The organism is Rhizobium sp. Root1203, assembly GCF_001424945.1.
Taxonomy (GTDB): Bacteria; Pseudomonadota; Alphaproteobacteria; order Rhizobiales; family Rhizobiaceae; genus Rhizobium.
Genome location: NZ_LMCW01000001.1, coordinates 390,461 through 445,563, shown reverse-complemented (window position 1 = coordinate 445,563; position 55,103 = coordinate 390,461). Strand labels below are relative to the sequence as shown.

General features: G+C 62.6%; 58 protein-coding genes (2 of these 58 running past the window's edge). 29 read left to right on the top strand and 29 right to left on the bottom strand.

Going from position 1 to position 55,103, the window contains the following annotated elements:
- A protein-coding gene (locus tag ASC97_RS02205; RefSeq protein WP_057466713.1) for a YqgE/AlgH family protein crosses the window boundary here: on the bottom strand, positions 1–328 show its 5' portion. It extends 278 nt beyond the left edge of the window; 328 of the gene's 606 nt are visible here — the first part of the coding sequence; it begins with the start codon at positions 326–328; its stop codon lies beyond the left edge, outside the window.
- A 139-nt stretch (positions 329–467) separates the two neighbouring features.
- On the opposite strand from ASC97_RS02205, the gene ASC97_RS02200 reads away from it, so the two are divergent.
- Positions 468–1,307: a protein-disulfide reductase DsbD domain-containing protein gene (locus tag ASC97_RS02200; protein WP_057466712.1), complete on the top strand. Its 840-nt coding sequence runs from the start codon at positions 468–470 to the stop codon at positions 1,305–1,307.
- Between the two features lie 64 nt (positions 1,308–1,371).
- Positions 1,372–1,857: a peroxiredoxin gene (locus ASC97_RS02195; RefSeq protein ID WP_057466711.1), complete on the top strand. Its 486-nt coding sequence runs from the start codon at positions 1,372–1,374 to the stop codon at positions 1,855–1,857.
- Positions 1,858–1,930: 73 nt separating this feature from the next.
- Here the strand turns inward: ASC97_RS02195 and ASC97_RS33730 are convergent, their stop codons facing one another.
- Positions 1,931–2,068 carry a hypothetical protein gene (locus tag ASC97_RS33730; protein ID WP_156390301.1) on the bottom strand — a complete coding sequence of 46 codons (138 nt, stop codon included), beginning with the start codon at positions 2,066–2,068 and terminating at the stop codon, positions 1,931–1,933.
- An 88-nt stretch (positions 2,069–2,156) separates the two neighbouring features.
- On the opposite strand from ASC97_RS33730, the gene ASC97_RS02190 reads away from it, so the two are divergent.
- From ASC97_RS02190 to ASC97_RS02175, 5 genes are all read left to right on the top strand, one after another.
- Positions 2,157–3,053 carry a LysR substrate-binding domain-containing protein gene (locus ASC97_RS02190; RefSeq protein WP_057466710.1) on the top strand — a complete coding sequence of 299 codons (897 nt, stop codon included), beginning with the start codon at positions 2,157–2,159 and terminating at the stop codon, positions 3,051–3,053.
- A gap of 135 nt (positions 3,054–3,188) precedes the next feature.
- Entirely contained in the window at positions 3,189–3,311 is a 123-nt protein-coding gene (locus ASC97_RS35885; protein ID WP_274534134.1) for a hypothetical protein, read from the top strand.
- Positions 3,308–4,048, top strand: coding sequence for a metal ABC transporter ATP-binding protein (locus tag ASC97_RS02185; protein ID WP_057466709.1), 741 nt, complete (start codon positions 3,308–3,310; stop codon positions 4,046–4,048). Before ASC97_RS35885 ends, ASC97_RS02185 begins: the two co-directional genes overlap by 4 nt.
- A complete protein-coding gene (locus ASC97_RS02180) occupies positions 4,045–4,917 on the top strand; it encodes a metal ABC transporter permease (protein WP_057466708.1) in 873 nt (290 codons plus the stop codon). The genes ASC97_RS02185 and ASC97_RS02180 overlap by 4 nt, the downstream gene beginning before the upstream one ends.
- 15 nt (positions 4,918–4,932) lie before the next feature.
- Positions 4,933–5,832 (top strand): metal ABC transporter solute-binding protein, Zn/Mn family, encoded by a 900-nt coding sequence (locus tag ASC97_RS02175; protein WP_057466707.1) that lies wholly within the window; start codon positions 4,933–4,935, stop codon positions 5,830–5,832.
- Positions 5,833–5,871: 39 nt separating this feature from the next.
- Here ASC97_RS02175 and ASC97_RS02170 read toward each other — a convergent pair whose 3' ends face one another.
- On the bottom strand, positions 5,872–6,180 hold the full coding sequence (locus tag ASC97_RS02170) for a Dabb family protein (RefSeq protein ID WP_057466706.1): 309 nt from the start codon (positions 6,178–6,180) through the stop codon (positions 5,872–5,874).
- A 240-nt stretch (positions 6,181–6,420) separates the two neighbouring features.
- Between ASC97_RS02170 and fdhA the strand changes: the two genes are divergently transcribed.
- Positions 6,421–7,611, top strand: a complete 1,191-nt coding sequence (gene fdhA, locus ASC97_RS02165; protein ID WP_057466974.1) for a formaldehyde dehydrogenase, glutathione-independent — start codon at positions 6,421–6,423, stop codon at positions 7,609–7,611.
- 176 nt (positions 7,612–7,787) lie between these two features.
- Here fdhA and ASC97_RS02160 read toward each other — a convergent pair whose 3' ends face one another.
- The 6 genes from ASC97_RS02160 to ASC97_RS02135 form a co-directional block, all read right to left on the bottom strand.
- Complete coding sequence (locus tag ASC97_RS02160; protein ID WP_057466705.1) at positions 7,788–8,591, bottom strand: endonuclease/exonuclease/phosphatase family protein; 804 nt, start codon at positions 8,589–8,591, stop codon at positions 7,788–7,790.
- Between the two features lie 93 nt (positions 8,592–8,684).
- Positions 8,685–9,125: a ribonuclease HI gene (gene rnhA / locus ASC97_RS02155; RefSeq protein WP_057466704.1), complete on the bottom strand. Its 441-nt coding sequence runs from the start codon at positions 9,123–9,125 to the stop codon at positions 8,685–8,687.
- Positions 9,122–10,087, bottom strand: a complete 966-nt coding sequence (locus ASC97_RS02150) for a homoserine kinase (RefSeq protein WP_057466703.1) — start codon at positions 10,085–10,087, stop codon at positions 9,122–9,124. Before ASC97_RS02150 ends, rnhA begins: the two co-directional genes overlap by 4 nt.
- A gap of 249 nt (positions 10,088–10,336) precedes the next feature.
- Positions 10,337–11,338 (bottom strand): 4-hydroxy-3-methylbut-2-enyl diphosphate reductase, encoded by a 1,002-nt coding sequence (gene ispH, locus ASC97_RS02145; RefSeq protein WP_057466702.1) that lies wholly within the window; start codon positions 11,336–11,338, stop codon positions 10,337–10,339.
- A gap of 246 nt (positions 11,339–11,584) precedes the next feature.
- A complete protein-coding gene (locus ASC97_RS02140; protein ID WP_057466973.1) occupies positions 11,585–12,340 on the bottom strand; it encodes an SURF1 family protein in 756 nt (251 codons plus the stop codon).
- Positions 12,333–12,716, bottom strand: a complete 384-nt coding sequence (locus tag ASC97_RS02135) for a DUF983 domain-containing protein (protein WP_057466701.1) — start codon at positions 12,714–12,716, stop codon at positions 12,333–12,335. The genes ASC97_RS02140 and ASC97_RS02135 overlap by 8 nt, the downstream gene beginning before the upstream one ends.
- Before the next feature lie 130 nt (positions 12,717–12,846).
- On the opposite strand from ASC97_RS02135, the gene ASC97_RS02130 reads away from it, so the two are divergent.
- Complete coding sequence (locus ASC97_RS02130) at positions 12,847–13,488, top strand: chloramphenicol phosphotransferase CPT family protein (RefSeq protein WP_057466700.1); 642 nt, start codon at positions 12,847–12,849, stop codon at positions 13,486–13,488.
- Between the two features lie 59 nt (positions 13,489–13,547).
- On the opposite strand, the gene ASC97_RS02125 is transcribed toward ASC97_RS02130, so the two are convergent.
- The 7 genes from ASC97_RS02125 to ASC97_RS02095 all read right to left on the bottom strand — a co-directional run bounded on the left by ASC97_RS02125 (position 13,548) and on the right by ASC97_RS02095 (position 19,102).
- Positions 13,548–14,426 (bottom strand): cytochrome c oxidase subunit 3, encoded by an 879-nt coding sequence (locus ASC97_RS02125; RefSeq protein WP_057466699.1) that lies wholly within the window; start codon positions 14,424–14,426, stop codon positions 13,548–13,550.
- Between the two features lie 57 nt (positions 14,427–14,483).
- Positions 14,484–15,089, bottom strand: a complete 606-nt coding sequence (locus ASC97_RS02120; protein WP_057466698.1) for a cytochrome c oxidase assembly protein — start codon at positions 15,087–15,089, stop codon at positions 14,484–14,486.
- Position 15,090: 1 nt separating this feature from the next.
- The gene (locus tag ASC97_RS34555) at positions 15,091–15,228 is read right to left on the bottom strand and encodes a hypothetical protein (RefSeq protein ID WP_057466697.1); all 138 of its coding nucleotides are present in this window, start codon (positions 15,226–15,228) and stop codon (positions 15,091–15,093) included.
- The gene (locus tag ASC97_RS02110) at positions 15,228–16,184 is read right to left on the bottom strand and encodes a heme o synthase (protein ID WP_057466696.1); all 957 of its coding nucleotides are present in this window, start codon (positions 16,182–16,184) and stop codon (positions 15,228–15,230) included. The genes ASC97_RS34555 and ASC97_RS02110 overlap by 1 nt, the downstream gene beginning before the upstream one ends.
- A gap of 68 nt (positions 16,185–16,252) precedes the next feature.
- Positions 16,253–17,956: a cytochrome c oxidase subunit I gene (gene ctaD, locus ASC97_RS02105; protein WP_057466695.1), complete on the bottom strand. Its 1,704-nt coding sequence runs from the start codon at positions 17,954–17,956 to the stop codon at positions 16,253–16,255.
- Between the two features lie 19 nt (positions 17,957–17,975).
- Positions 17,976–18,869 carry a cytochrome c oxidase subunit II gene (gene coxB, locus ASC97_RS02100; protein ID WP_057466694.1) on the bottom strand — a complete coding sequence of 298 codons (894 nt, stop codon included), beginning with the start codon at positions 18,867–18,869 and terminating at the stop codon, positions 17,976–17,978.
- A 2-nt stretch (positions 18,870–18,871) separates the two neighbouring features.
- Complete coding sequence (locus ASC97_RS02095) at positions 18,872–19,102, bottom strand: hypothetical protein (RefSeq protein ID WP_057466693.1); 231 nt, start codon at positions 19,100–19,102, stop codon at positions 18,872–18,874.
- 105 nt (positions 19,103–19,207) lie between these two features.
- On the opposite strand from ASC97_RS02095, the gene ASC97_RS02090 reads away from it, so the two are divergent.
- The gene (locus ASC97_RS02090; RefSeq protein WP_057466692.1) at positions 19,208–19,804 is read left to right on the top strand and encodes an invasion associated locus B family protein; all 597 of its coding nucleotides are present in this window, start codon (positions 19,208–19,210) and stop codon (positions 19,802–19,804) included.
- Between the two features lie 84 nt (positions 19,805–19,888).
- The gene (gene tldD / locus ASC97_RS02085) at positions 19,889–21,304 is read left to right on the top strand and encodes a metalloprotease TldD (protein ID WP_057466691.1); all 1,416 of its coding nucleotides are present in this window, start codon (positions 19,889–19,891) and stop codon (positions 21,302–21,304) included.
- Between the two features lie 57 nt (positions 21,305–21,361).
- Here the strand turns inward: tldD and ASC97_RS02080 are convergent, their stop codons facing one another.
- Complete coding sequence (locus ASC97_RS02080) at positions 21,362–21,670, bottom strand: hypothetical protein (protein ID WP_057466690.1); 309 nt, start codon at positions 21,668–21,670, stop codon at positions 21,362–21,364.
- Positions 21,671–21,727: 57 nt separating this feature from the next.
- Positions 21,728–23,029, bottom strand: a complete 1,302-nt coding sequence (locus ASC97_RS02075) for a D-alanyl-D-alanine carboxypeptidase family protein (RefSeq protein WP_057466689.1) — start codon at positions 23,027–23,029, stop codon at positions 21,728–21,730.
- Between the two features lie 229 nt (positions 23,030–23,258).
- Between ASC97_RS02075 and ASC97_RS02070 the strand changes: the two genes are divergently transcribed.
- Complete coding sequence (locus tag ASC97_RS02070) at positions 23,259–24,308, top strand: polysaccharide deacetylase family protein (protein ID WP_057466688.1); 1,050 nt, start codon at positions 23,259–23,261, stop codon at positions 24,306–24,308.
- Positions 24,309–24,342: 34 nt separating this feature from the next.
- Here the strand turns inward: ASC97_RS02070 and pdxH are convergent, their stop codons facing one another.
- The gene (gene pdxH / locus ASC97_RS02065; RefSeq protein ID WP_057466687.1) at positions 24,343–24,963 is read right to left on the bottom strand and encodes a pyridoxamine 5'-phosphate oxidase; all 621 of its coding nucleotides are present in this window, start codon (positions 24,961–24,963) and stop codon (positions 24,343–24,345) included.
- 66 nt (positions 24,964–25,029) lie between these two features.
- Here pdxH and ASC97_RS02060 point away from each other — a divergent pair, with 66 nt between their 5' ends.
- From ASC97_RS02060 to ASC97_RS02045, 4 genes are all read left to right on the top strand, one after another.
- Positions 25,030–25,488, top strand: coding sequence for an RT0821/Lpp0805 family surface protein (locus ASC97_RS02060; protein WP_057466686.1), 459 nt, complete (start codon positions 25,030–25,032; stop codon positions 25,486–25,488).
- Between the two features lie 261 nt (positions 25,489–25,749).
- The gene (locus tag ASC97_RS02055) at positions 25,750–26,931 is read left to right on the top strand and encodes a DnaJ C-terminal domain-containing protein (protein ID WP_057466685.1); all 1,182 of its coding nucleotides are present in this window, start codon (positions 25,750–25,752) and stop codon (positions 26,929–26,931) included.
- Positions 26,932–27,053: 122 nt separating this feature from the next.
- Entirely contained in the window at positions 27,054–27,872 is an 819-nt protein-coding gene (gene fabI, locus ASC97_RS02050) for an enoyl-ACP reductase FabI (protein ID WP_057466684.1), read from the top strand.
- Positions 27,873–27,959: 87 nt separating this feature from the next.
- The gene (locus ASC97_RS02045) at positions 27,960–28,550 is read left to right on the top strand and encodes a histidine phosphatase family protein (RefSeq protein ID WP_057466683.1); all 591 of its coding nucleotides are present in this window, start codon (positions 27,960–27,962) and stop codon (positions 28,548–28,550) included.
- Positions 28,551–28,575: 25 nt separating this feature from the next.
- Here ASC97_RS02045 and ASC97_RS02040 read toward each other — a convergent pair whose 3' ends face one another.
- On the bottom strand, positions 28,576–28,836 hold the full coding sequence (locus ASC97_RS02040) for a DUF1344 domain-containing protein (RefSeq protein ID WP_057466682.1): 261 nt from the start codon (positions 28,834–28,836) through the stop codon (positions 28,576–28,578).
- A gap of 278 nt (positions 28,837–29,114) precedes the next feature.
- On the opposite strand from ASC97_RS02040, the gene ASC97_RS02035 reads away from it, so the two are divergent.
- The 3 genes from ASC97_RS02035 (at position 29,115) to ribB (ending at position 34,641) form a co-directional block, all read left to right on the top strand.
- Positions 29,115–32,252 carry a bifunctional diguanylate cyclase/phosphodiesterase gene (locus ASC97_RS02035; protein WP_057466972.1) on the top strand — a complete coding sequence of 1,046 codons (3,138 nt, stop codon included), beginning with the start codon at positions 29,115–29,117 and terminating at the stop codon, positions 32,250–32,252.
- 178 nt (positions 32,253–32,430) lie between these two features.
- Positions 32,431–33,528, top strand: coding sequence for a chorismate synthase (gene aroC, locus ASC97_RS02030; RefSeq protein WP_057466681.1), 1,098 nt, complete (start codon positions 32,431–32,433; stop codon positions 33,526–33,528).
- Positions 33,529–33,537: 9 nt separating this feature from the next.
- Positions 33,538–34,641: a 3,4-dihydroxy-2-butanone-4-phosphate synthase gene (gene ribB / locus ASC97_RS02025; RefSeq protein ID WP_057466680.1), complete on the top strand. Its 1,104-nt coding sequence runs from the start codon at positions 33,538–33,540 to the stop codon at positions 34,639–34,641.
- 175 nt (positions 34,642–34,816) lie between these two features.
- Here the strand turns inward: ribB and ASC97_RS02020 are convergent, their stop codons facing one another.
- The gene (locus ASC97_RS02020; RefSeq protein WP_057466971.1) at positions 34,817–36,007 is read right to left on the bottom strand and encodes a winged helix-turn-helix domain-containing protein; all 1,191 of its coding nucleotides are present in this window, start codon (positions 36,005–36,007) and stop codon (positions 34,817–34,819) included.
- 151 nt (positions 36,008–36,158) lie between these two features.
- On the opposite strand from ASC97_RS02020, the gene ASC97_RS02015 reads away from it, so the two are divergent.
- From ASC97_RS02015 to ASC97_RS02005, 3 genes are read left to right on the top strand one after another with little or no spacing between them, the layout of a single operon-like run.
- Positions 36,159–36,833, top strand: a complete 675-nt coding sequence (locus ASC97_RS02015; RefSeq protein WP_057466679.1) for an energy-coupling factor ABC transporter ATP-binding protein — start codon at positions 36,159–36,161, stop codon at positions 36,831–36,833.
- A complete protein-coding gene (locus ASC97_RS02010; RefSeq protein ID WP_057466678.1) occupies positions 36,833–37,441 on the top strand; it encodes an energy-coupling factor transporter transmembrane component T family protein in 609 nt (202 codons plus the stop codon). Before ASC97_RS02015 ends, ASC97_RS02010 begins: the two co-directional genes overlap by 1 nt.
- Positions 37,442–37,464: 23 nt before the next feature.
- Entirely contained in the window at positions 37,465–38,028 is a 564-nt protein-coding gene (locus ASC97_RS02005; protein ID WP_057466677.1) for a biotin transporter BioY, read from the top strand.
- Here the strand turns inward: ASC97_RS02005 and ASC97_RS02000 are convergent.
- Positions 38,025–38,426: an acyl-CoA thioesterase gene (locus tag ASC97_RS02000; protein ID WP_057466676.1), complete on the bottom strand. Its 402-nt coding sequence runs from the start codon at positions 38,424–38,426 to the stop codon at positions 38,025–38,027. The two genes, ASC97_RS02005 and ASC97_RS02000, sit on opposite strands and share 4 nt — an antisense overlap.
- A gap of 261 nt (positions 38,427–38,687) precedes the next feature.
- On the opposite strand from ASC97_RS02000, the gene ASC97_RS01995 reads away from it, so the two are divergent.
- Both ASC97_RS01995 and ASC97_RS01990 read left to right on the top strand, forming a co-directional pair.
- On the top strand, positions 38,688–39,623 hold the full coding sequence (locus ASC97_RS01995) for a histone deacetylase family protein (RefSeq protein WP_057466675.1): 936 nt from the start codon (positions 38,688–38,690) through the stop codon (positions 39,621–39,623).
- A gap of 2 nt (positions 39,624–39,625) precedes the next feature.
- Positions 39,626–39,877: an exodeoxyribonuclease VII small subunit gene (locus ASC97_RS01990; RefSeq protein WP_057466674.1), complete on the top strand. Its 252-nt coding sequence runs from the start codon at positions 39,626–39,628 to the stop codon at positions 39,875–39,877.
- A gap of 2 nt (positions 39,878–39,879) precedes the next feature.
- Here the strand turns inward: ASC97_RS01990 and ASC97_RS01985 are convergent, their stop codons facing one another.
- Together ASC97_RS01985 and ASC97_RS01980 are read right to left on the bottom strand one after the other, a co-directional pair.
- Positions 39,880–40,230: an HVO_A0114 family putative DNA-binding protein gene (locus ASC97_RS01985; protein WP_057466673.1), complete on the bottom strand. Its 351-nt coding sequence runs from the start codon at positions 40,228–40,230 to the stop codon at positions 39,880–39,882.
- Complete coding sequence (locus ASC97_RS01980; protein WP_057466672.1) at positions 40,227–40,517, bottom strand: toxin-antitoxin system TumE family protein; 291 nt, start codon at positions 40,515–40,517, stop codon at positions 40,227–40,229. The genes ASC97_RS01985 and ASC97_RS01980 overlap by 4 nt, the downstream gene beginning before the upstream one ends.
- A gap of 107 nt (positions 40,518–40,624) precedes the next feature.
- Between ASC97_RS01980 and ASC97_RS01975 the strand changes: the two genes are divergently transcribed.
- Entirely contained in the window at positions 40,625–41,548 is a 924-nt protein-coding gene (locus ASC97_RS01975) for a pirin family protein (RefSeq protein ID WP_057466671.1), read from the top strand.
- A 106-nt stretch (positions 41,549–41,654) separates the two neighbouring features.
- The gene (gene dxs / locus ASC97_RS01970; RefSeq protein ID WP_057466670.1) at positions 41,655–43,571 is read left to right on the top strand and encodes a 1-deoxy-D-xylulose-5-phosphate synthase; all 1,917 of its coding nucleotides are present in this window, start codon (positions 41,655–41,657) and stop codon (positions 43,569–43,571) included.
- A 627-nt stretch (positions 43,572–44,198) separates the two neighbouring features.
- Here the strand turns inward: dxs and ASC97_RS01965 are convergent.
- A complete protein-coding gene (locus tag ASC97_RS01965; RefSeq protein WP_057466669.1) occupies positions 44,199–46,136 on the bottom strand; it encodes a methyl-accepting chemotaxis protein in 1,938 nt (645 codons plus the stop codon).
- 312 nt (positions 46,137–46,448) lie between these two features.
- On the opposite strand from ASC97_RS01965, the gene ASC97_RS01960 reads away from it, so the two are divergent.
- On the top strand, positions 46,449–47,195 hold the full coding sequence (locus tag ASC97_RS01960) for a TlyA family RNA methyltransferase (protein ID WP_057466668.1): 747 nt from the start codon (positions 46,449–46,451) through the stop codon (positions 47,193–47,195).
- The gene (locus tag ASC97_RS01955; protein WP_057466667.1) at positions 47,192–48,442 is read left to right on the top strand and encodes a class I SAM-dependent RNA methyltransferase; all 1,251 of its coding nucleotides are present in this window, start codon (positions 47,192–47,194) and stop codon (positions 48,440–48,442) included. Before ASC97_RS01960 ends, ASC97_RS01955 begins: the two co-directional genes overlap by 4 nt.
- Positions 48,443–48,535: 93 nt before the next feature.
- On the opposite strand, the gene mcpU is transcribed toward ASC97_RS01955, so the two are convergent.
- The 3 genes from mcpU to ASC97_RS01940 all read right to left on the bottom strand — a co-directional run bounded on the left by mcpU (position 48,536) and on the right by ASC97_RS01940 (position 53,366).
- Positions 48,536–50,623 (bottom strand): methyl-accepting chemotaxis protein McpU, encoded by a 2,088-nt coding sequence (mcpU, locus tag ASC97_RS01950; protein ID WP_057466666.1) that lies wholly within the window; start codon positions 50,621–50,623, stop codon positions 48,536–48,538.
- Positions 50,624–50,823: 200 nt separating this feature from the next.
- Complete coding sequence (locus tag ASC97_RS01945) at positions 50,824–51,576, bottom strand: crotonase/enoyl-CoA hydratase family protein (protein WP_057466665.1); 753 nt, start codon at positions 51,574–51,576, stop codon at positions 50,824–50,826.
- A gap of 8 nt (positions 51,577–51,584) precedes the next feature.
- Positions 51,585–53,366: an acyl-CoA dehydrogenase gene (locus ASC97_RS01940; RefSeq protein ID WP_057466664.1), complete on the bottom strand. Its 1,782-nt coding sequence runs from the start codon at positions 53,364–53,366 to the stop codon at positions 51,585–51,587.
- A gap of 305 nt (positions 53,367–53,671) precedes the next feature.
- Here ASC97_RS01940 and ASC97_RS01935 point away from each other — a divergent pair, with 305 nt between their 5' ends.
- Positions 53,672–54,667, top strand: a complete 996-nt coding sequence (locus ASC97_RS01935; RefSeq protein WP_057466663.1) for a transporter — start codon at positions 53,672–53,674, stop codon at positions 54,665–54,667.
- A 51-nt stretch (positions 54,668–54,718) separates the two neighbouring features.
- Here the strand turns inward: ASC97_RS01935 and ASC97_RS01930 are convergent, their stop codons facing one another.
- On the bottom strand, positions 54,719–55,103 hold the 3' portion of the coding sequence (locus tag ASC97_RS01930) for a BA14K family protein (RefSeq protein ID WP_057466662.1). Its footprint extends 131 nt past the window's final position; only the last 385 of its 516 coding nucleotides appear in the window; its start codon lies beyond the right edge, outside the window; the stop codon is at positions 54,719–54,721.

Here is a 55,103-nt window from a genome sequence, read left to right as displayed (position 1 = left end):
TTGATTCAGAGAGGTAATCGTCGGAGTGGAGCACGAAACCGCGACCGCTCTCGACAGGGCCGCCGGTCTGGATCGGCAGGTCGCGCGAATGGGGAGGCAGCACGATCGCCTCGTCGTCCTTGATCATGTCGAGGTGCAGCAGCACATCGGTAAAGGTGAGATCCTGGGGGCGATTGATGATGAACCCCATGGCGCCGGCGTCCGAATGGGCGCAGATATAGATGACCGCGCGGGAAAAATTGCTATCCATCATGCCCGGCATGGCAATGAGGAACTGGCCATCGAAGAAGCCGCGTTCACGTCTGTTCTTCAGCGTCGATAAGGACATTATTCCTCCTGCTGCCAGACCGCCGAGGCCCCGACACCGGAAGCATGAGCCAATGTCCGGGATCAATCAACTGAAAATGAGAATTTAATTGAGCGAAGCTTCTGGCCGAAGCCTGCTGTTTTCAATAAGCGTTTGTACCATGAGTTTTATTTCCCTTCCCATACGCCGTATCCTGACGATCGCCATGGCATCCGGTCTCTTGCTCTCGGTCTGGACACCGGCGCGTGCGGAAATGAGCGCGTGGGCCGACAACGAAGGCGGCCGGATGCGTCTGATCGCCCTGCCCCCGGACGCGAGCGGGACGATCCGCGCCGGCCTGCAGATCGAGCCGAAGCCCGGCTGGGTCACCTATTGGCGCGAGCCCGGAAACAGCGGCATCCCGCCTCAGATCACATTCCCGCCCGAAACCGGCATCGTGCTCGACCGCATGGAATACCCGGTCCCCAGGCATATCGCCGACGGGAAGGTCGACGAGGTCGTCTACGACGCGCCCGTGACGTTCCCGCTTCAGCTGTCGGTAAAAAACGCGGCGGCCGGCGAGATCAAGGCCGATGCGTTCATCGGCATCTGCAAGGATATCTGCGTGCCGTTCCAGGCACGGTTCGCGCTCAAGCTTTCGCCCGTGCCGCAATCGCGCCCGCAGGAGGAAGCGATCCTCGCTGCGGCGGACGCAAGGCTACCCGAAACGCCGTCGTCGGAGTTCGAGGTGACGAAGTACGCGTTTTCCGATGACATGCGGGAATTGACGCTGAGGGTTGCCCTGCCTGAACCGGGGGAGACCACACCCGTGGTTATCGTCACGGGTCCGGGCGGTCACGTTTTCACGCGGCAGTTGAGCAGCAAGCGCGACGGCGCGGTGTTCACCACCACCATCTCCATCGGCAAGCTTCCGACGAACTACGATGCTGCCGGCAACACCTGGAGCGCACTCGTCATCGACGGCACGCGGGCGATCGAAGCCCCGCTTGCCTTTGAATAGGCTCATCCTATAGTCCACCCACAATCCGGCGGCCTCGCCGCCATCCCAGAACGAGGATAAATCCATGACGATCGCAATCGGCGACACGCTTCCCGCAGCCACCTTCAAGGAAAAGACGGCGGAGGGCCCGGTCGAAACGACGACCGAGCAGTTGTTCAAGGGCAAGCGCGTCGTGCTGTTCGCGGTGCCGGGCGCCTTTACGCCGACCTGCACGCTGAACCACCTGCCCGGCTATCTGGAAAACCGCGACGCGATTCTGGCCCGGGGCGTCGACGACATCGCCGTCATTGCCGTCAACGACTGGCACGTCATGGGCGCATGGGCGCAGTCTTCGGGCGGCCTGGGCAAGATCCACTTCCTCGCCGACTGGGACGCAGGCTTCACCAAGGCGCTCGGCCTCGACGCCGACCTCTCCGGCGGCGGCCTCGGCGTTCGCTCCAAGCGCTATTCGATGCTGGTCGAGGACGGTGTCGTCAAGTCGCTCAACGTCGAGGAAAATCCCGGCCAGGCAACGGTCTCCAGCGCCGCCACGATGATCGAACAGCTGTAGGCGAAGCAATAGCTGACGAGGGCGCCGTGCTTGGGCACGGCGGTCTCCACCTTGTCGGCGGGAGACTTTCATTTCAGTCGTGTTCGGCCTGTCGGGTTTGCCGTCCGCGTCCCGGATTGCCTTCCTTGGTAGTTCTCGATGCGCTCGTGCGCGACTGAAACGTCGCGAGGCGCAATGCCTCGGTGAGGGCTTCCCAAATTTCCTGCCACATGGTCGCTTCTCCTTTGCGACCATTCAATCCACTTGCCCAAATCTCTCAAACGAGCTTATCGTCGGCTTCGGATAACCTGAGGTTATGGATGAAGCGCGGGCGCCTGCCGTTGACGGCATTGAGAACCTTCGAAGTTGCCGGGCGGCTCAGAAGCTTCACGGCGGCGGCGGACGAGCTGTTCGTCTCTCAGGCAGCCGTCAGCCGGCAGGTTCGCGAACTTGAGGCGGCACTGGGACACCGACTGTTCGAGCGGAAGCATCGCAGCGTCGCGCTGACGCCCCATGGCGAACGGCTGCTTTCCGTCCTGACGGACGCTTTCGACAGGATCGGAGACGGCCTGGAGAGCATTCGAAACAGCGACCGATCCTCAGCCGCAATCGTCAGCTCCGAACCTTCCTTCGCCGCGTGCTGGCTGCTCCCCCGTTTACCCCGGTTTCAGCGGGATCACCCTGACATCGACATCGTTCTCGACGTCGATCCACGCCTGATCGAATTCCGGACCGATCAGGCCACCATCGCCATTCGTCACAGCGCTCGGAATACGCACTGGCCGCGGGTGGAATGCCGGCGTCTGATCGACGTCACGATGGTGCCCGTCATCGCACCGGACATGGTCCGGCATGACGCGCCGCTGACAAGACCGTCCGACCTGCTCCACTACCCCCTCATTCACGAGGAAAATCGCGATCTGTGGCAGTCCTGGTTCGATATTGCCGACCCCGATACCCCCGCCGCAGTGGAACGCGGGATGGTCTATCCCGATAGCGGCCTGGTTTTGCAAGCCACGTTGCGCGGTCAGGGTGTGGGCCTGATCGACGATTTCTTCGTCCGCGAGGAGATATCCGCAGGCCGGCTGATCCAGCCATTCGCCACCACCATTTCCCATGGCGCATACTGGATCGTGGCAAGACATTTCGACGCCGTCCCCGCGGCGACGGCGACGTTCATAGGCTGGATGGAAGCGGAAATGCGCGATGGGTCATAGGCCTGACGCGTTGCATCGACAGATAGGCGTCTCTCGCTCCACCTTTCGTACCTGAAAATCCAATCGCCTCCATTTCGCCACATTCGTTATAACATAACACGTAATGTTATTACATATTTTGAGGGCAGAGTGAGTATGCCGAAAAGACGTATCGCGGCCGGGCTTCTCGGCCATTCCGCCGTCAACCGCGCGTGCGGCGCGCTGCTGGCGATCGGCGTGCTCTGGACGGCGATCTCCTGGGCGGTGCGTTTGCCATGAGTCCGGATCTGATCCGGCTTTCCAACCTGACGGTTGCCTACGACAGGCACCCGGCGGTCCATCGCATTTCCGGAAGCATCGCCGTGGGCAGCCTGACGGCGATTGCCGGGCCGAACGGCGCCGGCAAGTCGACACTGCTGAAGGCGATCATGGGTGAACTGCGCCCCGCCGAAGGACGCGTCGAACACCTTTTGCAACGCACGGACTTCGCATACCTGCCGCAGGCGGCCGACATCAATCGGCGCTTCCCGATTTCCGTACTGGACACGGTATTGCTCGGCGCCTGGCGGCAGGCCGGCGCGTTCGGGCGGGTCGCCGAAAGCGAGAGGGCGCAAGCGCTTGAGGCCGTTAAGGCAGTCGGGCTGGAGGGGCTCGGGGCACGGCAGATCGGCTCCCTCTCCGCAGGCCAGCTGCAGCGCGTGCTCTTTGCCCGGCTGCTGCTCCAGGACGCGAAAGTGATTCTCCTCGACGAGCCCTTCACGGCAATCGACGCCCGCACCACGCGCGACCTGATCGACATCATCCTGCGGTGGCATGGCGAGAACAGGACTGTCGTCGCGGTGCTTCACGATTTCGAGCAGATCCGGGCCCATTTTCCGCAAACGCTGCTGATCGCGCGGGAAATGGTCGAATGGGGGCCAACGGCCGACGCGATGTCGTCGCCGAACCTGCTGAAGGCCCGCGCCATGGCCGAACGGTGGGATGAAGACGCAGGCGTCTGCGAGCCCGCCGCATGAGTGCCTACGATCTGCTTCTCGCGCCGTTCGTCGACTACGGCTTCATGCGCCGGGCGCTTGTCGCCTGCCTCTGCCTGGGCCTCGGATCGGGGCCGATCGGCGTGTTCCTGATGCTGCGGCGGATGAGCCTGGTCGGCGATGCGATGAGCCACGCCATCCTGCCGGGTGCCGCAATCGGCTATCTCGTCGCCGGCTCGCTGTCGCTGACGGCGATGGGCATCGGCGGGCTGGTGGCCGGGCTCGCGGTGGCGCTGCTGTCGGGCGCCGTCAGCCGTTCCACCGTGCTGCAGGAGGATGCGAGCTTCGCCAGCTTCTACCTGGCATCGCTTGCGCTCGGCGTCCTGATCGTCTCGCTGCGCGGCTCGAACATCGACCTGCTGCACGTGCTCTTCGGTACGATTCTAGCGATCGACGCCCCTGCCCTCTACCAGATCGGCGCCATCACCTCGCTGACGCTTCTGGTCCTCGCCATCATCTACAGGCCGCTCATCGTGGAGTGCTTCGATCCGAGCTTCCTGCGCGCGATCGGTGGCCGCGGTTCTGCATACCATTTCCTGTTTCTGCTGCTCGTCGTTCTCAATCTCGTTGCGAGCTTTCAGGCGCTCGGGACGCTGATGGCGGTTGGGCTGATGATGCTGCCGGCGGCGATCGCCCAGCTCTGGTCGCGCAGCCTGCCGTCGATGATGGGCGTTGCCGCCGCAAGCGCCACGGCCTCCGGCTATCTCGGCCTGGTCGCGTCCTACCATCTCGAGCTCGCCTCCGGGCCGACGATTATCATGACGGCTGCCCTGATCTACGGCTTTTCCATCTTCTTCGCACCGTCGGGTCTTGTCCGGCGCCTTTTCCCCCGCCCGCATCTGAAGGGCTGACAACAGGAGACTCCCATGATTTCCCGCAGGCTTTTACTTTCCACTGTGCTGCCCGTGCTGGTGAGCCTGTCCGCCATGCCGGCCTCGGCCGAAACGCTGAAGGTCGTCGCTTCCTTTACCGTGCTTGCCGATGTGGTCAAGCAGGTCGGCGGCGAGCATGTGAAGGTCACCAGCCTCGTCGGTCCGAACGGCGACCCGCATGAATTCGAGCCTTCGCCTGCCGATGCCAAGAGCCTCAATGCAGCGAAGGTCACCTTCGTCAGCGGCGAGGGCCTCGAGGGGTGGATGGACAGGCTGATCAGCGCATCAGGCTACAAGGGCCGGCCGGTCATCGCCTCCGAAGGGATCAACACCCGCACCATGGAAGAGGACGGCCGGACCGTCACCGATCCGCATGTCTGGAACAGCCCTGTCAATGTGAAGGTCTGGGTAGCGAATATCGAGAAGGCCCTGTCTGCCGCCGACCCCGCGGATGCCGCCGCCTTCAAGGCCAACGCCGAGGCCTACACCAAGACGCTCGATCAGCTCGATGCCTATGCGCGTTCGAAATTCGCAACGATACCGGCCGGCCGCCGCAAGGTGCTGACCAGCCACGATGCGTTCGGCTATTTCGGCCGCGAGTACGATGTCGGCTTCCTGGCACCGCTCGGGGTCTCGACCGAGAGCGAAGCCTCGGCCGCAGACGTCGCCAAGCTGATCGAGCAGATCAGGGCGGAGCACGTGAAGACCTATTTCTTCGAGAACTCGAACGACTCCCGCCTCGTCAAGCAAGTGGCCAAGGCTACCGGCGCGGAGCCTGGCGGCGAGCTGTACGTCGAATCCCTGTCCGACGCCAAGGGACCGGCACCGACCTATGAGACGATGTTCCGCTACAACGTCAACCAGATCTCCGCCGCGATGGCGAAATCCAGCTGACGGCCGGAACGACCGGCTGATCCCCAGACGTGGCGAACCCTAGACCTGGAGATCGAACACGATCAGCCCACCCAGGCCCCCGTCCGTCGACGAGACGATGCGCTCGCCGACGGCCACATGGTCGGGATGGACGAGATAGACGTCGCGAGCCTCCGGACTTTCGAAAGTCACGGCAAAACCATCGACAAAACCGGCATGCAGGCCTTCCGGCGACACGTTCGGGCCGTGCTTGATGTCGAGAATGCCAGGGATGAGCTGCTTCAGCGCGACGATCGATTCGAACAAGGACTGCTTCTCTTCACCCGACATAGCGGCCTTCAGCCGCATCAGCACGCAGTGCAGGATCATATGGTGACCTCCCGAATGATATCGCGGGCACAATAAAGGGAAAACATGACAGGGCAAGCAACAAAGGTCGGGCGGTGTCCGCGCGAAGTGCGCAAGCATCTGGGTCGCGGCCATTTCCGGCGTCCAAACCGTCGTAAACGGAACGACCCGCCGCCCGTTCTGGATTAAGCTGCGGCGATCGACTGCGTACGGAAGAGGAGCCGTACGCGGATGACAGCATTTTCAACGGAGGAGATGAAAATGAGCAAGAACCGAGGCGTCGTCTACATGCGGCCAGGCAAGGTCGAGATCCACGACATCGACGATCCGAAGCTCGAGGCGCCCGATGGCCGCCGTATCGAGCATGGCGTCATCCTGAGGGTCGTTTCGACCAATATCTGCGGATCGGATCAGCACATGGTGCGCGGCCGCACCACTGCCATGCCGGGGCTGGTTCTCGGCCACGAAATCACCGGCGAGATCATCGAGAAGGGCGTCGATGTCGAGATGCTCGCTGTCGGCGACATCGTCTCCGTCCCGTTCAACGTCGCCTGCGGCCGCTGCCGCTGCTGCAAGGAGCAGGACACCGGTGTCTGCCTGACGGTCAATCCGTCGCGCGCCGGCGGCGCCTACGGCTATGTCGACATGGGCGGCTGGATCGGCGGCCAGGCCCGCTACGTCACCATCCCCTATGCCGATTTCAACCTTCTGAAAATTCCGGACCGCGACAGGGCGATGGCGAAGATTCGCGATCTGACCATGCTCTCCGACATCCTGCCGACCGGCTTTCACGGCGCCGTCAGGGCGGGTGTCGGTGTCGGGTCGACCGTCTATGTCGCCGGTGCCGGCCCGGTCGGGCTCGCGGCGGCCGCTTCGGCCCGTATCCTCGGAGCAGCCGTCGTCATGATCGGCGACTTCAACAAGGATCGCCTGGCGCATGCCGCCAAAGTAGGCTTCGAGCCGATCGACCTCTCGAAGAGCGATCGTCTCGGCGACATGATTGCGCAGGTGACGGGCACCAACGAGGTGGACAGCGCCATCGACGCCGTCGGCTTCGAGGCACGCGGCCACAGTGGCGGCGAGCAGCCGGCGATCGTGCTCAACCAGATGATGGATATCACCCGTGCCGCCGGATCGATCGGCATTCCCGGCCTCTACGTCACCGAGGACCCCGGCGCAGTCGACAATGCCGCCAAACACGGCAACCTCGCGCTGCGCTTCGGCCTCGGCTGGGCAAAGGCGCAGTCCTTCCACACCGGCCAGACCCCCGTCCTGAAGTACAATCGCCAGCTGATGCAGGCGATCCTGCACGACCGCCTGCCGATTGCCGACATCGTCAATGCGAAGGTCATCCCGCTGGAAGACGCAGTTCAGGGCTACGAACTGTTCGATCAGGGGGCGGCCACCAAGTTCGTGCTCGATCCGCACGGGGACGTGGCGAAGGCTGCCTGAGACTTGGAGCATTTCCGCTTTTCTTCGAATCGCGGAAACGCTCTATCTTTTTGATTTTACGCAATTCCGGACGCAAGACCGCTTCGCACTTTCGCTGGAATTGCTCCCTAAGCCTCCCAAGGCTCGACGCGGTGGGTGCGTAGCGCATCCGCCGCGTCATCTTTTCTGGAATCCCGCTATGCGATCTCGAGCAGCAGCGCGCGGTGGTCGGAGACTTCCGGCTGCGCGACGACGTCGAAGGCGGTAACCTCCACATTGGACGTGACCAGCATGTAGTCTGCGAAGCGGCCTTCTTTTGCGTAGTGCGAGGTTCGGGTATCCGTGTGACCGCGCGACACCACGAGGTCGGTCAGGCCGAGTTCGTCAAGCGCCTCGAAGGTGATGCTGCCCGGCAGGACATTGAAATCGCCGCAGACAACCAACTGCTCACCCTCGTACCAGACGCGCTCGATCAACGCGACCAGGGCCGCGGCCTGAGCATGGCGCGCCGGCGTATCGCCCTTGCCGGCAAGATCGCGCAGCCCGTGAAGCTGGGCAACCGTCACAGGACGGCCGGCGGCGTAGTCGAAGAGACGGATGCACTGCGCGTTGCGTGCGCGGGGATGCGGTCCGTAGCCGTCGGCGGAGAAACCGCCGTGCACGAAGTCCATCGCATGGCCGATGACAGGAAGCGTCCGGCGGACGAAGGTGGCGAGGCCGAACTCGGACCACACTTCTGTGTCGCCCGCGAACAGCTTGCCGCGTGCCATCGGCGCGAAGAAGGCGTCATGCGCGGGTAGAACGGCCCTGATCTCGTCGAAGAGATTGGCGCGCTGAGGCAGGACATGGCTGCCGTCCCGATACTCCAGCCAATCGCTCGAAACCGACGCCGACCGCGTGACTTCCTGCAGGCAGATCACGTCGGGATCGGCCTTCCTCAGATACGGCATCAGGGCAGCGTGCAGCTTGCCGCCCCAGGCGTTCAACGAGATTATGCGCACCGCATCCCTCCCCGTATCTGCGGAACTGCTTTCCCGATTGATTCCGGGAAGCGCTCCATATCCTTGTTTTTGCACAGTTCCCGGCCCGAAGTTCTAGCGCTTCTTGAACGGCTCCATGCCCTTGCGGGCAAGCTCGTCGGCGCGCTCGTTTTCGGCGTGGCCGGCGTGGCCCTTGACCCAGTGGAGCGTCACCTTGTGCCGGTTGCGCGCTTCTTCAAGCGCTTGCCAGAGCTCGGCGTTCTTGACCGGCTTCTTGTCGGCGGTCTTCCAGCCGTTCTTCTTCCAGCCGAAGATCCATTTCGAAATGCCGTCCATGACATATTTGGAGTCGGTATAGAGATCGACCTCGCAAGGGCTCTTCAGCGCCGTCAAAGCCGAAATCGCCGCCAGCAGCTCCATGCGGTTGTTGGTCGTGTCGGCTTCGCCGCCGAAAAGTTCCTTTTCGACATCGCCGTAACGCAGGACCGCGCCCCAGCCGCCGGGACCGGGATTGCCGGAGCAGGCTCCATCGGTGAAGATATCGACGTGCTTCATGCGGAAAGCCCATATTCGGCGGCCGAGGATATCTGGCGGTGGAAGCGCAGCTTGCGCAGGTACTCGAGCGGATCCTTCTTGGTGACCATCGCGCCTTCAGGCGTCGTCAGCCAGTCGTAGAGCCGCGTCAGGAAGAAGCGCAACGCGGAGCCGCGCGAGAGGATCGGAAGGGCCGCAAGTTCGGCCTCGCCCAACGGACGGACGCTCTGGTATCCCTCCAGCATCGCCGTGCCCTTGGTGATGTTGTAGGCGCCATCCTTCTCGAAGCACCAGGCGTTCAGAATGATCGAGACGTCGTAGGCGAGCAGATCGTTACAGGCGAAGTAGAAATCGATCAGGCCCGAGAGTTCGTCGCCGAGGAAGAAGACGTTATCGGGAAACAGGTCGGCGTGGATGACGCCGGCCGGCAGCTCCTTCGGCCAATGGGCCGACAGAAACTGCAACTCGCTTCGGACTTCGTTCTGCAGGCCCTTTTCAACTTCGTCGGCACGGGCTTCGGACTTTTCCCAGAGTTCCTGCCAGCCGCCGACGGAGAGCGCATTCGGCCGCTTGAGTTCAAAGCCCTCGGCGGCGACATGCATCTGCGCCAGCGCCTTGCCGACCTCGCGGCAGTGCCTGGCTTCTGGCTTGCGCAGCCACATGCCCTCGAGGAATGAAATCAGCGCGGCCGGGCGGTCGGACAGCGTTCCAAGCAGCGCGCCGTCCCTGCGCGGCAGCGGCAGCGGGCAGGAGAGGCCGCGCGCCGCCAGATGCTGCATCAGGCCGAGGAAGAAGGGCAGGTCGTTCTTCTCCACGCGCTTTTCGTAGAGCGTCAGGATCAGCGGATCCGTGGAGGTGTGGAGGAGGAAATTCGAATTCTCGACGCCTTCCGCGATCCCCTTGTAGGACAGCAAAGTGCCGGTATCGTATTCCGTCAGGAACCACTTCAAATCGTCTTCGGAAATATCGGTGTAGACTGCCAAGGCGGGCTCTCATTGCAAACGGGTCAAGGAAATTGCGGGTCTGAACTGCGGTGGCGTCAACGCGCCGACGTCTACTAAGCCCTCATTCCTGTGCTTGTCACAGGAATCCAGCCACGGCGCGGCCGCGCCGTGAATGACCTGCCCTTTTTGGAGGAAGAGTTTTCCGCGCCCAAGGACTTGGGCGCACTGGATTCCTGTGACGAGCACAGGAATGAGTGGTGCGTTTGGACCTTGAACACCATCCACCCCTCACCCATTCACGAACGCCATGTCGGCCGATGTCAGCTCGATGCTGCGCAGTTCGCGGTTGACGAGGAAATGCTCGTTCTCCTGGACGGTTTCGGCAAGCTCGACCTTCGCGTCGAACCGCGTCCGGAATGCCTCGATGATCTCGTTGACGATCACCTCCGGTGCCGAGGCGCCGGCCGAAAGGCCGAGCGTCGAGATCGAGCCGATCTCGCTCCAATCCAGCTCGGAGGCCCGCTGGACCAGAATCGACTTCTTCGCTCCTGCGCGGAGCGCCACTTCGACGAGCCGCTTGGAGTTGGACGAGTTCGGTGCGCCGACGATGATGAAGAGATCGCAGCCGGGCGCCGCCTGCTTGACGACCTCCTGGCGGTTCGTCGTGGCGTAGCAGATGGAATCGGCGGCCGGCGCCGTCAGGTTGGGAAAGCGCTCCTGCAGGCGCGCGATGACGCCGGCGGTATCGTCGACGGAAAGCGTCGTCTGGGTGACGTAGCCCATGTTGTCGGGATCGGCAGGGACATAGACGTCCGCATCCTCGACCGTCTCGATCAGCGAAACGGACCCTTCCGGCAGCTGTCCCATGGTGCCGATCACTTCCGGATGGCCGGCGTGGCCGATGAGGATCACGTGGCGGCCGAGCCTGTTGTGGCGCATGGCCTGCTTGTGGACCTTGGAGACCAGCGGACACGTGGCGTCGAGATAGAAGAGATTGCGGGCGCTCGCATCTTCCGGAACCGATTTCGGCACACCGTGCGCGGAGAAGACGACGGGCTGTGCTCGATGCTCTTCCGGGATCTCGTTCAGCTCCTCGACGAAGACGGCGCCCTTGGCTTCCAGTCCTTCGACGACATAGCGATTGTGCACGATCTCATGGCGGACATAGACCGGCGCGCCATAGGATTTCAGCGCCAGCACGACAATCTGGATGGCGCGGTCGACGCCGGCACAGAAGCCGCGCGGCCCGCAAAGCCTGATCGTCAAAGGAGGTTTCGCTGCGATATTCATGTCTGTTCCGTCATACGTTCCCTCATTCCTGTGCTCGTCACAGGAATCCAGCCACGGCGCGTCCGCGCCGTGAACAATTCGCCTCGCCCAAACAATCTCCCGCGCCCAAGGACTTGGGCGCACTGGATTCCTGTGACAAGCACAGGAATGAGGGAGAGTTTGGAGAGAACCGAACTCCACAGGCAGCCACCCGTTTCCGGGATCCGTTGATCCTCTAGCTCAATATGGGTGAGATTTGAAGCGATACTATTGCGCTGGCGGGTTGCCGCGCCTGCGCAACCGGGCAACGGCGACGATCACGACCAGCGTCGCGGCCAATCCATACCAGGTGAAGGCATACTGCAGGTGGTTGTTCGGCAGATCGACCTCGGTGACGCCGCCGATCGGCAACCCCTTGGGATTGGGCGTATCGTCGGCATCGACGAAGAAGGGGACGACGCTTGCCCTGTCGAGCCCGACGCTCGACGCCATGACGTCGAGATCCTTCCAGTAGAAGATATTCTTGGGGATGTCGTTGTCAGGCACGACCCATGAAGGCTTGCCCGGAAGCCTGGCGCGCGCAAGGCCGGCAATCGACTGCTGGTCGGTCAGCTGACCCTGCATTCGCATTTCCGGTTCCTTGTTGTCATAGGGAACGAAGCCGCGATTGACGAAGAGGTAGCGGCCGTCGGCAAGCTGCAGCGGCGTGTAAATGTAATAGCCGGTCTGGCCGCGCCAGGTGGCGAAGAAATGCCGCTCGCGGCTGTTGTCGTAGACTCCGCTGGCGGTCACCCGGCGATATTCGATGTCGCCGCCCTTGGCCGCCATCGCCTCGATATCGGTCAGCGGAACCGGCGGCGTCTCGCGGCGCTCGGCGATGTCGGCAAGCAGGCCTTCCTTCCAGTGAAGGCGCTCGACCTGCCATGTGCCGAGCGTGACGAGGATGGCAAGCGCGATCACAACCGCGATGCCGGTCAGGACCGGCAGCTTGCGGCGAGGCGCCGGGTGTTGAATGTCAGTCACGGGAAAGGCGTCCTTCGCGGGCATTGTGGCGGTACTGCATGGCGATCAGGATCCCCTTGCACCAGCGCAGCCAAATCAACGAAAGGATGACCGTCAGCGGGCCGAAGAGAAGAATGTGCAGCCAGATCGGTGGCGAATAATTCACCTCCAGCCAGAGCACCGAACCGATGACGATGAAGCCGACAATCAGGATAACGAAGACTGCCGGCCCATCGCCGGCGTCTGCGAAGGAATAATCGAGCCGGCAGGCGGCGCAGCGCGGCTTGAGCGACAACAGGCCGTCGAAAAGCTTGCCCTGGCCGCAGCGCGGGCAGCAGCCCTTGAGGCCGGTTTTCACCGGATCGACGGGCGGGAAATGCGCGTTGTCGTCGTTCATGCTATCCTTCCAATTGGCTGTGGATCTCAGGAGCCACGCCATAACTCACCCATAATGTATTCGCAGAACGAAAGGAAATGCCTGCGCGCTTTCGCCTCACCGATTCGCGCCAAACAGAAGAAGAAAACTGATGACCAACGAGAGCTCTGCCGCCCAGATCGTCATTCTGAACGGCGCACCGCGAAGCGGAAAATCGTCGATTGCCAAGGCAATCCAGGAGCAGTTCGAAGGCCCGTGGATGAACCTCGGCGTGGATGCGTACAACGGCATGACGCCGGACCGCTACCTGCCGGGCATCGGCCTTCGTCCGGGCGGCGAACGCCCGGACCTCGAGGAGGTCGTGCCGTTCTTCTATGCTGCGCTCTACGAATCCATCGCAATCCACGCCGGCCTCGGGCTCAACGTCGTGGCCGATCTCGGCCACCATGACGCCTACTCCCAGCCGCTCGGTATTCTGGCGGATTGCGCGCGGCGGCTGGAGGGTCTGCCGGTGCTTTTCGTCGGCGTCAGATGTCCTATCGACGTCATCATGAAGCGGCGCGAGGTCGTGGTTCCCGGTCGCGAGACGCTGTACGCGAGGGCAAACGATGCCGAAACGATCCCCCAGGCGGTGGCGCGCTGGCAGGAGGAGGTCCACATTCCCGGCATCTACGATCTGGAGCTCGATACCTCCGTGCTGACGCCGACCGAATGCGCGGAAGCCATTCGCCACCAGCTCGATACCGGCATCCCGGATCCTTCCGCCTTCGAGCGCATCGCCGAGGCGCGCTGAGCGGCAAAGAAAAAGGCGGGCGCCGTGGCACCCGCCTTTTTTAATGGGAGTCGCTCCGATCAGCCGGCTGCGAGCGGTGCGCCCCAGCCGCCCCAGACGTAGATGCTGAAGAACAGGAAGAGCCAGACCACATCGACGAAGTGCCAGTACCAGGCGGCGGCCTCGAAGCCGAAGTGCTGCTTCGGCGTGAAGTCGCCACGCATCGCACGAATGAGGCAGACGATCAGAAAGATCGTGCCGACCAGGACGTGGAAGCCGTGGAAGCCCGTCGCCATGAAGAAGGTCGCACCGTAGATCGAGTTCTTGAAGGCGAACGGAGCGTGCGCATATTCGTAGGCCTGCACGGCGGAGAACAGAATGCCCAGCAGAACCGTCAGCGTCAGGCCCTGGATCAGGCCCTTGCGGTCGTTGTGCAGCAGGGCATGGTGCGCCCAGGTGACCGTGGTCCCCGACAGGAGCAGGATGACGGTGTTATAGATCGGCAGATGCCACGGGTCGAGAACCTCGATGCCCTTCGGCGGCCACTGGCCGCCGGTGAAGGCAAGGCGCGAGGCCTGGATGGCTTCGTGCGGATAGAGGCTGGCGTCGAAATAGGCCCAGAACCAGGCGACGAAGAACATCACTTCGGAAGCGATGAACATGATCATGCCGTAGCGCAGGTGCAGCGACACGACGCGGGTATGGGAGCCCTCGTGGGCTTCCTTCACCGTATCGGACCACCAGCCGAACATGACGTAGAGCACCAGCGCCAGGCCGATGAAGAACAGCCAGGGGTGAGCCCACTCGATGCCGAAGATATGCAGCGAACCGCCATTGATGTAGCGCATGAAGCCGACGCCACCGAACGCCATGATGAAGGCGCCGATCGAGGCAATAATAGGCCACGGGCTCGGGTCGATGATGTGATAATCGTGATGTTTCTGATGCGCATCAGCCATGTAAGCTATCCCCGGTCTCTTCCTCTTCGTCCCGGCTTAACCGGAAACGACCCTCAATCAAAGTTTCTTTTCAAGCTTTACCGTTCCACCCTCGTTCGACGCCAGCGGCTTCGGACCCTCTTTCGGGTAGAACGTGTAGGACAAGGTAACCGTGTGAATATCCTTGGATTCCACGGTCTTGGTAATTTCCGGATCGATATAGAAAACGACCGGCATTTCAAGCTTTTCGCCCGGCTTCAGAACGGTCTCGTTAAAGCAGAAGCACTGCACCTTGTTGAAATAGGCACCCGCCTCGCCCGGCGTGACGTTGAAGACCGCCTGGCCGCGCTGCGGCTCGTTGGATTTGTTCACCGCGGTGAAATTGACCTGGATGGTTTCGCCGATGCGCGGGTTGACCTCGCGCTCGACCGGCTTGAACTCCCACTCCAGGCCGGGGGCCACATTGGCATCGAAGGTGACGCGCATCTTGCGGTCCAGAACGACGCTGGAGGCCTGCTCGACGCGTTGCGTCGTACCGTTGTAGCCGGTGAACTGGCAGAACATCCTGTAGAGCGGAACGGCCGCATAGCTCGCCGCGCCCATGCCCACGACGAAGGCAAGGCACATGAAAACGACGGCGCCGTTGTTGCGCGGCTTTCTGGGCGTGCTTTGCATCTCGCTCATCTCACATATGCCCCGTCGCGAACTTCACGATGGTGATCGCGTAGAAAAGAATGACGAGGCCGGCAAGCACGAGGCCAAGCGCGACGTTGCGGTTGCGGCGCGACTTGCGCTGCGCATCGGTAAGCTTCACCGTATCCATCAGAGCCAACCTCCGGTGTGAGAAACCAGCGTGGCGGCCAGCCGATCGATCATCAGGGCAGAGAAGATCGCGAACAGGTAGAAAATCGAGAATGCGAACATCTTCTTCGCGGGAACCATCTTCTGGTCGCCATCCGGCATCCGCCAGACGGCGATGGAACAGTATATGAAGATCGCGCCGAGCGCTGCGGCGACGAGGCCGTAGCCGACGCTGGCGAAGCCGAGAACGGTCGGCAATACTGCGCAGACGGCCGTCAGGACGGCGTAGGCGACGATCTGGTGCTTGGTGGTCCGTTCGCCCGAGACGTTGGGCAGCATCGGCACGCCGACGGCTTCGTAGTCGCCCATCTTGAAGAGAGCGAGCGCCCAGAAATGCGCGGGCGTCCAGAGGAAAATGATCATGAAGAGCACGACGCTCTCTATCGGGACCGTGCCGGTGACGCAGGCCCAGCCGATGACGGGCGGAAACGCGCCGGCGGCACCGCCGATGACGATGTTCTGCGGCGTCGAGCGCTTCAGCCACATCGTATAGATTACGGCATAGAAGAAAATGGTGAAGGCGAGGATCGACGCTGAGAGCCAATTGACGGCAAGCCCGAGGATCGTCACGGCAAAACAGGACAGGACCAGACCGAACGCGAGCGCTTCGCTGGGCGTGATGCGGCCGGCCGGAATGGGGCGCTTGGCAGTGCGGGTCATGATGGCGTCGATGTCGGCATCGTACCACATGTTCAGCGCGCCCGAAGCGCCGGCCCCGACTGCGATGCAAAGGATGGCGATCAGGCCGATGACCGGATTGATATGGCCCGGCGCCAGCACGAGGCCGGCAAATGCCGTGAAAACCACGAGCGACATGACCCGCGGCTTCAGGAGTTCGAAATAATCGCGCGCGCTTGCTTCCGACAGGCGAAACTCGCTGTCGTGTGCAAGAGCTTTGCGATTGCCGATGACTGTCATTATCTCGTCCTGCAAACTTGAAGGTGATCGCCGCACTCTAACATGCGGCGATCACAATTTCTCGCATCTTACTTGATGCGCGGAAGCTGTTCCCACTGGTGGTACGGCGGCGGCGAAGACAGCTGCCATTCCAGCGTCGTTGCGCCCTCGCCCCACGGATTGTCCCCGGCAACGCGCTTCTTGGCGAAAGCTTCGAAAACGCCGAACAGGAAGATCAGCACGCCGAAGGCCGAGATGTAGGAGCCGATGGAGGATACGTAGTTCCAGCCGGCAAACGCATCGGGGTAGTCGATATAGCGGCGCGGCATGCCTGCGAGGCCGAGGAAGTGCTGCGGGAAGAACACCAGATTGACGCCGATGAACATGACCCAGAAGTGCAGCTTGCCGAGGAACTCGTTGTACATGTAGCCGGACATCTTCGGGAACCAGTAATACCAGCCGGCAAAGATCGCGAACACTGCGCCGAGCGACAGAACGTAGTGGAAGTGAGCCACGACGTAATAGGTGTCATGCAGCGAGCGGTCGAGGCCGGCGTTGGCGAGCTGGACGCCCGTGACGCCACCGACGGTGAACAGGAAGATGAAGCCGATCGCCCAGATCATCGGCGTGCGGAAGCTGATCGAGCCGCCCCACATCGTCGCGATCCAGGAGAAGATCTTCACGCCCGTCGGAACGGCGATGACCATCGTCGCGAAGACGAAGTAGCGCTGCGCGTCGAGCGAGAGACCGACCGTGTACATGTGGTGCGCCCACACGACGAAGCCGACGGCGCCGATCGCGACCATGGCGTAGGCCATGCCGAGATAACCGAAAATCGGCTTCTTCGAGAAGGTCGAGATGATGTGGCTCACCATGCCGAAGCCGGGCAGGATCAGGATGTACACTTCCGGATGACCGAAGAACCAGAACAGGTGCTGGTAGAGGATCGGATCGCCGCCGCCTTCAGGCGAGAAGAAGGCCGTGCCGAAGTTACGGTCGGTCAGCATCATCGTGATGGCACCGGCGAGAACCGGCAGCGACAGGAGCAGCAGGAAGGCGGTGATCAGCACGGACCAAGCGAAAAGCGGCATCTTGTGAAGCGTCATGCCCGGCGCGCGCATGTTGAGAATGGTGGTGATGAAGTTGATCGCACCCAGGATCGAGGACGCACCGGCAATGTGGAGCGCAAAGATCGCAAGATCGACCGCCGGACCCGGCGTTCCCGTGCTGGAAAGCGGCGGATACATCGTCCAGCCGCCGCCGGCGCCGTATGCGCCTGCCGGACCTTCGACGAACATCGACATGATGAGCAGCAGGAAGGCCGGAACGATGAGCCAGAAGGAGATGTTGTTGAGGCGCGGGAAGGCCATGTCGGGTGCGCCGATCATGATCGGCACCATCCAGTTGGCAAAGCCGCCGATCATCGCCGGCATGACCATGAAGAAGATCATGATCAGCGCGTGAGCGGTCGTGAACATGTTGAACATCTGCTTGGCGCCGTCGATGGCGGCGTCGCCCTCGTAGCCGTAGACCATGGATGCCAGGCCGTGGAAGATCTGGATGCCCGGCTCCTGCAGCTCCATGCGCATGGCAACGGACAACGCGCCGCCGATGATGCCGGCGATGATCGCGAAGATCAGGTAGAGCGTGCCGATGTCCTTGTGGTTCGTCGAAAAGAACCAGCGATTGATGAAGCTCGGCTTGTGCGAGTGGTCGTGGTGGTCGTCATGGGCGTGCGCGCCATGAGAATGATCATGCGAATGATGATCGTCGTGTGCGGAAGGTCCAGCCATAGTCCCGTTCCCTCTTCCCTTACTTTGCGACGTTTTCGGCAACATCGACGGTCTTTGCAGGACCATCGGTTGCAGCGATGAGGGCCTTGTAGGCTCCGGGCAGATCGGCAGCGGCAGCGGTCAGCCACTGCTTGTACTTGTCCTCGGAGACGACGCGAATGGCGATCGGCATGAACGCATGGTCCTTGCCGCAGAGCTCGGAACACTGGCCGTAGAAGAGGCCTTCGCGTTCGGCCTTGAACCAGGTCTCGTTCAGTCGGCCCGGAACGGCGTCGATCTTGACGCCGAAGGACGGCATCGCGAACGCGTGGATGACGTCTGTCGGAGCGGCGGTCACGAGGACGCGCACCGTCTTGTTGACGGGCAGCACGAGCTCGTTGTCGACGGTCAGGAGGCGCGGATAGATCGCCTTGTCTTCCTTGCCGGCGGCAGCGCGGTCCTGATCCTTGAGCAGGAAGGAATCGAAGGCGAGCGGGCTTTCGCCGGTGCCTTCATATTCATAGTTCCACTGCCACTGGGTCGCGGTCGCCTTGATCGTCACATCCGGATTTTCCGGCAGCGTGAGCTGGGCGGTCAGAAGGTTGAAGGAAGGAACGGCCAGGAACAGAAGAACCAGAACCGGTCCCACGGTCCATGCGACTTCGATCAGCGTGTTGTGGCTCGTCTTGGAAGGCACCGGATTCGCGCTGGCGCGAAACTTGAAACAGACGACGAGAATAAGGACCAGGACGAAGAGCGTGATCGGAACGATAAACCACAAGGTATACTGTTCGAACCAATGGATGTCCCGCATGATCGGCGTCGCCGCCGGTTGCAAGGTCGCCTGCCAAGGCGTCGGCTGGTCGGCAAAACTGCCGGAAGCAAAAAGCAGACAGACCAGCGCGGTCAGAGCTGCATAAGCCTTCTTAATCACGTTTATATCTCCCTCGAGCGCTGATCTGCATAAAATGCGCGCAGAATCCTTGCCATCTTCTGCGCTTCAAACCACAGTTTGGCATCCGCCGCAACAGGCCAAAGCATTTGTCTGTGCGGCATTTTTGCCTGAAGACATATTCCCCCAAGCACAACGAAACGTTCCATCTTTTGCATTATGATACGGAAAAGACAGCCGCAGGCCAGCCCAAGGGCGGCAACATTCTTCGGCAAAGGTCCCATTTCCGCCGTAGTCCCCCGCTTTTGAGCGGGTGGGGCTTTTCATTTCGAATGCCGGGCCCCAACTTAGCGGCACTGATTCGAACTGCAGAGGTTTTCATGGGTTTCCGTTCCCTCGCACGGCCATTTGTGCTGACAGCGTGCATTGCGGCCGCAGCGACTGCTCCCGCTTTCGCCCAGCAGCAACCAGCGCCGGCGCAACCTGCCGCCCCCGCTCCCGCCGCACCTGCGACGCAGGCGACGCCGGGACAGACGCAACCGCAGGCTCCCGGCACCGTAAAGTCGAACCACGGCGCATGGTCGGTCGTGTGCGACAAGCCTGCCGGCGCTTCGGCGGAGCAGTGCGCGCTGATGCAGAACGTCATTGCCGAAGATCGGCCCGAAGTCGGCCTTTCCGTGGTCGTGCTGAAGACCGCCGACCGCAAGTCGAAGATCCTGCGCGTGCTTGCGCCTCTCGGCGTACTGCTGCCGAACGGCCTCGGGCTCAATGTCGACGGCAAGGATATCGGCCGCGCCTATTTCGTCCGCTGCTTCGCAGACGGCTGCTATGCCGAAGTCGTGCTTGAAGACGAGTTGCTGAAGACCTTCCGCAGCGGTGCCAGCGCTACTTTCATCGTCTTCCAGACACCGGAAGAAGGCATCGGCATTCCCGTCGATCTCAAGGGTTTTGCCGAAGGCTACGACGCCCTGCCCTGATCGTCTCCATTTCGGGGCTTGCTCGAACCGTCCGCGGGACCTACATCGGCTGAAAGCATTCCTGCTTCAGCGGAGCACAAAGATATGAACACCGATCTCCTGACGCTTTTCGACGCTGACGAAGCGAAGATGCGCTCGCTCGTCGCCGAAGCGCTTTCGGGCGCTGACGACGGTGAGCTCTACATCGAGCATGCCCAGGCAGAATCTCTCATGTTCGACAACGGCCGCCTCAAGGGCGGAAGCTTCAACACCGAACAGGGTTTCGGCCTGCGTGCGGTGGCGGGCGAAGCGGTCGGATATGCGCACGCCGGCGATCTCTCGGTCGCAGCGCTCAAGCGCGCCGCCGATGCCGTCGGTGCCGTCACGCGCGGCTATTCCGGCAGCTATGCCGCCGCCCCCCAACGCACCAACAAGAAGCTCTATTCGGACGAAAACCCGATCGGATCGCCGACCTTCGAGCAGAAGGTGAAGGTGCTGCAGGACATCGACGCCTATCTGCGCGGCAAGAACGACAAGGTGCGGCAGGTGACGGCATCCGTCGCCGCCAGCTGGCAGGTGGTCGACATCCTGCGTGCCGATGGCCATCGCGTCCGCGACATCCGGCCGATGACGCGCATCAATATCTCCGTCATGGTCGGCGAAGGCGAGCGGCAGGAAACCGGCTCCTACGGCAGCGGCGGCCGCATCGGCTTCGGCGATTTCATTGCCGAGGGCAGCTGGCAGGACGGTGCCGACGAGGCGCTGCGCCAGGCTCTCGTCAACCTCGAGGCGATCGAAGCGCCTGCGGGCACGATGGACGTCGTTCTCGGCTCAGGCTGGCCGGGCGTCATGCTGCACGAAGCTGTCGGCCACGGGCTGGAAGGCGATTTCAATCGCAAGAAGACGTCGGCCTTCGCGGGCCTGCTCGGCCAAATGGTCGCGGCTCCCGGTGTGACCGTCGTCGACGACGGCACGATCGACAACCGTCGCGGTTCGATCACCATCGACGACGAAGGAACGCCTTCGGCCTACAACGTGCTGATCGAAGACGGCAAGCTCGTCGGCTACATGCAGGACCGGCAGAACGCACGGCTCATGGGCCTGAAGCCGACCGGCAACGGCCGCCGGCAGGGCTATGCCCACGTGCCGATGCCGCGCATGACCAACACCTACATGCTCGGCGGCGACAAGACGCCTGAAGAGATCATAGCCTCCGTGAAGAAGGGCATCTATGCCGTCTCCTTCGGCGGCGGCCAGGTGGACATTACCTCGGGCAAGTTCGTCTTCGGCTGCACCGAGGCCTACCTGATCGAAAACGGCAAGATCGGCGCGCCGGTCAAGGGCGCGATGCTGATCGGCAACGGTCCCGATGCGATGAAGCGCATCTCCATGGTCGGCGACGACATGAAGCTCGATACCGGCATCGGCAATTGCGGCAAGGCCGGCCAGTGGGTCCCGGTCGGCGTCGGCCAGCCGCATCTCAGGATGGACCAGGTGACCGTCGGCGGAACCAAGGCATAACACGGGCTGAGACTGCGCCCTTCTGGCCGACGGGTATCTATCCGGGCGGCCGGGAGGCTACGCTTCATCCGGCCGGAACAGCCATTTTCGCTTGATGGCCGCCGGGAGGTCGAGCTTGTTGTTGTGGGCGAACAGCAGGATGTGGCCGAGCACGTCGGCGGTCTCATCCGCGAGATCGCGTGACATTTCCTCGTCGGAGCGACCCTTGCGGCGCCCTCGTCCGCTGATGCGGTTCCAGGCCTGAGTGAGTTCGCCCATTTCTTCCTGAAGCTTCAGCAAAAACCAGTCGTCATCGCGTTCGATGCCGTTTGCCTCGGCATATGCGCGGGACGCCAGCTCGAATTTTCCGGCGAGCTCATCCAGCATGACCGTTCTCCTTTTGTACCAAAGAGAACCCTGATTCCCGGACTATGTCCAGTCCGCTCAGCCGTGATCGGGGAGAAGCATGCAGTCGTAGGAGCGCTGCCTCAGTGCGTCGCAAGCCGATGTTGCAGCCTCGCGGCTCTGGAAGCCGATGAAGCGCGCCCGGTAGATCTTGTTGGCGCCCTTGCCGACCGCTTCCGTATAAGGAGACGCGGTCTTCAACGCAGCGCCGCCTTCGGACTTGGCCAGCGCCAGCAGGGCGCGGGCGGCGTCGTCGCTCGGAGCCGCGGAAATCTGGATCTGCCAGTCGCCTGTCGACGATTGAGCCCCTTCCTGAGACTGGGTTACCCGCTGCGCCGTGGGTTTGGCGATGTTCGCCATTTCCTCAAGTGCGGTGGGTCGCTCGGCGGGGACTGCGGTGTCGCTCAGATAACCCAGGGCCCTTGGCGCCAGATCGTTCGAACGCGGTGCCGTTGCCGGAACCGGGAGATCGCTCGCCTCGGCAGCAGAGGCAACCTCGACGGGCTCGCGCGCATTGACGGTGGCCACGAGCCTGGCGCCGCCCGAAGACGAGGCGCGGCCGAGATACTGGTCGAGCAGGCCCGCCATCTTGGCGTCGCGGCTGCGGGCGGTGCGGCCGCCGAGCACGACGCCGACAACGCGGCGGTTTCCGTCCTTGACGGCGCTCACAAGGTTGAAACCCGACGCATTGGTGTAGCCGGTCTTGATACCGTCCATGCCCTGGTAGCGGTACATCAGGTTGTTGTGCCCACGGATCGTCTTGCCGCGGAAATTGAAGCTCGCGGTGGCGAACAAGCGATACTCGCTCGGATAGTTCCGCATCAGGGCGATGGCGAGCGTGGACATGTCGCGGGCGGTGGTCACCTGGCGGCTGTCCGGCAGGCCGGAGGCGTTGTAGAAGGTCGTGCGGCTCATGCCGAGCTGGCGAGCCTTCTGCGTCATCATGCGCGCAAAATTGCTTTCCGATCCGCCGAGCGTCTCGCCCATCGCGGCAGCCGCATCGTTCGCGGACTTGGTGATCATGCCGAGGACCGCTTCGCGGACCGTAATGGTACCGCCGGCGCGCACCCCGAGTTTCGTCGGCGGACGGGAAGCTGCATATTTCGACACAGTGATCGGGGTATTCCAGCTGATCTTGCCGCGGCTCATGGCCTCGAAGGTCATATAGATCGTCATCATCTTCGTCAGCGACGCGGGGTGGTTCAAGACGTCGGCATTTTCGGAAGAAAGAACCTTGCCGGTTCTGGCGTCGAGGATGAGGGATGCACTGCCCGCCATCGCCATCAATGGCGCCGCAACGACGAGCGTTGCGGTCAAAAACGCGGCCACCAGCTTATTCATGCACTTCCCCTCAGAGATCGAACGACCGTCGCCATCCGGAATTGTCCCGTTCCGCTACAGAAGGGCCCAATGTGGAGCGACATTGCGGCAACTGGTACTATTTTTGTCATGTTTTATCCTTCATAGTGAAAGAACGGTAAAGGCGCCACGCGAAAAGTCAGTATTCAGTAAGACTTAACCTCGAGGCTGCTAGTTTCCGCGCTCAACGGAACCGGCAGATGGGGCGGAAATGAGGGCGAGCGCCAGAATGCTTGCGAAGAGAATCGCCATTGCAGGCGGACTCGAGGCTGCCAATCTGCTGCGCGCGGCAGGTCTCATGCGCGGCGCTCGCGGACGCGGTGCGATTTTCACGCTCCACCATGTTCGCCCCGAGGAAACCACAGCCTTTGCGCCCAACGCTCACCTGGAAATCACTCCGGCCTTTTTGGACGTCGTGCTGAAGCGGCTGCAGGAGGACGGCTATCGGTTCGTCGCACTCGGCGACGTTCCCGCCCTGCTGTCGGAACCCGCGCCGAAGCAACCCTTCGCCGCCTTTACGCTGGACGACGGCTACCGCAACAACCTCGTCTACGCACTGCCGATCTTCGAGCGCCACCGGGCGCCTTTCACCGTCTTCGTGCCCAAGGGCCTGGCGGAACGCACCCATACGATCTGGTGGGAGACGCTGGCAGCCCTCCTGCGCAAGGAGGAAAGGCTCGGCTTCGATTTCGGCGGCGGGAACGAGATCGTCGATCTTGCGACTCCGGTCGCCAAGCATCGGGCTTTCGAGCGCTTTGCACAGTATCTGCACCGAACCGACGAGGCAGCGGCGGTTCATGAGATCGATCGCCTCGCGAGAGCCCACGAGATCGATCCCGTCGAGATCGTCGACGACCTGGTCATGGGGCCGGCCGAGCTCAACCTGCTGGACGCGAGCCCGCTTGCCTCCCTCGGCGCCCACATGGTCAGCCACCGGGCGGTTTCGCGTCTCGCCGATGCGGAGGTCCGCGCGGAGATGGAAGCGTCCTGCGACTACGTCGCCACGATTGCCGGCAGGCGGCCCCTGTCCCTCGCCTATCCCTATGGAACGCGGGAAGCGGTCACCCAGCGCCAGGCGGAGATCGCCCGCGACCTCGGCTTCACGATCGCTGTCACGACCCAACCCGGCGTGGTGGCGCAGCGCTCGCTTTCAAGCATCACCTACCTGCCCAGGCTTTCGATCAACGGTCTCTATCAAAAGGCCCGCTACGTCTCGGGCCTCGCCTCAGGCATCCCCCTGAAATTGATGGGCAACGGATGATGACAAAGGACCACCCGTCGCGCTATCCCGAGGCCTAGGGATACATCCGCACCTTCGACCAATCGCCGTCCGGGGTGGTGCGGCGAAATTCGATGCGGTCGTGAAGACGAAATTTCTGATCCTTCCAGAATTCGATGCTGACCGGCCGGATGCGGAAGCCCGACCAGTGGGCCGGACGAGGGATATCCCCGATCGCATAGCGGGCGGTGTATTCGGCAACGGCTTTTTCCAAGGCAAAACGGCTTTCGAGCGGCCGCGACTGCTTCGACGCCCATGCGCCGATGCGACTGCCCCGGGCGCGCGTCTTGAAATAGGCGTCGGCTTCCTCGTCGCTGACGATATCCACAGGCCCGCGCAGGCGGACCTGCCTGCGTAGCGTCTTCCAGTGGAAGCACATGGCCGCTTTTTTCTGCCCGAGGACTTCGCGGCCTTTCTGACTCTCGAAATTCGTGTAAAACACGAAGCCGTCTTGATCGAAACCTTTAAGGAGAACCATGCGGACATTGGGAAGGCCGTCCTCATCGACCGTCGCAAGCGCTACCGCATTCGGGTCATTGATCTCGGAGGCCTCCGCCTCTTTCAGCCAATCGGCGAAGAGATCGAACGGTTCGTTTCGTTCGGTGAAGTCACCGCTTATTAACTCATTTGTCGACATATTAGCACAAATGCCCCGGGTTTATTCGAAGATTGCCCAGCTTTACGCTACTGGACAGGACGCAGGGTGGAAGTCATAGCAAAGTCAGATCGTGATACAAAGGGTCTGCTGCGACAAGGCGCGGCCTTCTGCGTTGTCGGCATGGCGATGCTCTTTCTCTCCGGCTGCGTCTCCAGCGGTCTGGACATGTTCAGCAGCAACAAGGTCGACCGCTCGGTGGCAACCGGCACAGTGCCGCAGCCCGTGCCGACCAGCGATTCGATTTCTGACGAGATGACCGTCGGCAATGCCGTGACATCGGCCGACATCCAGAGACTGGAAGGCCGCCCGCTGCCGTGGGCGAACGCATCGACCGGCAGTGCCGGTGTCATCGATACGATCGTCGAGAATACCGACACGGGTCAGGTCTGCCGCCAGTTCCGCACCACCCGCCACTCCTATGTCGGCATTTCCAAATTCTACGGCAAGACCTGCCTTGTGGGCGGCGGCAACTGGCAGCTCCTGAGCTTCCAGCCCGAAAGCTGAGCCCGCCTTTGGCTCGTGCTTAACGCGCGCTCCCATTTTCCTTCCAAATTTAGCAAAACAATAACCATTCAGGATGAAAGCGCCGCTCGATCCCCCGTGTAATAAGGACTGATTAGCAACTTTGCCGGAGGATCGTTTCCATAAGTACGTTCAATTTCTTCTTGGGAAGCGAACCTGAACGCACCAAATGAGTTGTATGTGGGCTTCGGGGTGCTGGACAAAGGACGAGCACACCGCATTGGAACACCGGCGGTTTGAAACATGCGCGATCCTTATAAGATCTTGGGCGTCAAGCGCGACGCCGGGCAGGACGAAATCAAGGCGGCTTGGCGCAATATGGCCAAGGCCGTGCACCCCGATCACAATCAGGGCGATCCGACGGCGGGTGCGCGCTTCGCCGAGATCGGCCGTGCCTACGACACTCTGAAAGACCCCAAGAAGCGCGGTCTCTTCGACAACGCCCTGCGTATGGCGGAAGCAAAACAGAACGAAAACACCATCATGCACCAGCGCCAGGCGGCCCGCGAAGCGGCGATGCGGGCCAAGGCAGCGCAGGCAAACGCCGAACGCGTGATGGAAGAACTGGCCCGGGCCGCGGCACAGAAGGCAGCGGCCGATGCCGCCAGGCAGCAGCAGGCCCAGCAACAGCAGCAGGCGGGCGCCGCCGAACCCGCCGAGGAGATGATCGAGCGGATCTTCGGGGCACAAGCACGCACCGCAAGTGCCGGAGGCGGCCGGGGTCATGGTTTTGCCGCAGGCGCGACACGGCGGCCGGACACCGAGGCGTCGAGTGCCGAGGCCCCGACCGACGCGTCAAGAGCGGATGCCGAGCCGACCGCGGAGGAAACAGCCGCCGCCGCGTCTGCAATCCTGCAACCGCTCAGCCTGCTCACGTCGCTCGTTCGCCGTTTCACAGGCAGCGCGCCGGCACCCGAAAAGGCGCCCGACCAGATCGCCACCGCAACGGTGACCATCGACGATGTCCTCAGGGGAAGCTGGGTGAGCGTCGATCTCGGCGAGGGCCGCGAAGCGGGCTTTGCGCTGACGTCAGGCACGACCGAAGGTCATCAGGTGCGGCTCAAGGGCCAAGGGCACAAGCTCGCCGGTATGCAGCGCGGCGATGCCGTCATCAACATCCACATCGCGGCCGATGCGCGCTTTACCGTGGACGGCTTCGACCTGCACACCGTCCTGCCGGTGACGATCGAGAACGCCGTTCTCGGCACCGAGGCCCATATCGATGGGCCGAACGGCTCACTTGCGGTGATCGTCCCGGCCTGGTCCGGCTCCGACAAGACAATCCGAATCCCGGGTCAAGGACTTGCCAACGGCGACGGCGGCAAGGGCGACCTCGTCGTGGAGCTGCGTATAATTCTGTGGGAAAAGCCGGACGCAAAAGTGACAGATCTCATGCGCAGCATGAAGAATGGGCTGTTTCTGTGAAATTTTGGTGACAAGAGCACCCTTTGTTACGTTCCCTAACAGTTGATGATTGCTGCTAATCTTGAACCGATTAGCAGCCTATGCCATAGGCAGGGCCGATCAATTTCCTTAGGGGGCGAAATATGGCTCAGGCATCAGGCCTCATGTCAGGCAAACGCGGCGTCATCATGGGCGTTGCCAACAATCGTTCGATTGCGTGGGGCATTGCCAAGGCTGTTCATGCACAGGGTGCCGAGATTGCGTTTACCTATCAGGGCGATGCACTGAAGAAGCGGGTCGAGCCGCTGGCGGCCGAACTCGGCGGCATTCTTGCAGGCCACTGTGATGTCAGCGATGAAGCATCGATCGACGCGGTTTTCGACAATATCGAAAAGACGTGGGGCAAGATCGACTTCATCGTGCATGCAATCGGTTTTTCCGACAAGGACGAACTGACCGGCCGCTACGTCGACACGTCGGCTGACAACTTCGCCAAGACCATGCAGATCTCCGTCTATTCCTTCACATCGGTCGCGCGCCGCGCCGAGAGGCTGATGACCGACGGCGGCTCCATGCTGACGCTGACCTACTACGGCGCCGAAAAGGTCATGCCGAACTACAACGTCATGGGCGTCGCCAAGGCCGCGCTCGAGGCGAGCGTGAAGTATCTGGCTGTCGATCTCGGGCCGAAGAACATCCGCGTCAATGCGATTTCGGCGGGTCCGATCAAGACGCTCGCGGCTTCCGGCATCGGCGACTTCCGCTACATCCTGAAGTGGAACGAATACAACGCACCGCTGCGCCGCACCGTGACGATCGAGGAAGTGGGCGATGTCGGTCTCTACATGCTGTCGGATCTCTCGCGTTCGGTCACCGGTGAAGTTCACCATGCCGACAGCGGCTACCATGTCATCGGCATGAAGGCTGTGGACGCGCCGGATATTTCCGTCATAAAGGACTGATCGCACTCCTCTTCTGCGTCGTGCTCGCGGCCCCCTCCCCCACGCGACAGCGATTCGGGGGCCGTGCGTGCCAAACGGAGCCGATCATTGCTTATCTACGTCATCCGACACGGCCAGACAGACTGGAACGCGGAACGCCGCCTGCAAGGCCAGAAGGATATTCCGCTAAACGCCGTCGGCCGCGAACAGGCCCGGCAAAACGGTATCGACCTCGCCGAGATCCTGAAGATTGAGGCTATTCCCTTCGATTTCGTTGCAAGTCCGCTCGGCCGTACCCGTGCCACCATGGAAATCATGCGGGCGGCGATGAACCTGCCTGCCGAGGACTACCGCACGGACGAGCGGCTGGTGGAGGTTTCCTTCGGCGACTGGGAAGGCCACACAGTCAAGGAACTGAAGGCCACGGTGCGCGACCGCATCACGGAGCGCAACCTCAACAAATGGGATTTCATCCCGCCAGGGGACGATGCCGAAAGCTACGAAATCATGTCGTGGCGCGTCGCTTCATGGCTGAATTCGGTCGAGCGGCCCACCGTCTGCGTCACGCATGGCGGCGTGATCCGGAGCCTTTTCCGGACGATTGCCGATGTGCCGAAACACGAAGCCGCGGAAGGCGAAATTCCTCAGGATCGTATTCTGAAGATTGAAACAAGGGACAGACAGATAGGCTGGATCTGATCCGCCTCACGTGGACGATATCGCCTTACTGGACGATATCGAGGTCGTTTATGACGCGCTTGCCGTCCACTTCGGTGTAGAAAACGATAACCTTCACGCCGGCCTTCAGGCCTTCGAAATTGAATTCCTCGGAAGCCTGATAGGTCTTTCCGTCATCGAGCGTCAGGCTGAGGTTGGCCATGTCGACCTTCTTGATCGTCGCCTCCACATCAGCGCTCTCGGCAAAGCCGTTGATCGGCGACAGAAAGCTCGCTGTGGCCAGAAGCGTAGCGACTACAAAACGCATGGCGGCATTCCTTCGAAAACGCGACTCAGACATCCAATTGCGCACAGATAACCTCCCGAATATGGCGAAAGTTGCCCTGAAGAGTGACCTTCCGCGCCCAATTGATGAATCGCATTTTAACAAAAATCAACACCGCCCGTTAACAACCCGCCTCCTGCGCGCGCGGCCCAAGACGATGTCCGGGAAATCGTAAATTAACCGCTTCGATCTAAGGTCATTCCGAATAGGGGGACCTCATTTTGTTATTCCGCATCAACTACATCAGCACGTCAAGGCGCATTTTGCGGAATACATATGTCTCAATTCTGGTTTCCTGCCTTGTCGCCGTCGTTGTGGTCTGGGTCGGATTCAGCCTGGACCGCGCCAATACTGCGGCTCACCTTCGAGAATCGACCATTCGCACGGAGAACGAGACGAATCTTATTCGCGCGCGCGTGATGGCGCAGATCAATATGGATATCACGGTCGTCCGCGATCTCGCGAACATGGTGGCGATCAACTCCAGCGCGCATGCCGAGGAGACGGAGCGCCAGATAAGCTGGCTGCTGATCCAGAATCCTCACTTCATGCGTGTTGCCATTGCCCCCAACTTTATCGTCAATTCAGTCTTTCCGTCGCCGACGATCCAGACGAGGCTTGGCAGAGACGTGCGCGAGCCGATGTACGCGCACCAGCCTGCTGCACGCAGCACGAGCAACCAGCAGGCACGCTTCTATGGCCCCGTCCAGAACATCGACGGCAAAGAGGCCTTTGCGATATTCTTCCCTGTCTTCGTCAAGGAAAACGGGCAGCGCCGCGTCTGGGGCGCGGTCGAGGTGACGATCGACGCAGATATGTTCTACCGGAATACCGGGCTGAAGCCGACACACAACGCCGAGAACGAGGAAAAGTATCCTCACCTCGATCACCTTCAGATCGCGGTTCGCGACCTGGCCCCGGCCGACGAGGCAACGGCGCCTTTCTTCGGTTCGCCTGACGTCCTGACACAGCAGCCTCTGACACGAAAGATCGGATTTGCGGGCGGTCGCTGGGAGATTGCCGCAGTGCCGAAGACAGGCTGGGATGCCGTTCCGGACAACCAGTTCTCCCTGCGTCTGATCATTCTGGCTGCCGGCTGCGTCACCATCGTACCGATCTTCTTCGCGACGCTGCTGCTCGGCGAGCGCAACCGCAACATCGAACAGCTGGAAAAGCGCGAAGCGACGCTGCTGGAGCTGTCGCAACGGCTCGATCTCGCGCTCGATTCGTCGAACATCGGGATCTGGGAACTGCACGACGGCGGGCGCACCCTGTTTTGGGACAGCCGCGCCTCCACGTTGCACGGCCTGCCGCCGCTGGAAGGCGGGCACTCCATCGACGACTGGCTTGCTTCGGTTGTTCCCGAGGACCACGGCACCGCGAAAGTGCACCTGCTCAACGAGGATGCCTCCGGCTCGTCCTACACGGCACAATACCGAATCCGCCTCGAAAACGGGACGCTTCGGCATTTGCGCTCGGTCGGCTCCGCCTACACGGACGCAGCCGGCGCCAACAAGACCATCGGCATCGTATGGGACGTGACCGCCGATGCGGAGGCTGCCGACACGCTGCGAAAGGCGAAGGACACGAGCGACATCAAGAACGCCGAACTGGAGCTTGCGCTCGACGAACTCTCCCATCGCGAAGCCGAACTGGCAGAACTCTCCGGCAAGCTCGATCTGGCCCTGGATTCCTATCAGTGCGGGATCTGGGAAGCGACGCTGGGCGACGACGGCGGCTCCATTTGGGATGAGCGGATGCACGAGCTCTATGGACTTGCACCGCGGACGGGCTTCATGACCGAACCGACATGGCTCTCGTGCATCGTTGCGGAAGACCGGCGGCTGGCGATCGAGAGCGCCCGTCATTTCGAGCGGATCGGCGACACCCACACGCTTATCTGCCGCGTGCCGACGGACAATGGAACAGTGCGTTACGTCCGCTCCACCGGCAAAGTCCACCAGACGCCGAGCGGTCAGCTGAAAATCATCGGCGTCGCCTTCGACATCACCGAAGACGCGCTGATGACGGCGCAGCTCAAAGCCGCCAAGGACGAGGCGATCGCCAAGAACATCGAGCTCGAACTTGCCAAGAACCGCATCGAGCACAATTCGCTGCACGATCCGCTGACCGGGCTCGCCAACCGCCGCAAACTCGACATGGCACTCGAAAACCTGACCCAGGACGGCAGAAGCGGACGACAGAAATTCGCGATCCTTCATATCGATCTCGATCGTTTCAAGGATATCAACGATACGCTCGGGCATGCGGCTGGCGATGCGATGCTCGTTCACGCGTCGCAGGTCCTGTCGAGGAACCTCAGGAACGACGACATCGTCGCCCGTATCGGCGGCGACGAGTTCGTCATCCTTGCCGACAATGCCAGCGATGCTGATATGTCGAGCCTGGCCGGGCGCATCATCGAACAGATGCGCCAGCCGGTCGACTTCCAGGGCTTCGGATGCCGTTGCGGCGTCTCGATCGGCATCGCGCTTGCGAACGGGATGCATGTCGACGCCCGCAAGGTTCTGATCAATGCCGACATTGCCCTCTATCGCGCCAAAAGCCAGGGGCGGAACCGCTACCAGTTCTTCAACCACAACCTTCAGGCAGACATCATCAACAACAAGCGACTGGCGGACGAAATCCTGTCCGGCATCGAGAACAACGAGTTCACCGCGTGGTACCAGCCTCAGTTCAGCGCGCATACCATGCGGCTCACCGGCGTCGAGGCGCTGGTGCGATGGCAGCACCCCTCCAAGGGGCTGCTGACGCCCGACAAATTCCTCAAGGTTGCCGAGGAGATCAACGTCATGCAGACCCTCGACCGCATCGTTCTGGAAACGGCACTGAAGGACAAGATGCGCTGGGCGGCGCTCGGCGTTTCCATTCCCAAGGTCTCGGTCAACGTTTCGGCGCGACGCCTGCACGACGAAGGCCTCATCGAGTCTCTGCGCAACCTGCAGATCCGGCCCGGAGAGATATCGTTCGAGCTCGTGGAGTCCATCTTTCTCGATGAAAGCGAGGATATCGCCGCCCACAACCTCGACCGCATCAAGGCCCTGGGCATAGACATCGAGATCGACGACTTCGGCACCGGGCACACCTCGATCGTCAGCCTGCTGAAGCTGAAGCCGAAGCGCCTGAAGATCGACCGGCAGCTCGTGCAGCCGATCGTAACCTCGCAGCAGGAACGGGCGCTTGTCAGCTCGATCATCGACATTGCGCGCTCGCTCGGCGTCGAGACCGTTGCCGAAGGCGTCGAGACCACGGCCCACGCCATGCTGCTCAATGAACTCGGATGCGACCTGTTGCAGGGCTACGCCTTCTCGCGCCCCCTCTCCTTCCACGATTTCACGGCGGTCGCCACCGGGACCGCATGGCGGATGGCATCATAGGCCGACTGTTCTCGATTTGCGGAAACACCATTTCCTCAAAGTGGCGATTTCGCGCAAAGAAAGGCGTTTGCCCTCGCTGTTTTTTGGCCTATGAGTGTCGCGCCTTTCAAGAGTATGACGCGGCCGGTGAAGACCGGCTGCCGTAATCCGGTCAGAACACGCAATCCGGTCTGAACATATGTCGCACAATACATTCGGTCACCTTTTCCGCGTAACCACCTGGGGCGAAAGCCACGGACCGGCGCTCGGCTGCGTCGTCGACGGCTGCCCTCCCGGCCTACGCTTCAGGCTCGAAGACCTGCAGGTCTGGCTCGACAAGCGCAAACCGGGCCAATCGCGTTTCGTGACACAGCGACGCGAGGACGATCTCGTCAAGGTTCTCTCGGGCGTGATGCTCGACGCCGACGGTGAGACGATGATCACGACCGGCACGCCGATCTCGATGTTGATCGAGAACACCGACCAGCGTTCCAAGGACTACGGCGAAATCGCCCGGCAGTACCGCCCCGGCCATGCCGACTATACCTACGATCTGAAATACGGCATCCGCGACTATCGCGGCGGCGGGCGTTCGTCGGCCCGCGAGACGGCCGCGCGTGTCGCAGCCGGCGGCATCGCCCGCCTCGTCGCACCCGGCGTCACCGTGCGCGGCGCGCTGGTGCAGATCGGCAAGCACAAGATCAACCGTCAGAACTGGGACTGGGCACAGGTCGACAAGAACCCGTTCTTCGCGCCCGATCCGGACATCGTTCCTGTCTGGGAAGAGTATCTCGACGGCATCCGCAAGAAAGGCTCTTCGATCGGCGCAGTCGTCGAAGTCGTGGCCGAGGGCGTTCCGGCAGGGCTCGGTGCGCCGATCTACGGCAAGCTCGACCAGGATATCGCCTCGCTGCTGATGTCGATCAACGCCGTCAGGGGCGTCGAGATCGGCAACGGCTTCGGAGCCGCCGAAATCACCGGCGAGGAAAATGCCGACGAGATGCGCATGGGCAACGACGGTACGCCGCTGTTTCTTTCGAACCATGCAGGCGGTATTCTGGGCGGCATCTCCACTGGCCAGCCGGTCATTGCCCGCTTCGCGATCAAGCCGACGTCCTCGATCCTGACCGAACGGCAGTCGATCGACGCCGACGGCCGCAATGTCGATGTGCGCACCAAGGGCCGGCACGACCCATGCGTGGGCATTCGCGCCGTGCCGATCGGCGAGGCCATGGTCGCCTGCGCCATCGCCGACCACTATCTTCGAGACCGCGGCCAGACCGGCCGGCTGAAATAGGAACGAACCATGCCTTATGACCAGAAGCGCGTCGTGGATGCCATCCGAGCCTTCGAAGCCGGCGAGATCGTCGTCGTCATGGACGACGACGATCGTGAAAACGAGGGCGACCTGATCGTCGCGGCGGTGCATTGCACGCCGGAAAAGATGGCCTTCATCGTCCGCCATACATCCGGCATCGTCTGCACTCCCATGCCGAGGGAAGAGGCCAAGCGGCTGAACCTCAACGCGATGGTGGCGGAAAACGATTCCGCCCACACCACGGCCTTCACCGTCACGGTCGACTTCAAGCATGGCACGACCACCGGCATTTCAGCCGATGACCGGACGCTGACCGTTCGCAACCTTGCCAATCCGAATGTCGGCGCCGCCGATTTCGTTCGCCCCGGCCACATCTTCCCGCTGATCGCGCGCGAAGGCGGCGTCCTCATGCGCTCGGGCCACACGGAAGCGGCGGTCGATCTCTGCCGCCTCGCGGGCCTGCCGCCGGTCGGCGTGATCTGCGAGCTCGTCAACGACAACGGCACCGTCACGCGCGGGCCGGAGGTTGTCGACTTCGCGCAACAGCACGGCCTGAAGCTCGTCTCGGTCGCCGACCTCATCGCCTATCGCCAGCGCAAGGAAACGCTGATCGAACTCGGCACCAGCTTCGATATCGAAACGCCTTTCGGCAAGGCCAAGGCCCATACCTATTCGCTTCCCTGGGATCCGATGCAGCATCTCGCCGTCGTCTTCGGGGATATCCGCGACGGCATCGACATTCCGGTGCGCCTGCATCCCGAAAGCGTGGCCGAGGATATCTTCGGCAAGCGGCGCCCCGTCGATCAATACATGAAGCGGATTGCCGACGAAGGCCGGGGCGTGATCGTCTACCTGCGCGAGGGTTCGGTCGGCGTCGGCCATCACGACAACGGCAGGAAGGCGCGTTCACAGGGCCGCGAAGAACATGCCGAAGCGCAGAACCGCGAAAGCGAATGGCTGGAAATCGGCCTGGGCGCACAGATCCTGAAGGACCTCGGCGTCTCCTCGATCAAGCTTCTGACGAGCCGCGAACGGCACTATGTCGGCCTCGAGGGTTTCGGCATCAAGATCACCAAGACCGAGATCGGCTGAGCCAACCATCCTGATCCCCGTGCTCGTTGCGGGGATCGAGCTCATTCAAGCCCTTGGTTGCATTAGACTCTTTTTGCGCCGAAGACGCGCCGTAGCTGGATTCCCGCGACCGGCACGGGAATGAGGGAAGCCTTTCCGCCGAAAATCCGGAGTGCTCCTAACTCCAGGCGGGGCCTCAGCCGCGCCAGCCGTCACCGAAGACCACCTTCTCAACGCCGGCGAATTTCGCGACACGCTCCAACTCTGCCTCCAGCCGCGCCAGCCGGCCGGCCGATGGGCGCACGCCCGGTTCCAGCCACAGGCGCTTGACGTCGAGCGTTCCGCGCTTGCGGTCGGCTTTCATGTCGATGCGGCCGATCAGCCGGTCGCCCTCCAGGAGCGGGAAGACGTAGTAGCCGTATTCCCGCTTCGGTTCCGGCACGAAGATCTCGATGCGGTAGAAGAAACCGAAGAGGCGTTCGGTGCGGTTTCGGTCGCGGATCATCGGATCGAACGGGCTCAGCACGCGAATGCGGGCCGGCGGGTCGGGGTAGGTGTCGACAGTCGGGAGGAAGTCCGCAAAGGCAAACGACGGCCGCGGCTTGCCGCCAAGTGCCGGCTCGACCAGCACTTCCACCAGCTCGTCGCGGTGCGCCGTCACCCAGGCCTTGGCTTCGTCGGGCGAGAGCAGATCCCAGAAAGCGGCGATCTCCCCATGGGTGGCAAATCCGAGACGCGCGAGGGCACTGCGGCAGGCCCAGTCGACGAAATCCTCCCGGCTGACCTCGGGCTCGTGGAACTCGGCGGGAATGACGCGCTCGACAAGGTCGTAGACCTTCTGGAAATTAGAACGCCCGGCGATGGCGAATTTGCCGGTGCGCCAGAAGTATTCGAGCGCGGTCTTGTTCGGGTGCCAGTTCCACCAGCCGCCGGAGACGTGGCCATCGGCCTTTATCTCGCGGGCCATGATGGCGCCGTCACGCTGCACGCGCTCGTAGGTCTCTTCGAACGCATCCTCGAAGCCTTCGCCGCGCCATTTGCGCCAGCGCTCGACCAGCACCTCCTCCTCGTTACGGAACTTGTGCTTCCAGTAGCGAAAGAACGCGCTCGGCAGGATCGAGGCATCGTGCGTCCAGTGCTCGAAGAGCGAACCGTCCTTCTCGAGCAACGCGGTCAGGTGTTCGCGCCGATAGGTCTGGTTGCGGGCGAAAAGGATCTGGTGGTGCGCGCGCTCGACCGTCTGGATGCTGTCCACCTGGACGAAACCGATATCGTGGATGAGCTGCAGCAGGCCCGGTTTGGTCAGGGCCTTGTTCGGCGGTGCGCTGAGACCCTGCTTGGCAAGGAACACGCGGCGAGCATCGGAATTCGAAATGAGATTCGTCATGGCAAGCATCATAATACGGAAAATGTTCCTAGCCACCCGTTATAGGCGACCTTTTTGGGAGAGGACTAGCCCCTTCCCGCCCGAGCCGGTTTTTCACCTTTCAATACGCAGGATTCGTTTATAGAACGGCGGTTCAAGCAAGGGGGATCGAGTGAATATCCGCTTCGAAGGCACCGGTGTGAGCTACGGAACGCGCGTCGCGCTGCAGCCGCTGACGCTCGATCTCGCCGAAAGACGCATCGGCATCATCGGCCTCAACGGCTCCGGCAAGACCACGTTTGCGCGTCTTATCAACGGACTGACGAAACCCACGACCGGGCGCGTCGTCGTCAACGGGCGAGACACGGCTGACGAGAAGGCCGTGCTGACGGATGTCGGCTTCATCTTCCAATCGCCGCAGAACCAGATCATCCTGCCCGTCGTGCGCGACGACATCGCGTTCGGCCTCAAGAGCCGCGGCTACACGAAAGCGGCGATCGAGGCGAAGGTCGACGAGGTGCTGCAGCGCTTCGACGCCCGGCATCTTGCCGATCGCCGCGCCCACGAGCTTTCCGGCGGCGAACTGCAGCTCGCGGCCCTCTGCTCGGTATTGGCAACCGGGCCCGACATTCTCATTCTGGACGAGCCGACCAACCAGCTCGATCTCCGCAACCGGAGCCTCGTGCAGGCGCTGATCGACGGCCTGCACGAGAACGCCATCGTCATCACCCACGATCTCGAGCTGATCGCCGGCTACGAGCGCGTGCTGGTGTTCCACGAAGGCCGGCTCGCCGCCGATGCACCCGCATTGGAAGCGGTCCGGCGCTACAGGGAGCTCGCCGCCTGATGCAGTCGCTTTTCGTCGAGGGCAACAGCGTCCTGCATCGCCTTCCGGCGCGGGTCAAGCTGATCGGCCTGGCCGGCCTCGGAGTCGTGCTTTTCACCACGGCAAACATTCCGGTCCTCTGCGTTGCGGTGCTCGCTACCGCGGCTCTCTACCTGAGCATCGGCCTCCCCATACGGGCGGCCCTGGCACGGCTGAAGCCGATATTCCTGACGATCGTCGTCGTGGCGGTGTTCAGCCTCGCTTTCAACCCGTGGCACGGCGCCGTCGTGGCGCTGCTGCGGCTGACCGCGCTGATGCTCTTTGCAGCGAGCGTTACCGCGACCACCACGATCACGCAGTTCATCGACGAGATCACGCTTCTTGCGCAACCGCTGGAGCGCATCGGGCTGCTGCGGGCAGACGACGTGGGCCTCGCGGTCGGTCTCGTGGTCCGCTTCGTGCCCGATATTCTCGGGCGCTACCAGGCCATTCGCGAGGCGCACGCGGCGCGCGGCCTGAAGGTGCGGCCGACGACGGTGCTTGTGCCGCTGATCATTCTGACGCTCAAGGATGCGGATAACATCGCCGCTGCGATTGACGCACGCGGCGTTCGGCGGCATGTCAGTTAACACATGTTAAACTCGGAGCCGTCATGAGCACCCGCGACCTCGTTCTCTCTGCCCTATTTGCCGCGATCATCGTCGCTCTCGGCATTCTGCCGCCGATCACGCTCGGCTTCATCCCGGTGCCGATCACGGCGCAATCGCTGGGCGTTATGATGGCCGGCGTCGTGCTCGGCGCCAGGCGCGCGACCATCGCGGTGCTGATCGTGCTGGTGCTGGTTGCAATCGGCCTGCCCGTTCTGTCGGGCGGACGCGGTGGTCTTGCGGCCTTCGCGGCGCCCACCACCGGCTTTCTGGTCGGCTGGGTCTTTGCGGCCTTGACGACCGGCTTCCTCAGCGAGCGGCTGGCGAAACCGGAACAGCCGGCAGCCCTGCAGCTGGCCGGCTTTTTCCTGGCCGCCGTCGTCGGCGGCATCGTCGTGCTCTACGCCTTCGGTATCGCCTATCTGGCGGTCGCCGCCCAGATCGGCCTCAAGCAGGCCTTCGTCGGTTCGATGGCCTTCATCCCCGGCGACGTCATCAAGGCATTCGTGGCAGCCCTGGTCGGGCGCGCGGTGATGGCCGGCTACCCGTTGCTGCCAGCCAGAAGCTAGTTCACGAAACGATAGAGCCAGTCTCGCGTGATTTCCGGAAGCGGGACCGGCGTACGATCTTCACGCGCCCGCGCCTGCCAGATGATCTCGACCTCGGCGGCGCGCTCGCCGCCCGCGTCCGCGGCAACGATGAAGCCGACTGACCGGACACCGATCTTGTCGACGGCGGCGGTGAACACGACCTTCTCGTCATAGTGCAGCGGCCGGTGCAGGATGCAGGTGACCTTGGAGGCGATGTACAGCGGCTCGTCCTCGACGTCCGGCCGCAGCGACCAGAAACTGGCAAGGACCGACTCCGCGTAGGAAATATATGAACCCAGGAACATCTGGCCGTTCATGTCGACATCGCGAAAAGGCACGTGGATATGCACTATATTCGAGCGCTGCATCTCGTTCATCTATCGGTCCATCCCCTGCTCCCCTTGCAAAACTGTAGAGCATGATGCCGGCAAGTGTAAGCGTTTTTCGCGCAGCCGAATGCCGTAGTTCCTTGATTTGGAGCCGAATTCATTGATTGGACCGGCGCTGCGGCCCCCGGGCACCAGCGCTCGCTCGATCAAGAAACAGGCAGCCGCTCCCGAATGGGCGTCTTGTTGAAATCATGGCACCGAGCGCCATCTGCTGTGGATCACGATGAGACGGACAGATAGAGTGACGTCATGAGCACCCGCCTTTACGAGCATCCGATCTTTCTGGAACACATCACGCCCTCCGGCCACCCGGAGCGCTCCGACCGACTGCGCGCCATCAATGTCGCTCTCGGGCATCCGAATTTCGAGAAGCTGGAGCGCAAGGAGGCTCCGCAGGCGAACGAGGACGCTGTCCTGCTCGCCCACCCCGAAGAGCACCTGCTGGCAGTCATGCGACAGATCCCGGAGGAAGAAGGCGAGATCAACCAGCTCGAAGCCGATACCTACGCCAGCCCGAAGAGCCTGCAGGCGGCGCTGACGGGCGTCGGCGCTGCAATGGCGGCGGTCGACGACGTCTTTACAGGCAGGGCGGACAATGTTTTCGTCGCCTCGCGACCGCCGGGGCACCACGCCGAGAGATCCAAGGCGATGGGTTTCTGCTTCTTCAACAATGCGGCAATCGCTGCCCGCCATGCGCAGAAGATGCATGGCGCCGAACGCGTGGCGATCGTCGACTGGGACGTGCATCATGGCAACGGGACCCAGGATATCTTCTGGGACGATCCGTCTGTGCTGTTCTGCTCGACGCATCAGATGCCGCTCTACCCCGGCAGCGGCGCAAAGGACGAGACGGGCAAGCATGGCACCATCGTCAACGCCCCCCTCTCCCCCAATGTCGGCAGCGACCATTTTCGCGAAGCGTTCAAGTCGAGGGTACTACCGGCGCTGTTCGACTTCCGGCCGGACCTGATCATCATCTCGGCCGGCTTCGATGCGCATCACCGCGATCCGCTGGCGCAGATCAACCTTGTCGGCGAGGATTTCGACTGGGCGACCGGGCGGCTGCTCGAAGTGGCCGACAAAAGTGCGGCAAACCGGGTCGTCAGCCTCCTGGAAGGCGGCTATGATCTCGAAGGACTGGCCGAATCGGCAGGCCTGCATATTCTCAGAATGATGAAGGGTTGAGCATGACTGACAGCGTCAAGCCGGAGGTTTCCGGTCTTTCGTTCGAGAAGGCGGTTGCCGAGCTTGAGAGCATCGTCGCCCGCCTGGAGCGCGGCGACGTGGCGCTGGACGAATCCATCGAGATCTACGAGCGCGGCGAAGCGTTGAAGAAGCATTGCGAGACGCTGCTTTCGGCCGCCGAGAACCGCATCGAGAAGATCCGCCTCGACCGTGCCGGCAAGCCGCAGGGCGTCGAGCCACTGGACGGGGCGTGACATCAAAGGGCTATGACGGTTCGAATTTCGTCGTAGCCCGCACGCAGTCCGTTGCCGTCCCGCTCTATGAGACCAGCCTGTGTGAGAATTTCCACATCCTCATGAACGCGCCGATAGTCGCGCTTCAGACTTTTCGCCAGCGCGGAAACGCTTGATTGCGGATAGCGATGCAGATGCCGCAGAAGCTCCAGCCTCTTTGCCGTCATCGTCCTCGAGAATGCTTCCCAGTTGACGAAGGTGAGATGATCTTCGGAGACCACTTCGCGAGCTTCGGCACGACGCCATGCATCGGCGACGCGTCTGGCCGCATCGTCGAAGGTGCCGCCGATGTGTAGTTCGACATCTTTGCTCATATCGGCTCTCCTCGTATGCTCTCAACATCGGATCTGAAATCGTTCAGCAACTGATCGATGGAAACGAAGCGATAGCTTTCCTCATGCGGGCCGGAGTGGCGGTGGTCGCCTTTGCCGCGCTCGTTGTCGTGGCCGACCAGTCGTTGGCCCGGCACTCCATAAAACAGCGAATACTTCAGAAAATGTCGTGAGGCGGGAACAGGATCCGGCACGCGCCACACCTTCATTTCCAGAATCGCTCCGGCACCGAAAACAATGCGTTCACGGATGACGATTTCAGCCTTCATACCCCCACTATGACACCTCTCGCCATATGGCGTCAATTGACATAAAAACTGCGGCTGGCTCTTGCGAGCAATTATCGGTAGTTTCAGTGATCGATTGGAGATCCGCCATGTCCTTCTTTCCCGGTAAAGACCCCCTGCCCGGCGACGCGTTCGCCTGCGATGCGATTGCGAACCTGATCATTCCGCGCACCACCGATCTCGGCGGATTTCAGGTGCGGCGAGCGCTGCCGAGCCGCCAGCGGCGCCTGGTCGGTCCGTTCATCTTCTTCGATCGCATGGGGCCGGCGATCCTGAAGCCGGATGAGGCGCTGGACGTGAGGCCGCATCCGCATATCGGGCTTTCGACCGTCACCTACCTCTTCGACGGCGAGATCAGGCACCTGGACAGCCTCGGCACCGAAAAGGTCATTCGACCCGGCGACATCAACCTGATGACGGCGGGACGCGGCATCGTGCATTCGGAACGCACGCCGGACAACCTTCGCGGCCATCCGCTGCTGATGTCGGGACTTCAGACGTGGCTGGCACTGCCAGTCGACAAGGAGGAGATCGACCCCTCCTTTGCCCACACCGAAAAGAGCGAGATGCCGGTCATCGACGAACGCGGCGTGCGCGGGCGCGTCGTCATCGGCGCCTTCGAGGGAATGTCCTCCCCGGTCAAAGTCTTGTCGGATACGCTCTATGCCGACATCAATCTCGAAGCGGGCGTGAAATTTCCGTTCGCGGCGGCGCACGAGGAGCGGGCGGCCTACATCCTCTCCGGTGAGGTGGTGATCGCCGGCGACACGTTTGCAGCGGATCAGCTGCTCGTCTTCCGCCCCGGCGATGCGATCACGCTGGAGGCCGGCGGCCAGGGCTGTCACCTGATGCTGTTCGGCGGAGCGGCGCTCAATTCCAAGCGTTACATCTGGTGGAATTTCGTCTCGTCCTCCAAGGAGCGGATCGAGAAGGCCAAGGAGGAATGGCGAACCGGCCGCTTCGACATCGTTCCGGGGGACGAAGAGGAATTCATACCTTTGCCCGAGGGCTGATCTCCTTTAGAAAGGAAATCTTGAGGTTCTTGAAATCGACTTTTTTAACAGCAATTTATGCCCTAAAGGCATCCTGCCCAAGAATGACAAGAAAGAGTGCCCACCCGTGACACAACCGCCGAAGACGCCGCTGCTGGATAAGGTTACCTATCCAGCCGACCTCCGAAAGCTGGAGGATCGCGACCTGCCGCAGCTAGCGCGTGAGGTCCGGGACGAAATGATCGATGCCGTGTCGCGCACCGGCGGGCATCTGGGAGCGGGACTTGGGGTCGTCGAACTGACGATCGCCATCCATAACGTTTTCGACACGCCTGACGACCGGCTGATCTTCGATGTCGGGCACCAGTGTTATCCGCACAAGATCCTGACGGGCCGTCGCGACCGCATTCGCACGCTTCGCCAGGAAGGCGGCCTTTCCGGCTTCACCCGCCGCGCCGAGAGCGAATACGACCCCTTCGGCGCCGCCCACTCCTCGACGTCGATTTCCGCCGGTCTCGGCATGGCTGTCGCCTCGGAACTCGACAAGACGGACCGCCGCGTGATCGCTGTCATCGGCGACGGCGCGCTGTCGGCTGGCATGGCCTACGAAGCACTGAACAATGCCGGCGCGCTGGATGCCCGGCTGATCGTCATCCTCAACGACAACGACATGTCGATCGCCCCGCCGACGGGCGCGATGAGCGCCTATCTGGCCCGTCTTGCCTCCGGGCGCACCTACATGGGTTTCCGCGACTTCGGCAAGAAGCTGACGGCCTATCTCGGCAAGAAGGTCGACCGCGCCATCACCCGCGCCGTCGAGCACGCCCGGGGCTACGTCACCGGCGGCACCATGTTCGAGGAGATGGGCTTTTATCATATAGGCCCGATCGACGGTCATTCCTTCGATCACCTGCTGCCCGTGCTGCGCAATGTCCGCGACAATGCCAACGGTCCCGTACTGATTCATGTGGTCACGCAGAAGGGCAAGGGCTATGCGCCGGCCGAGGCGGCCGCCGACAAGTATCACGGCGTCAACAAATTCGACGTCATCACCGGCGCGCAGGCGAAGGTGAAGCCGAACGCACCGAGCTATACCAGCGTGTTTGCCGAGGCGCTGGTGCAGGAAGCCGAACTCGACGACAAGATCGTCGGCGTCACCGCGGCAATGCCTAGTGGAACGGGCCTCGACAAGCTCGCCGGCGTGTTTCCGTCCCGCTGCTTCGATGTCGGGATTGCCGAGCAGCATGCCGTGACGTTTGCCGCCGGCCTTGCCGCCGAAGGATACAAGCCGTTCATCGCGCTCTACTCCACGTTCCTGCAGCGGGCCTACGACCAGGTCGTGCACGACGTGGCGATCCAGGGCCTGCCGGTGCGCTTCCCGATCGACCGTGCCGGCTTCGTGGGCGCGGACGGGCCGACGCATGCGGGCTCCTTCGACACCACCTTCCTTGCCGCCCTGCCCGGCTTCGTGGTGATGGCTGCGGCCGACGAAGCGGAACTGAAGCATATGGTGCGGACGGCTGCGGCCTACGATGCCGGTCCGATCTCGTTCCGCTATCCGCGCGGCGAGGGCATTGGCATCGACATGCCGGCGCGCGGCGAAATCCTGCAGATCGGCAGGGGTCGCGTCGTCAAGGAAGGATCCAAGGTTGCCCTGCTGTCCTTCGGTACCCGTCTGGCCGACTGCCTGCTCGCGGCCGAAGACCTCGACGCCGCCGGGCTTTCGACGACGGTCGCCGATGCGCGTTTCGCCAAGCCGCTGGATCACGACCTCATCCGCCAGCTTGCGCGCCACCACGAGATGCTGATCACCGTCGAAGAAGGCTCCGTCGGCGGCTTCGGCAGCCATGTGCTGCAATTCCTCGCGACGGAAGGCCTCCTCGACAACGGCCTCAAGGTTCGTTCGCTCGTCATGCCTGACATCTGGGTGGAACAGGCCAAGCCCGAGGTGATGAATGCACAAGCCGGTCTTGACCGGGCGGGCATCGTCGCCACGGTCTTCAAGGCGCTCGGACGTCCTGCCGTCGTCGGCGTCGCAGGGTAGTTCACCGACCGGTCCCGGGCCGTCAACTTCCGTGACCGGGATTTGGTGTCGGGGCTGCCGATCGCGGGAGCCTCTTGGTCCGGGGAGCGAGCGGAGTTCGGATCCGCCGCAAGCGGTCCGCGAATGCCGATGCAGTTTCCCCAGGGATCGCGGACCTGGCACATCCAGAGATCCCCGTCGATCTCCATCGGCCCCCGGTAAAGCACCGCGCCGACCGACTGCAGGTGGACAAGCGATCGTTCGAATTCGCCCACCAGTAAACAACTGAACCGGCAGCACCGCTTGGTACTTTTTCGTCAGCCGGGACCAGCTCCAGCTGCGTCATGCCGATCTTCAGGAACTCGAAGCCGGAGGGGTTGGCCGATCTCACGAACGGCATCGGGAAACGCCCGCTGATACCAGGCAATACCCTCGGACATGTCGGCCACGTGCACCAGCACGGCGGATATAAAACGCGTCAAAACCACCTCACATCAAACATCGCCGATCGTTGCTCCGGGACGTTCCTTGCAGCGGTTCCGGAAAAATGGAAGCCCGCCTGCCGCAACCGCCGAGGATTCCGCAAACAAAACAGGGCGGCCCTTCTCGACCGCCCTGTTTCCGCTATCACCGGATCTCCGGGACGACTCAGAATTCCGTCCAGTCTTCCTGAACAGCCGTGGCCGTTGCGGCCTTGCCGCCGAAGGCCCTGGCAACCGTTCGCGTCAGAGCCCGTGCCGGCGAGGCGGCGGGACGCGAGCCGCCGTTGGCGACGCTTGCCCTCGGTGCTTCGGCACGCTGCTGACCGAGGTTGAACTGGCGCAGCAGTTCGTCCAGCGCGCCCGCCTCCTGGGCGAGCGAATGGCTGGCTGCGGTCTGTTCCTCGACCATGGCGGCATTCTGCTGGGTGCCCTGGTCCATGTTGTTGACCGCGGTGTTGATTTCCTGCAGGCCGACCGATTGTTCGCGCGTGGCGGTGACGATGGCGCTTACGTGCTTGTTGATCTCCTGCACCGCGCCGACGATCTCGGTCAGCGCCTTGCCGGTTTCGTCAACAAGCGAGACACCGGCATTGACCTGCGTCCCTGATGTATTGATCAACGCCTTGATCTCCTTGGCGGCGTTGGCCGAGCGTTGTGCCAGCTCACGCACCTCCTGTGCGACGACGGCAAATCCCTTGCCCGCGTCGCCGGCACGCGCCGCCTCGACGCCGGCGTTCAGCGCCAGCAGGTTCGTCTGGAAGGCGATATCGTCGATCACGCCGATGATGTTGCTGATCTCGCCCGACGACTTTTCGATCTCCTGCATGGCGGTAACGGCCTTGCGGACGACCTCGCCGGATTTCTCTGCGCCGAGGCGCGTGCGCTCGACCAACTGGCCGACATCCTCCGCACGCCTCGCGGAATCGCGGACCGTCGTCGTGACCTGTTCGAGCGCTGCTGCGGTTTCCTCGACGGCCGCGGCCTGTTGTTCGGTCCGGCGCGCCAGATCGTCTGCGGCTGTGCGGATTTCACCGGCACCGGCGTTGATCGCCGACGCATTGTGGCCGACGGACTGAAGGGCGGCCCGCAGCTTGTCGACGGCATTGTTGAAGTCGTCACGCAGGCGGTCGAACTGCGAGGCGAAGGGCGTGGAGATCCGGATGGCAACGTTGCCGTTGGCAAGATCGGACAGACCGCCGGCAAGAGCGTCGATGGCGAAGCGCAGTTCGCCCTCCTCGCGGACCTTCTGCTCGTCGCTTGCCTGGCGCTGGCGTTCGGCGTCGAGGCGCATGCGGTCGGTCTCGCCGGAAAGCCGCTGCTTCTCGATCGCGGCATCCTTGAAGACCAGAACCGACTGGGCCATGCGGCCGACTTCATCGTGACGGTCAAGCGCGGGGACGTCGATGTCGTTCTGGCCCCCGGCGAGCCTGCCCATCGCCGTTGTCATGCCGACGATCGGACGGACGATGCTGCGCGAGAGCTGCCAGGCAAGAGCGATCGCTGCCAGGGCAGCGGCGATCCCCCCGACGAGGAGCGTCATGCGGAGATCGCTGCCGGCATCGGCCTGGACGGCGGCAAGCGCATTCGATTCATCACGCGCCGCCGCCTTGATCTTGGCCGATGCCTGCCGGAAGCCGTCCAGCTGGCCCTTGGTTTCGTTGACGCCGATCTTGACGATCTGGTCGACGGGCATGTCGGTTTCCTTGCGAGCCTTCGACTGCGGCTGGGCCAACTGGCTGAAATAGAGATCGGCTGCCTTCTGCATCCCGTCGATCTGCTGGATGAAGTCGCTTTTGCCGGCTGCCGTTTCCCGGGCGGCGGCGATCGCCTTCAACATGCGCTCGCGGTTGGCGAAGATGTCGCCATAGGTACTGTCGCTGCGAAAGAGGAGGAAGCCGCGCAGGTTGACTGCCTGTTCGAGCATGGCCTGCAGGGCATCGTCGATCTGGTTGACCAGACGCTCCGATCGCTTCTGCTCTTCGGAGGCCGCAGCGACGGCTCCGGCCTTTGAGTAAACAAAAGCGGAAACGGACAGAAAGATAAGGATCAGCGCTGCGAAAGTCGCGGCGAGCTTACCGTTCAAGGACATGTTTCTTGCAAACATCAGTCAGTCTCTCCAGACGGCTCAAAGCCATGGGACATCGGGCATGCGATGCATGCCTCACAAAATTCGCGGATAGGGAACACGATCGGCAGCTGCGGGCACCCGTCCATCATGGCGGATGCGGTTTCGATCAACCGCTGCAACGCCTCCGACTCTATTAGGGGAGACTTTAAAATTGCTTAAGTTTGTGCGTCGCAACATGACCGGCAAGAGGAATCGTGGCACGGACTCGTGGAGCAAAGCCCCTTCCCCGACAGTCGGCCAACGAACAAAAGGCTTGCAACTGCGGGCTTTGCCCTGCATGGACAGGCCATGTCCGATCAAAACACACAACGCCTCGACCAACTTCTCGTCAGCCTTGGCCTCTTCGCCAGCCGATCGCGCGCCCGCGACGCCGTGCAGCGCGGAACCGTCAAGGTCGGCGGCAAGGTGGTGACGAAGGCCGGCGCCCTCTTCGGTGAAGATGCCGCCATCGAAATCGACGATCCGGCGCAGGATTACGTGTCGCGCGCCGCCTTGAAGCTGACAGCGGCGCTCGATCATTTCAAACTCGACCCCGGCGACCACCACTGTCTCGATGTCGGCGCTTCGACCGGCGGCTTCACCGAGGTCCTGCTGGAGCGCGGCGCGGCGCATGTGACCGCAGTCGACGTGGGCCACGGCCAGATGCATCCGCGCCTCGCCGGCAATCCCGATGTGACCAACATCGAGGGGCTGAATGCCCGCAATCTGGTGGCCGAAGACATCGGCCATCCCCTTACGTTCATTGTCTCCGACGTTTCGTTCATATCCCTCAAGCTGGCGCTGGCGCCCGCGCTCGACATCGCCGAGTCCGGCGCTGCGGCGATCCTGCTCGTGAAGCCGCAGTTCGAAGCCGGACGCGACGCAATCGGCAAGGGCGGAATGCTGAAGGATCCCTCCTCCGCGCCTGCTGTTGCGGCTGAGCTGGAGCGCTGGTTCGTCGAGGACATGGGCTGGACGAGCCTCGGCCTCATCGCCTCGCCGATCGCCGGCGGTGACGGCAACCAGGAATTCCTACTCGCAGGGACAAAACCGTGAGCACCGAGACAGTCACCATCCAGAAGCTGGGCGCGCAGGGCGACGGCATCTTCAACAGCACCAACGGGCCTGTCTACGTGCCTTTCGCGCTGCCGGGCGAAACCGTCGCGATCGCGCGGGTCAAGGACCAGGGGACGGTGATGTCGATCGCCACGCCCTCGCCGGACCGGCAGGAACCGCCGTGCCGCCACTTCGGCCCGGACGGTATCAACGGCACCTGCGGGGGGTGCACCCTGCAGCACCTGAGCGATGCGCCCTACCGCGCCTTCAAGCGGCAGCTTGTCATCGACGCGCTGAAATCCAAGGGACTGACGCCCGAGGTCGACAAGACCATCGCCGCTCACCCCGGCGAGCGTCGCCGTGTCGTCTTCGCGGCACGGAAGACCGAAAAGGACATGCTGATCGGCTTCAACCAGGCCGAAAGCCATCATATCGTCGCCATCGAGGAATGTCCCATCTCGTCGGCAGCCATCATCGCCAGGCTGCCGGCGATCACGGCCATCGGAGCGGCGCTGGCCAACAGCGCCGAAGCCTTCCGCATTTCCGTTCTCGAAACCTTGCCCGGCCTCGATATCGCCGTTGACGGCATCAAGAAACTCTCCGACCCGCAGCGCCGAAAGGCGATCGAGACCGTGCTGGCGCTTCGCGGCATCGCGCGCGTCTCGCTCAACGGCGAAATCCTCGTCGAGCCGTCGAAGCCGATCGTCGATTTCGGCGGCGTGAGCGTCTCGCCGCCGCCCGGCAGCTTCACGCAGGCGACGAAGCCTGCCGAGGAAGCCATGGCTGCGCTGGTGCTTGCCCATGTCGGCAAGGCCAAGCGCATCGCCGATCTCTTTGCCGGTGCAGGCACTTTCTCGCTACGGCTTGCCCGGGTCGGGCGCGTGCACGCCGTCGAGAGCGAAGAGAAGCCGCTCGCGGCACTCGACCATGCCGCGCGCAACACGCAGGGGCTGAAGCCCGTCAGCGTCGAGAGGCGCGATCTCTTCCGCCGTCCGCTGATGACGGCGGAACTCAAGGTCTACGACGCCGTCGTCTTCGATCCGCCGCGCGCCGGTGCCGAGTTTCAATGCCAGGAACTCGCCCGCTCTGCAGTGAAGAAGATCGTCGCCGTCAGCTGCAATCCGCTGACCCTGGCGCGCGACCTCGCCATTCTGGTCGCCGGCGGCTACCGCATCACCGGCGTCACGCCGATCGACCAGTTCCTCTGGACCTCGCATGTCGAGGTGGTGGCAACCCTCGAGAAATAGCCGCTCGCGGGCACGCCAATCAGCCAATCCAAACCACAAAAGGAAAACGCCCGCGGCTAGCGCGGGCGTTCGACGTTTTGGAACGGTTACCGGTCAGGCGGCGCGGCGGGTCGATGCTGTGCCGTAGGACTTGGCCGACAGATTGAACTGTGCGAGCAGCTGCATGAGCTTTGCCGCCTCCTGCGCCAGGCCGTGGCTCGCTGCCGTCTGTTCCTCGACCATGGCAGCATTCTGCTGCGTGCCCTGGTCCATCGTGTTGACGGCCGTGTTGATCTCCGCGAGGCCGGTCGACTGTTCGCGCGTCGCGGTGACGATCGCCTCGACGTGGCGGCTGATTTCCTGCACCTGGCCAACGATGGCTTCGAGCGCCTTGCCCGTGTCGCCGACCAGCGTCACGCCGGAGCGGACCTGGGAATTCGACGCCGTGATAAGGGTTTCGATCTCCTTGGCCGCCTGCGCGGAGCGCTGCGCAAGCTCGCGAACTTCCTGTGCCACGACCGCGAATCCCTTGCCCGCCTCGCCGGCGCGCGCCGCCTCGACGCCGGCATTGAGCGCCAGCAGGTTGGTCTGGAAGGCGATGTCATCGATGACGCTGATGATGTTGGCGATCTTTTCGGAAGACTGCTGGATCTCCGTCATTGCAGACACCGCCTTGCGGACGATGTTTCCGGACTCCTCTGCGCCGGAGCGGGTGCGGGAGACCAGACCGCCGACGTCTTCGGCACGGCGGGCCGTATCCTTGACGGTCGTGGTGATTTCCTCAAGAGCGGCAGCGGTTTCCTCGACCGAGGCAGCCTGCTGTTCGGTGCGGCGGGCAAGGCCATCGGCAGCGGTGCGGATTTCCGTGGCGCCGGCATCGATTGCGTGAGCGTTGTTGCCGACCATCTGCAGGGCGCCGTGCAGCTTGCCGACGGCGGTGTTGTAGTCATTGCGCAGGCGATCGAGGTTTGCTGCAAAGGGCGTCTCGATGCGGTGGCCAAGATCGCCATCGGAAAGCGCACCGAGCGCACCGGCGAGAGCGTCGACCGCATGGCGGATTTCGGCTGCCTCGCGGTTCTTCTGGACCTCGCGGTCCTGGCGCTCGCGCTCTGTCAGCGCGCGGCCCGACTCGGCCTCGCCTTCCAGGCGCTCACGATCGACGGCGTTTTTCTTGAAGACCGCGACGGCTTCGGCCATCGAGCCGATCTGGTCGGTGCGATCCTCGCCCGGGATGACGGCCGAAAGGTCGCCGGCGGCGAGCCTCTGCATGGCGGCCGTCATGTCGGTGACCGGGCGAATGACGAGACCGTGCAGCAGCCAGGCCATTGCGGCGATCATCAGGCCGACGGCCAGGATCGTCGAGATCGTTGCGGCGATGCGGAATTCGTTGAGCGAGGCGAAAGCGGCGTCGCTGTCGACCACGAAGCCGAGATACCATTCGACCGACGGCAAGCCGGCAACGGGCATGAAGCTGACGAGCACGTCCTTGCCGCCAAATTCGGTCTCGACCAGATTGCTCGATATCGACGGCGTTGCAGCGGGGAAGGCATCGGCGAGCGTCTTCGTCACCAGCTTGGCATCCGGATGGATGACGATCTGGCCGCTTTTGTTGACGAGGAAGGCGGTGCCTTTGCCGCCGAGATCGATCTCCTTGATCATGTCGACCATCGACTTCAGCGAGAAGTCGCTGCCGACGACGCCTGCAAGCTTGCCGTCGCGGCTGACGGGAACCGCGGCGCTGATGATGAGATCGCCGCTGGAGGCATCGGTGTATGGCTCGGTCATGATGCTGGCATTGGCCTTGACGGCATCCTGATACCAGGGACGCTTGCGCGCGTCATAGCCGTCCGGCATCGGCAGCTTGGGCCACATGGTGAAGACGCCCTGCTCGTCGCCGAAGTAGGTGCTGACGAACTGGCCGGTGAGGATATCGTTCTGCAGAACGCCTTCGACGCCCTTCTGATCGCCGGCGCGGCCTACAGCGTTGGCGGCCATGGCGGTCAGCGTGACGCGACCGTTCATCCAGTTGGCGAGGCTGCGCGCGGCCTGCTCGCCCGAGGAGCGAATATTCGCCTCGATCGCGGCAGTCGCGGTGTTTCGCTCGACGGAGTTGATATAGTAGGAAAAGGCGGCAAAGGCCGCGAGGACAACGGCGGACGCAGCAAACAGGATGCGCGTCATCAGGTTCGTCTTCTTTTTCAAGGAAATTCCTTTCGGGGAGCGGTCCGCGTCGCTCCATGCGAAGACGCGGGCCTCTCGATGCGGTGTGATGCTGGGCAAAGCGAAAGCGAAGCGCCTCATGCGCCTGGACGACAGCGATCGAGGCATGCCGTCAGACCCCTAATATTAGAGGGGTATTTAAAACAGGCTTAAAATTCGACGAAAATCAAACTTTTCTAACCTTAACGCCGCATGAAGGCTTCGAAAGCTGCCCGCGCTTCGGCACTTTGCAGGCGTGCCGAGAAATGGCGGGCTTCCTCGTCTATGCGGGCGATGATCTCTTCACGATCACCCCGAACGAGGTCGCGAGAGATGCGCACGGCCTCCGGTGGCTTGGCGGCGAGCGTTGCCGCAATCGCCAGCGTCATCGCCTCCACGTCCTCCGCTGCGCAAAGCTTCCAGACGAGCCCGGCATCTTTCGCTTCGTCGCCGGAGAATGCCTCCCCTGCCACGAGAAGCGCGAAGGCACGCTGATGACCCATGATCCGCGGCGCGACGAGGCTGGACGCAGCTTCCGGCACCAGCGCGAGATCGACGAAGGGCGTGCGGAACTGGCTGCGCGCCGAGGCGACGGTCAGGTCGCAATGGAGATGCATCGTCGTGCCAACACCGATTGCGAGCCCGTCGACGCCCGATACGACAGGTTTTCGGGATTTCACCAGGGCATAGAGGAAGTCCAGGACCTCGCGCGGCATGCCGCCGCCCATGGCAACAGCCAGGAAGTCGCCCAGGTCGTTGCCTGCGGAGAAGCAGCCTGCGGTGCCGAGGAAGGCCGTCGCCCCGATCGATCGATCGTCATCGGCCGACGCGAGCGCCTCGGCCATCTTCGAATACATGGCCCGGGTGATGGCATTCTTCTTTTCCGGACGATTGAAGCGGATGATCTGGACACCGGGAAGGGTCGCAGACTGTTCTACGATGATGTGATCGGTCATTTGGGCTCCTAGGCTAGAACGGCTTTTGCGGCACCGGCCAGGCTTGCCGCACCGTTGACGACGGTATCCTTCAGTGCGGCCGTTTCGGCGAGCAGGTTTTCGGCGGCAAAGCGGCAGAGCGCGATACGGCTTGCGCCATCGCCGTCAGCCGCGTCGGCAAGGCCGCCCTTGGCGAGGTAGCAGCCGGTCAGCACCAACCCGAACAGACGCTGATAGGGCGTTGCCCCGGCGAGTGCATCTGCCGTCCGGCCTTCTGCCAGTTGCGCCAGCAGCCAATCGGTCGCCTCGGCAAGGTCGGCAATCGCCACATCGAGCCGTTGCGCCGTCGTTCCGAAGCCATCCAGATTGGAGCGGCCGACGTCGGCAGCGATCGCGGTCAGGTCGCCGATCAGCGCGCGAACCACAGCGCCTCCGGAAAGCGGCAGCTTGCGGGAAACGAGATCGATCGCCTGGATGCCGTTCGTGCCCTCGTAGATGGGAGCGATGCGGGCATCGCGCAAATAGCGGGCGGCGCCGGTCTCCTCGATGAAGCCCATGCCGCCGTGGACCTGAATGCCCAGCGAGGCGACGTCGACGCCGACATCCGTCGCGAATGCCTTGGCGATCGGCGTGAGCAGCGCCGCGCGTTCCTGCCAGTGCCGGGTGCGGTCCGGCGCGCGGTGCGCCATGTCGGTCGCGTGGGCGCAGGTATAGGCGATGGCGCGGGCGCCCTGCGTCAGCGCCTTCATCGTCAGCAGCATGCGGGCGACATCGGGATGTTCGATGATCGGGCTCATGCCGGTGCCGGTCCAGCCCGGCGCCTTGCCCTGCGTGCGCTCCCTGGCGTAGGCAATCGCCTTCTGTGTCGCGGCTTCGGCAATGGCGACGCCCTGCATGCCGACCGCGAGGCGAGCGTTGTTCATCATCGTGAACATGCAGGCGAGCCCCTTGTTTTCCTCTCCGACGAGCCAGCCGATGGCTCCCTTCCCGTCGCCGAATTTTCCGTCGCCGTAGATCATCGTGCAGGTCGGAGATCCGTGGATGCCGAGCTTGTGTTCCAGCGAATGGGCGAACAGGTCGTTGCGGGCGCCGAGCGAGCCGTCGGAATTGACGATGAACTTCGGCACGAGAAACAGCGAGATGCCCCGCGTTCCGGCAGGCGCGTCCGGCAGGCGGGCAAGCACGAGGTGAATGATGTTTTCCGCGGCGTCGTGCTCGCCCCAGGTGATGAAGATCTTCTGGCCCGATATGCGGTAGGTACCGTCACCGCGGCGCTCGGCGCGTGTCTTGAGCACACCGAGGTCGGAACCGGCATGCGGCTCGGTCAGGTTCATCGTACCGGTCCATTCGCCGGAGACGAGCTTAGTGAGATAGATCTGCTTCAGCGCGTCGCTGCCATGCGCATAGACCGCTTCGATCGCCCCCATGGTCAGCGTCGGGCAGAGCGCGAAGGCCATCGAGCCCGAGTTCCACATTTCCAGGGCTGCCACGTTCAGCATATGCGGCAGGGCCTGACCGCCGAACGCCTCAGTTGCCGTCAGGCCGTTCCAGCCGCCTGCGATCCAATTCCGGTAGAGATCGCGCCAGCCGTCCGGCGTCGTCACCGTCCCATCGGCAATACGCGCGCCCTGGCGGTCGCCGACGTCGGCAAGCGGCGCAATCTCGTCGGTGGCGAGACGCCCGGCTTCGGACAGGATGGCATCGACAAGATCGTCACCAAGATCGCCCAGCAGGCCGTCGTCCATCGCCTGGCCGAGACCTGCGACGTGCTTCAGCGTGAATGCAATTTCCTCGACGGGCGCCTTGTACATCGGTGTCTCCTCACATCGCTGGCCGGATCGGTTCTGTCGATTTCCGTCCTGCCCCTCCGTCGGCAGAGCTAATTGATTTTTACGTAAGCGTCAATTTCAAACTTGGGTTCACGGCGGCCAATACGCCACGCCGGCGAAGCGTCAAACTGTCACGAAACTGCAAAGTAACTGTCATAGAGAAGCTCTATGGCATGGTCCCCAACAGGGTCTCGCCGCTCGGCGGGACACCGTGCTCCCTTCGTGGCCGGCGATACCCGGGATCGTTCAGATCGGGGACACCCGCAGTCGCAGAGGACCGGCGAACCATGGATACAATGCCAGTCAGCATACCGGGCCTCGTCTGGGCATACCGGTTTCCGCGGGAAGGCGGCAAGGCGATCCGGCTGCAAAACAGCGCACTCCCGACCGAACTGACAGGTGGCGGCGGCTTCTACTGGCTGCATCTCAACCTTGCCGATGCGCGCGTTCCGGCGCTGCTGGATACTCTAGACGGGCTGACCGCCGACACCAAGGCGGCGCTGACGACACATGATACGCATTCGGCGATTACCGTCGACGAGCACATGCTCTATGGCACCCTTGTCGATTGCCAGCGCGAATTTGACCATGAGACCGCCGATCTCGGCTGGCTGCATTTCGCGATATCCGACCGCTTCATCATCACCACGCGACTGCAACCCTTGCGTAGCGTCGAGCGTGCGCGCGGCCTGCTCGAGAAAAATCCGGCAAAGATTGCACGTCCCGTCGATCTCTTCGAGTTGCTGGTGATCGAGTTCCAACGCACCCTGATCTCCATCGTCATGGAGATCACCGAGGAACTGAACGTGATCGAGGACTACGTCTACGACAATGCGCCTCGCGACGAGCGGCGGCGGCTGGCGCCTGTCAGGCGCACGGTCGTCCGGATCCACCGGCACCTCAGAACGGTTCTGACCCTCATGCGCCGCGCGGCCGCATCCGATGACGACGAGATGCCTTTCGGCTTCGAGGACATCGCGGGGCGGCTGACGAGCCGGCTCGAATCCGTCGATCACGACATCTATGCGCTGCAGGACCGGGCCCGGCTGCTGCACGAGGAAATCGACTCCAAGCTTTCCTCGGAGACGAACCGCCACCTCTATATCCTGTCGATCATGACGGCCTTCCTGCTGCCGCCGACGCTGGTCACCGGCTTCTTCGGCATGAACACGGCAAACCTGCCCTTCGCCCAGGGCACCAACGGCACCGAATACGCCATCGGCCTGATCATCGCGTCGATCGCACTGGCATGGTGGCTGCTCAAGCGGGTCGACATTCTCTGAATCGAAAAGCCCGGCATCGCTGCCGGGCCTGTCGTTGAAATGTGTACCGCCTCAATAGGGCGAAACGCACTGCCTGCGGGGACCGCTGTTCGGCTGGAAGGTGTTGTCGTAGGCGCGATAGGAGCGGTAGCGCGACGCACACCAATCAACATGGGCCGAGCCGGCCGGCTCGGCATAGCGGGGCTGCGAGGCGATCGAACCGCCAATGACGGCGCCGGCGCCGAAGGCAGCCAGCGGATACCAGTAGCCGTTATACTGGCGATAGCCGGGACGATAGTAGCTGTAACCCTGGTAACCGCCATACCAGCCCGGCCGATAGGCTGGACGATAGGCGGGAGCCGGGCGGTAGCCGGGATAGTAGCCGGGCCGGTAACCGGGGCGATAGCCGGGGTAATACCCAGGCCCGCCGCAGCGGCCGTAGCGGCAATACTGGACA

What these genes read in the sequence shown, in the direction of transcription:
- pdxH (WP_057466687.1), bottom strand. Translation starts at nt 24,963, where the DNA reads ATGTCGACAAATGAGTTAATAAGCGGTGACTTCACCGAACGAAACGAA.
- ASC97_RS02175 (WP_057466707.1), top strand. Translation starts at nt 4,933, where the DNA reads ATGATTTCCCGCAGGCTTTTACTTTCCACTGTGCTGCCCGTGCTGGTG.
- ASC97_RS02055 (WP_057466685.1), top strand. Translation starts at nt 25,750, where the DNA reads ATGCGCGATCCTTATAAGATCTTGGGCGTCAAGCGCGACGCCGGGCAG.
- ribB (WP_057466680.1), top strand. Translation starts at nt 33,538, where the DNA reads ATGCCTTATGACCAGAAGCGCGTCGTGGATGCCATCCGAGCCTTCGAA.
- ASC97_RS35885 (WP_274534134.1), top strand. Translation starts at nt 3,189, where the DNA reads ATGCCGAAAAGACGTATCGCGGCCGGGCTTCTCGGCCATTCCGCCGTC.
- ASC97_RS01975 (WP_057466671.1), top strand. Translation starts at nt 40,625, where the DNA reads ATGTCCTTCTTTCCCGGTAAAGACCCCCTGCCCGGCGACGCGTTCGCC.
- ASC97_RS02020 (WP_057466971.1), bottom strand. Translation starts at nt 36,007, where the DNA reads ATGACGAATCTCATTTCGAATTCCGATGCTCGCCGCGTGTTCCTTGCC.
- ASC97_RS02135 (WP_057466701.1), bottom strand. Translation starts at nt 12,716, where the DNA reads ATGAACGACGACAACGCGCATTTCCCGCCCGTCGATCCGGTGAAAACC.
- ASC97_RS02040 (WP_057466682.1), bottom strand. Translation starts at nt 28,836, where the DNA reads ATGCGTTTTGTAGTCGCTACGCTTCTGGCCACAGCGAGCTTTCTGTCG.
- ASC97_RS02185 (WP_057466709.1), top strand. Translation starts at nt 3,308, where the DNA reads ATGAGTCCGGATCTGATCCGGCTTTCCAACCTGACGGTTGCCTACGAC.
- ASC97_RS34555 (WP_057466697.1), bottom strand. Translation starts at nt 15,228, where the DNA reads ATGGATACGGTGAAGCTTACCGATGCGCAGCGCAAGTCGCGCCGCAAC.
- ASC97_RS02190 (WP_057466710.1), top strand. Translation starts at nt 2,157, where the DNA reads ATGAAGCGCGGGCGCCTGCCGTTGACGGCATTGAGAACCTTCGAAGTT.
- ASC97_RS01990 (WP_057466674.1), top strand. Translation starts at nt 39,626, where the DNA reads ATGACTGACAGCGTCAAGCCGGAGGTTTCCGGTCTTTCGTTCGAGAAG.
- ASC97_RS02195 (WP_057466711.1), top strand. Translation starts at nt 1,372, where the DNA reads ATGACGATCGCAATCGGCGACACGCTTCCCGCAGCCACCTTCAAGGAA.
- ASC97_RS01935 (WP_057466663.1), top strand. Translation starts at nt 53,672, where the DNA reads ATGGATACAATGCCAGTCAGCATACCGGGCCTCGTCTGGGCATACCGG.
- ASC97_RS02180 (WP_057466708.1), top strand. Translation starts at nt 4,045, where the DNA reads ATGAGTGCCTACGATCTGCTTCTCGCGCCGTTCGTCGACTACGGCTTC.
- rnhA (WP_057466704.1), bottom strand. Translation starts at nt 9,125, where the DNA reads ATGAAGCACGTCGATATCTTCACCGATGGAGCCTGCTCCGGCAATCCC.
- ASC97_RS01980 (WP_057466672.1), bottom strand. Translation starts at nt 40,517, where the DNA reads ATGAAGGCTGAAATCGTCATCCGTGAACGCATTGTTTTCGGTGCCGGA.
- ASC97_RS02170 (WP_057466706.1), bottom strand. Translation starts at nt 6,180, where the DNA reads ATGATCCTGCACTGCGTGCTGATGCGGCTGAAGGCCGCTATGTCGGGT.
- ASC97_RS02075 (WP_057466689.1), bottom strand. Translation starts at nt 23,029, where the DNA reads ATGAATAAGCTGGTGGCCGCGTTTTTGACCGCAACGCTCGTCGTTGCG.
- tldD (WP_057466691.1), top strand. Translation starts at nt 19,889, where the DNA reads ATGAACACCGATCTCCTGACGCTTTTCGACGCTGACGAAGCGAAGATG.
- ASC97_RS02125 (WP_057466699.1), bottom strand. Translation starts at nt 14,426, where the DNA reads ATGGCTGATGCGCATCAGAAACATCACGATTATCACATCATCGACCCG.
- fdhA (WP_057466974.1), top strand. Translation starts at nt 6,421, where the DNA reads ATGAGCAAGAACCGAGGCGTCGTCTACATGCGGCCAGGCAAGGTCGAG.
- ASC97_RS01945 (WP_057466665.1), bottom strand. Translation starts at nt 51,576, where the DNA reads ATGACCGATCACATCATCGTAGAACAGTCTGCGACCCTTCCCGGTGTC.
- ASC97_RS02010 (WP_057466678.1), top strand. Translation starts at nt 36,833, where the DNA reads ATGCAGTCGCTTTTCGTCGAGGGCAACAGCGTCCTGCATCGCCTTCCG.
- ASC97_RS01940 (WP_057466664.1), bottom strand. Translation starts at nt 53,366, where the DNA reads ATGTACAAGGCGCCCGTCGAGGAAATTGCATTCACGCTGAAGCACGTC.
- ASC97_RS02000 (WP_057466676.1), bottom strand. Translation starts at nt 38,426, where the DNA reads ATGAACGAGATGCAGCGCTCGAATATAGTGCATATCCACGTGCCTTTT.
- fabI (WP_057466684.1), top strand. Translation starts at nt 27,054, where the DNA reads ATGGCTCAGGCATCAGGCCTCATGTCAGGCAAACGCGGCGTCATCATG.
- ASC97_RS02130 (WP_057466700.1), top strand. Translation starts at nt 12,847, where the DNA reads ATGACCAACGAGAGCTCTGCCGCCCAGATCGTCATTCTGAACGGCGCA.
- ASC97_RS02005 (WP_057466677.1), top strand. Translation starts at nt 37,465, where the DNA reads ATGAGCACCCGCGACCTCGTTCTCTCTGCCCTATTTGCCGCGATCATC.
- ASC97_RS02120 (WP_057466698.1), bottom strand. Translation starts at nt 15,089, where the DNA reads ATGAGCGAGATGCAAAGCACGCCCAGAAAGCCGCGCAACAACGGCGCC.
- ASC97_RS02070 (WP_057466688.1), top strand. Translation starts at nt 23,259, where the DNA reads ATGAGGGCGAGCGCCAGAATGCTTGCGAAGAGAATCGCCATTGCAGGC.
- ASC97_RS01960 (WP_057466668.1), top strand. Translation starts at nt 46,449, where the DNA reads ATGTCCGATCAAAACACACAACGCCTCGACCAACTTCTCGTCAGCCTT.
- ASC97_RS02200 (WP_057466712.1), top strand. Translation starts at nt 468, where the DNA reads ATGAGTTTTATTTCCCTTCCCATACGCCGTATCCTGACGATCGCCATG.
- ASC97_RS01985 (WP_057466673.1), bottom strand. Translation starts at nt 40,230, where the DNA reads ATGAGCAAAGATGTCGAACTACACATCGGCGGCACCTTCGACGATGCG.
- ctaD (WP_057466695.1), bottom strand. Translation starts at nt 17,956, where the DNA reads ATGGCTGGACCTTCCGCACACGACGATCATCATTCGCATGATCATTCT.
- ASC97_RS01995 (WP_057466675.1), top strand. Translation starts at nt 38,688, where the DNA reads ATGAGCACCCGCCTTTACGAGCATCCGATCTTTCTGGAACACATCACG.
- ispH (WP_057466702.1), bottom strand. Translation starts at nt 11,338, where the DNA reads ATGAATATCGCAGCGAAACCTCCTTTGACGATCAGGCTTTGCGGGCCG.
- ASC97_RS02090 (WP_057466692.1), top strand. Translation starts at nt 19,208, where the DNA reads ATGGGTTTCCGTTCCCTCGCACGGCCATTTGTGCTGACAGCGTGCATT.
- ASC97_RS01965 (WP_057466669.1), bottom strand. Translation starts at nt 46,136, where the DNA reads ATGTTTGCAAGAAACATGTCCTTGAACGGTAAGCTCGCCGCGACTTTC.
- aroC (WP_057466681.1), top strand. Translation starts at nt 32,431, where the DNA reads ATGTCGCACAATACATTCGGTCACCTTTTCCGCGTAACCACCTGGGGC.
- ASC97_RS33730 (WP_156390301.1), bottom strand. Translation starts at nt 2,068, where the DNA reads ATGTGGCAGGAAATTTGGGAAGCCCTCACCGAGGCATTGCGCCTCGCG.
- ASC97_RS02080 (WP_057466690.1), bottom strand. Translation starts at nt 21,670, where the DNA reads ATGCTGGATGAGCTCGCCGGAAAATTCGAGCTGGCGTCCCGCGCATAT.
- ASC97_RS02110 (WP_057466696.1), bottom strand. Translation starts at nt 16,184, where the DNA reads ATGACAGTCATCGGCAATCGCAAAGCTCTTGCACACGACAGCGAGTTT.